The organism is Hydrogenovibrio sp. SC-1, from assembly GCF_002848135.1.
Classification (GTDB): Bacteria; Pseudomonadota; Gammaproteobacteria; order Thiomicrospirales; family Thiomicrospiraceae; genus Hydrogenovibrio.
In genome coordinates this window covers 1-57,671 of sequence record NZ_PKGB01000011.1, presented here as the reverse complement: position 1 = coordinate 57,671, position 57,671 = coordinate 1, and the positions used below count along the sequence as shown (strand labels likewise).

Here is a 57,671-nt window from a genome sequence, read left to right as displayed (position 1 = left end):
CGCGCATTTTACAATATTCTGAGCCAAAACGCCTGCTTGTTGCAATGAATCTGTCAAGTGTTGCAAAGATGCACTTCTCGGCTCCAACAGATCAGCAATATACCAGGTATTGATATAGGGTAATAAAGCCCGAATCATCGGCTGAATATCCTTATCTGCTAACGCAGAAAAAACAGCAACCATTGGTTGAGGTTGTGTTTTTAAAAAGTGCGCTAATGCGTTTGCGGCTTGCGGATTATGTGCCACATCCAGCCACCAGGTTTGTTGTTCAATCAACATCTCCTGTAACCGACCAGGATGTTCAGTTTGTTGCAAGCCGGATGCGATGGCAGATTGGGTAACCGGTAATGACGGTTGAAGACTAGAAATAACCGCAACCACTCCTGCTGCATTTTGATATTGAAAGTCCCCTAATAAAGCAGATGGCGGTAAATTTTCGTAGGATGAAAGTTGATTGGTTTCCGCGGTTAAAAATGACCAGGCCTGGTCATTTATTTCAATCCAAAAGTCTTTTTTGAATTGGTTTAACGGAACTTGGTTTGCGAGTGCATACTTGACTAAACTGTTAGGTACTTCTGGGTCAGAGCAAATGCAAGGATGTCCGCTTCGCATAATACCCGCTTTTTCCAATGCAATTTGATTGAGATCACTGCCTAGCCAGTCTTCATGATCCAGACCAATGGCCGTTATTAACGCGATATCTGCATCCAATAAATTGACGGCATCTAAGCGTCCGCCCAACCCCACTTCTAAAATCACCAAATCTAATTTTGATTGGAAAAACAACCATAAGGCCGCCAAAGTTGCATATTCAAAGTAAGTGAGTTTAATACCGTCTCGAAGCGACTCAATGGTTTTAAATGCTTCAACAATTTCGACATCTGTGGCAAGCCGTCCTTGAAGTCGAATGCGTTCATTAAAACGAATAATATGGGGAGAACTATAAACCCCAACCTGATAGCCAGCCGCCTCATAGATCGCTGCCAGCATAGCGACGCTGGATCCCTTTCCATTGGTTCCGGCAACGGTAATCACAGGCATTGGGTAAGGCAATAAGCCCAGTTTTTGGGCCACCACTTGAACCCGTTCAATGCCCAGATCAATTTCGGCATGATGCATTGCCAACAACCAATCTAGCCAATCGACTAAATGTAAAGTATTTGGCATCGCAGTTGAGGTTGACTGACTGTTCACCCGGGTTTAAGCAGGCTTTTTAAGTAACATACGACAAATGGAAGCTAATTCACGACTCAAATGATGGCGGTGAACAATACGATCTATCGCACCATGCTCTAATAAAAACTCACTGCGTTGAAAACCTTCGGGCAGTTTTTCACGCACGGTTTGCTCAATCACTCTCGGCCCAGCAAAACCGATTAGCGCTTTAGGTTCAGCAATATTTAAATCGCCCAACATCGCAAAACTGGCAGAGACGCCGCCCATCGTTGGATCAGTCAACACCGAAATGAATGGTAACTTTTCAGCTCGCAAACGCCCCAATGCCGCACTGGTTTTGGCCATCTGCATGAGTGAAAAAAGCGCTTCCTGCATCCGCGCGCCACCACTGGCTGAAAAGACAATCAAAGGACAACGCAATTCAATCGCTTTATTAACGGCTCTAACAAATTTTTCACCCATGACTGAACCCATGGAACCGCCCATAAACTTGAATTCAAATGCGCCGGCAACGACATCCAACCCCTGAATTTTACCGGTCATAGTGACAAACGAATCTTTTTCCCCAGTAGCCTTTTGAGCTTGAGAAATACGCGTCTTATAGGGTTTAATATCTTTAAATTTTAGTGCATCAACGGGGGTCACATCGGCACTGATTTCACTGCCTGTGCCTTCGTCAAAGAAGGCTTCTAAACGTTGACGTCCTCCCAGTCGCATATGATGGTCACATTTTGGGCAAACTTCCTGATTGCGCGTCACTTCTGAACGATACAAAGTACTTTCACATTTGGGACACTTGGTCCATAATCCTTCAGGAACGTTTTTTTTACGATCCGTTACCTGTTTGATACTGGGTAAAATCTTTTCAAACCAACTCATGTTTTTCTCCAAAGTCGCCGTTTGTTTGAGTACCTAATTAGTTAGGCCTCTGCATCAGCTCGATCGATTGCTTCTCTAAATTCGCGCATTTTATCATTTAAATGCCCTTGTATATCCGATAATTGTGATTTAGCATGCTTTTCAATAATGGAAACCAACGCAGACCCAACAATGACCGCATCGGCTAACTGCGCCATTTGATAGGCGGTTTCACCATCACGAATTCCAAAGCCAATTGCCACTGGCATCGCCACTTTTTGTTTTAAATGAGCGACATGCTGAGCCACATCCGCGACATCAATTTGATTAGAGCCCGTCACCCCTTTTAATGAAACATAATACACAAAGCCACTGCCTTTTTCGGTGACTGCCGTCAAACGGCTGTCGGGTGTGGTAGGCGATACTAAGAAAATTCGATGTAAATCAGATGATTGCAACTGCGCAAAATAGCCTTCCGACTCTTCAGGAGGCATATCCACCGTCAAGACTGCATCTACACCAGCTTGCTCTGCGGATTTTGCAAATTCATCCCCACCCATGGCTTCAATCGGATTTAAATAGCCCATTAGAATAATGGGCGTCTGCAAATCGGTCTTCCGAAATTCGGCGACCATCGCCAGAATTTGCCGTAGATTAACTTCATGCACCAATGCGCGTTCCACAGCTTTTTGGATCACAGGACCATCCGCCATTGGATCAGAAAAGGGCACGCCTAATTCAAGCATATCAGCACCGCACTCAACTAGGCCATGCATTAGTGAAACCGTCATTCCTGGATGAGGGTCTCCTGCGGTAATATAGGGAATTAAAGCTGTTTTGTTAGCCGATTTCAATGCGGCTAAGGTTGTATCAATTCGATTCATGTTAAAATTCAAACCCTTCGATTTTTGCAATGGTATTCATATCCTTATCTCCGCGACCCGATAGATTAACAATAATCGATTGATCAGGTGACAAGGTCGGTGCCAATTTAGTGGCATAGGCCAATGCATGACTACTTTCCAATGCTGGAATAATCCCTTCCATTCGAGTTAAGTCGCGACATCCTTGCATGGCTTCATCATCATTAATGGCAACATAATTAACGCGGCCAATATCTTTTAACCAAGCATGCTCTGGACCAACGCCAGGATAATCTAACCCAGCTGAAATGGAGTGAGTCGGCGTAATCTGGCCATTTTTATCTCCGATTAAATAAGTTCGATTCCCATGAAGCACACCTATCCGACCTTGGCATAAAGGCGCTGCATGTTGACCTGTCTCCAATCCATGACCGGCGGCTTCCACTCCAAAAATCTGAACAGCCTCATCTGGTAAAAAATCATAAAACAGGCCAATCGCATTGGAGCCGCCACCGACACAAGCAATCAAAGCATCAGGGAGTTTCCCTTCTTTTTCAAGATGTTGCAGCTTAGCTTCACGTCCAATAATAGCTTGAAAATCCCTTACCATCGCTGGATAAGGATGGGGACCGGCAACCGTGCCAATAATATAGAAAGTATCATCAACATTGGTCACCCAGTCTCGCATGGCTTCATTAAGAGCATCTTTCAAGGTCCGCGTACCGGATTCCACGGCAACGACTTCAGCCCCCAACATTTTCATTCGAGCGACATTTGGTGCTTGACGAACCACATCTTCAGCCCCCATATAAACCACACATTCCAAGCCTAAACGCGCAGCAACCGTTGCACTGGCAACGCCGTGCTGCCCTGCACCCGTTTCGGCAATAATACGGGTTTTGCCAAGTCGTTTCGCCAATAGCGCTTGACCAATGGTATTATTGATTTTATGCGCACCCGTATGATTTAAGTCTTCTCGTTTTAAGTAAATTTTGGCACCGCCTAAAGACTCGGACCAACGTTTGGCAAAATATAAAGGGCTGGGGCGACCCACATAATCTTGAAAATCTTGAGTCAATTCTGCAAGAAAATCAGCATCATCCTTTAGCTGGTTATACTGTTTATTCAAGGTTTCTAACGCCGACATCAAGGTCTCAGGCGCAAAAATGCCTCCATAGATACCAAAGTGACCGTGAATATCCGGGTATTGCGAATAATCTGTACTCATACTCATCCTATTATTTTAAATCGTTGTAGTAACCTCAATCCTGATGCTATAGTAAATTTGAGCATCATCTGTTTTACTTAAAGGTTTGATTAATAAATGCCGCTATTTTTACAGCCGACTTTTTACCTGGGTGTTGTTCAACACCGCCACTGACATCAACCGCCCAAGGTTGAACCCGATCAATTGCCTGAGCAACATTGTCTGCAGTTAATCCGCCTGCAAGAATAATGGGCAAGGAAATCTCAGTGCGTTTTTCAGGGGTCACCCAGTCCCAATTAAAAACTTCGCCTGTTCCGCCCGCAACCCCTTTTTTGTAGGTATCCAAAAGCAACCCTTGGCTATCCGAAAACTGATGAGCCAAATGGCTCAAATCGGTCTCGGCCTGCATCGCAACAGCTTTAATATAGGGTCGATCAAATTGTTCACAAAAGGCTGCCGACTCCTGTCCATGAAATTGCAACAGGTCAATACCTAAGGTCTCAATGGCCTGTTGCACTGCATCAGAACTGGGGTTTACAAATAACCCTGTCCGAGTAATAAACGGAGGCAAAACACGAAAAATGTCCCAGGCCTGGTCAACTTTGACAGCCCGAGGACTCTTTTCATAAAAAACGAACCCTAATGCATCAGCTCCCAATCGAGCGGCACTTAAACCATCTTCAGTGGAGGTAATACCGCAAATTTTGACACGCGTTCTGTGCATTATAAATCTGATCCTTGCCATAACAAACGATTGAGTGATTGTTGTGGAATCTTAAATTCTGCTGGATAAATGGCATTAACAAAATATAGCCCTGCTGCAGGTGCCGTGACCCCCGCTTGTGTTCGATCGCCTTTCGATAATAAATCAGCTATCCAATCTGCCGATTTCTCCGCTCGGCCAACAACCATTAAGCTGCCAACAATATTGCGTACCATGTGATGTAAAAAAGCATTTGCTTGAATATCGACAAATACAAAATCCTGTTGGCGCGTGACCGAAATAGATTGAACCTGACGTCGCGCATGTGCTGCTTGACAACCTGCAGCTCGGAACGCGGAAAAATCCTGTTCACCGACCAACGCCTGTGCTGCCAAATGCATTTGCTGTTCATTCAGTGGTCGCCCTTCCCATGTAACGCGGTTGGCTAGGATGGCCGAATGAACGGGGCGATTGAAAATCACATAACGATACTGCCGCGCCTGAGCGGAAAACCGAGCATGAAAATCCTCGGCAACGGGTACCGCCCAAGTCACCCGAATATCTTGCGGTAATTGGGTATTAACGCCTTGAACCCAAGCCCGAATAGGCCGTTGCGAGTGACTGCAAAAATGTGCCACTTGGCCAATGGCATGAACACCGGTATCAGTCCGACCCGCACAATGCAAACTGATCGGCTCATTCGCTATATTCGATAATGCCTGTTCCAATTCTTGCTGAACTGAAATGCAATGTTGTTGGAATTGCCAGCCACAATAAGCCGTTCCTTGGTATTCAATACCAATCGCAAATTTTGATGGCATCCGCTTAAATGTGGTTTTGAATTAACAGCTCGGCAATTTGCACCGTATTGGTAGCTGCCCCTTTACGCACATTATCGGCCACAACCCATAGGTTCAAGCCATTTTCAAAAGAGATGTCTTCTCGAATTCGCCCAACATACACCGGATTGGTATCGGCTGCATCAGTCACTGCTGTCGGATAACCGCCATCCTGGTGCTCATCAATTAAGACGATGCCTTCTGTTTTCTTAAACAACGCCTTAGCTTCTTCAGCCGTTATTTTTTGTTTGGTTTCGATATGAATCGCTTCGCTATGACCATAAAAAACGGGAACTCTGACAGCGGTAGGGTTCACCTTAATCGTGTCATCTTCCATAATTTTATTCGTTTCCCAAACCATTTTCATTTCTTCTTTGGTATAGCCATTTTCTTGGAAAACATCAATTTGCGGGATACAGTTAAAAGCAATTTGCTTAGGGTAAACATTGCATTCAACGGATTTCATATTGAGTAAATTGGCTGTTTGAGTTGCCAACTCTTCAATCGCTTCCTTACCAGATCCTGAAACAGCCTGATAGGTACACACATTAATACGGCTAATACCCACTGCATCTTGAATCGGTTTTAAAGCCACCAACATTTGAATGGTTGAACAATTCGGGTTAGCGATAATGCCTCTGTTCTTATAACCAATCACCGCATCTGGATTGACTTCAGGCACCACTAAAGGGATATCATCGTCGTAACGAAATTCAGAAGTATTGTCCACCACAATACACCCAGCTGCCGCAGCCTTAGGGGCATATTCTCTAGAAATACTTGCGCCTGGTGAGAAAAGACCAATTTGAACTTTTGAAAAATCAAACGTCGCCAAATCTTCAATTTCAATCCAATGACCTTTAAACTCGAGTTTTTTTCCAGCAGATCGACTACTGGCTAACAGGTGCAGATTGCCAACAGGAAAGTTTCTTTCTTCTAGAACTTTTAAAATAGTTTCTCCAACGGCACCAGTTGCACCGACGACGGCAATATCATACTGTTTTGTCATTTTGATTCCTTTTGCTTTTCATCAGACTGTGCAGCAACATCAGATTTATTTTCGTTTGTCGAAGTCACATGTGATTTTTCAAGTCTTTGTAAAAATTCTGAAATGGCTTGAGGTGTATTTCTTTGTTTCTCAATTTCAGGGAAGCTGACCACTAGGCCGCCTTCTGTTAATTCACGGCTTTCACCGATAAATCGGCCGCCTGACTCGATCATCATTTCACCACAGATGACCTCTCCCAGGACTTTCCCTGTAGACAAAATATCAATGCTTTCGCAAGCGACTTTACCTTCAAGGGCACCACTGACAACAATCGTTTTAGCTTTGACTAACCCGGTAACAGAACCTTCATTCCCAATCGAAACATCGTAATCGGTTTCAACAATGCCTTCAACGCAACCATCGATATGTAAAGTGCCATCTAGGCCCTTGATTTCACCAATTATTTTACATCCCGGAGCAATAATTGTTTTTCCACCCGCTTCACGCGTTCTTGAATCATTTGACTTAAAGATCCCCATGGCACCCCTTTTACCTCTTTAAAAATTCCATCATAATTTTTTAAATTCCAGTTGATGAAAGCGACTGGATTTAATTTCCGTTGAACAAAACTTATTTCATAATGCAAGTGTGGACCAGAAGAAAGTCCGGAAGAACCGATTTCACCAATTAAAGTGCCTTTCTTAATGACTTGTCCAGTTTTGACATGTAATTTACTCATATGACCGTAGAGTGTTTTAAAACCATAGTCATGCGAAATAATTACCAAACGTCCATAGCCACTTCGTTTGTGATAGCCAGCATACTCAACTGTACCATTTGCGGTTGCAATAACACCATCACCATATTTCCCACGATAGTCAATCCCGCGATGGAACTCTCTAGAGCCTTTTACAGGGTGAGTTCGCCATCCATAGCTACTACTGACCCCTTTAAAGGTTTTAACAGGTCGATCGTTTGGAATATCTTCTAACATCACCTGCTTTTCCAGTGTGGTTAACTGGGCAATTTTGACCCGATCCAACACCAAAGCATCTTCATCTGACTCAACGCCAATTAAGTCTTCAAGACCCTTTAACGTTTGATCTAAGAATTGGATTTGTTTGGACTTGGTATCCAGTTCTTCCTGAATTTTATGTTTCTCTTTTTCGAGAAGATAATAGGCCTGTTCCCGTTTTTCCAACACCTCGTTGTATTCGGCTTGTGCTGAAATTCGATTGTTTTCAATCGCAACAATTTCTTGATTCAACCACCAAATAATCACCGCAGAACTGGCTAACATCAAAATGATAAACAGCACCACAAACAATGCAAACTTGCGCATAAATTGTTTAAATGAAAAATGGCGTGAACCATGAACATCACTAATGGTAATGGTAAAGTGATTTTTCATTCGATGTGGCACTTTTGAAGGCTTCTCATTAGACTTTAATCAACTGCACTTATAGCTCAGCAACAACCGCTGATCCGATTTCAGAGGTGGACACCTTTTGCATACCTTCAGACCAGATATCCCCTGTTCTAAGGCCTTTATCCAATACACGACTGACCGCACTTTCAATGCGAACTGCCAAGTCCTCACGACCTAAACTATATCGTAACATCATGGCCGCTGATAAGATGGTGGCCAGCGGGTTGGCAATATTTTGTCCAGCAATATCTGGAGCCGAGCCATGACTAGGTTCATACATCCCTTTATTATTGGCATCTAGTGAGGCGGACGCTAACATACCAATCGATCCAGTCAACATAGAGGCTTCATCTGACAAAATATCACCAAACATATTGCCCGTCACCATCACATCAAATTGCTTTGGATTTAAGACCAACTGCATAGCCGCATTATCAACATACATGTGTTGAACTTCAACCTCAGGATAGTCTTTCGCAACCTCATCAACCAGTTCGCGCCAAAGCTCAGTCACTTCCAATACATTCGCCTTATCAACTGAGCACAAACGTTTATTACGTTTCATGGCCGCATCAAACGCCACATGTGCAATGCGTTTGATCTCAGATTCAGTATAGACATAGGTATTAAACCCTTGACGTTCACCATTATCGAGCTGACGAATGCCTCTCGGTTGCCCAAAATAAATACCACCAGTTAGCTCACGCACAATCAAAATATCCAATCCCGCGACCACTTCAGGTTTTAACGTTGAAGCATCGGCAAGTTGCGGAAACAAATAAGCAGGACGTAAATTGGCAAACAATTCCAAATTTGAGCGCAAGGCTAGTAATCCCTTTTCAGGGCGAACAGAAATATCTAAAGATTCCCACTGATAACCCCCAACTGCCCCTAATAAAATCGCATCGGCCTGTTTTGCTTTTTCCAAGGTCGCGTCTGCCAAAGGCACTCCATGCACATCATAAGCTGCGCCGCCTACAAGGTCTTCGGTCATTTCAATGTCTAAACCATCTGCTTGTAATGCCGTTAAAACCTTAACCGCTTCTGCTGTAATTTCAGGGCCAATACCATCACCTGGCAAAATTAAAATCTGTTGGGTCATCAATCCGTCTCTTTATTCTTAAAATTATAAAAGGGTTATTCTGCAGCAAAAAGCCAAGGATTTTTAGCTTTATGTGCCGCTTCAAAAGTTTCAATTTCACTTTGATGTTGTAATGTTAAACCAATATCATCTAAACCGTTTAATAAACAGTGACGACGAAATGCATCAACTTCAAACTGAATGGTTTCTCCAGAGGGCTTAATTATTTGATGTAAATCCAAATCTACCGTCAATTGATACCCAGAGTTTGCAAACACCTCATCAAATAAGGACGAAACCACATCGGCATCTAAAACTATTGGCAAAATACCATTTTTAAAACTATTGTTAAAGAAAATATCGGCAAAACTTGGTGCAATAATGACATCAAAGCCATAATCTTTCAATGCCCAAGGTGCATGTTCACGACTGGAACCACAGCCAAAATTTTCACGCGCCAATAAAATTTTTGCGCCTTGATATTGGGGTTGATTCAGCACAAAATCTTTGCGCAACGGGCGTGCGCTATTATCCTTGCCTGGCTCACCCACATCTTCATAACGCCACTCATCAAACAAATTAACCCCAAAACCAGTCCGTTTAATCGACTTTAAAAATTGTTTTGGAATAATGGCGTCGGTATCCACATTTGCTCGATCCATCGGAGCCACTATCGCGGTGAGTTTTGTAAACTTTTCCATTGTTAATCTTATCCCTTATTGGTTTGAACCAATCAATTGACGCACATCGACAAAATGCCCTGCAATGGCTGCGGCCGCTGCCATTTGTGGGCTGACAAGATGGGTTCGCCCACCCGCGCCCTGACGTCCTTCAAAATTACGATTAGAGGTTGACGCACAGTGTTTACCACTTGGTAAACGGTCGGCATTCATTGCCAAACACATTGAACAACCTGGATTACGCCATTCAAAACCCGCTTCAATAAAAATCTGATCCAACCCTTCGGCCTCTGCTTGCTGTTTAACCAATCCTGAGCCAGGGACGATCAAAGCCTGCTCAACCGATGGAGCGACTTTCTGCCCTTTTAACACTTCAGCTGCTTGACGCAAATCTTCAATTCGAGAATTGGTGCAAGAACCAATAAAAATATAATCAACCGGAATGTCACTGATAGCCATACCCGCCTCAAGCCCCATGTAAGAAAGCGCTCGACGAATCCCATCAGCCTTAACCGCATCCGTTTCTAAACTAGGATCGGGGACTTGACCATTGACTGACAACACCATTTCAGGTGAAGTGCCCCAAGACACTTGCGGCTCAATACTCGCTCCATCCAATTCAATGACTTTATCAAATTCAGCATTCTCATCCGATTTCAAGTCCTGCCAAGCAGCTACAGCGACTTGCCACTGAGCACCTTTCGGCGCAAACGGACGTCCCTTAACATAGTCGATGGTTTTGTCATCAACAGCAACCAATCCGACTCGAGCACCCGCTTCAATAGCCATATTACAAACCGTCATTCGCCCTTCAATCGACATGTCTCGGAACACCTGACCCCCAAATTCAATCGCATGACCATTTCCACCAGCTGTACCAATCTTTCCAATAATGGCCAACACCACATCTTTAGGACCAACACCGGGTTGAAGCGTTCCTTCAACCTTAACCAACATGTTTTTCATCTTTTTTTGGATCAAACATTGTGTTGCTAATACATGTTCTACTTCGGACGTCCCGACACCATGCGCCAAAGCGCCTAAGGCACCATGAGTAGCGGTATGAGAATCACCACAGACCAAGGTTGTGCCAGGTAAGGTCACTCCTTCTTCAGGGCCAACTACATGCACAATCCCTTGGCGGATATCGCCGATGCCAAACTCGGTAATGCCAAATTCTTGTGCATTGGCATCTAGAGTTTGCACTTGAATACGAGAAATCGGATCAACAATATCTTCAACCGAGTCATAAGCCGTCGTCGGTACATTATGATCGGGCGTCGCGAGATTTGCATCAATGCGCCAAGGTTTACGATTTGCCAACCTCAATCCTTCAAAGGCTTGAGGAGAGGTGACTTCATGCAATAATTGACGGTCAATATATATTAGCGCGGTGCCATCTTCTTCTTGTCTGACCACATGGCTGTCCCACAATTTATCGTATAAGGTCTTAGCAGACATTTGATATAATCTCTCTTGTTATTAAAGCGGCCCTTTTATTCGGGGATTAAAACCGCAATGACGTTTATTCAAAGTAGCTTGGTATTATAGCAGTTCAAATTTTTCCGATGATACAAAATAGCGACAATCCACCTGGGATTTTTGCAATGAACTTTTGTTTTCTACCCTAATTGATACACCCAAGGATCCTCATGAATTACCGCATTAAAGAAGCCTTCTATTCATTACAAGGCGAAGGCAAGCACAGCGGACGCCCGGCCATTTTTTGCCGGTTTAGTCACTGTAATTTATGGACAGGCAAAGAGGCGGATCGCGCCATGGCCACCTGCCAATTTTGCGATACCGACTTTGTTGGCACCGATGGTCAAAATGGCGGTGTTTTTGCCACAGCAGAATCACTGGTCAATCATCTTTTGCAGCTTTGGCCGACCCAAAACGACCAGGCCTGGTCAAATCCGTTTGTGGTACTAACCGGCGGCGAACCCTTGCTACAAGTTGATGAAACCCTCATTAACCATCTTCATCAACAGCATTTTGAAGTGGCGGTTGAAACCAATGGCACTTTAAACCCGCCAGCCGGACTCGATTGGATTTGTGTTAGCCCAAAAGCCAATGCACCTTTATTATTGACCTCTGGCGATGAATTAAAATTGGTTTATCCGCAAACCGACCTACTGCCTGAGAAAGTGGCACAGCTCGATTTTAAATATTTTTATTTACAGCCGATGGATGAAACCGATCCAGTTAAACAAAAAGCCAATCAACAAGCGGCTATTCGGTATTGCCTTGACCATCCGCAATGGCAACTGAGTTTGCAAACGCATAAATTATTAGGAATTGATTGAGAATTAAGCAAGCGGATTTTATTTCAAGGCGCACTAACAAGGGTTGTGGTGTTTAAGGCCGCTTTTAAACGCTGAGCAATTTGATTGCGAACACGATAAGACGCCGACTCATTAATCAGCAAAGCAAAAGGTGCCCAGTTAGGGGTTTTCCCCTTAGGGTCAGCGATTTCAATATAACCCGCCAAGGTCGTCACGCCAATCAAGGTACCACTTTTCGCATAAACGTTCGGCAACACCTCAGGCAATAGCTGTCGCCAAGGTTTAAACGCTTCTAATAAGGTAACTAGCTGCCTGGCACTGAGACGATTCTGCCGAGATAATCCTGCGCCATCTTCCAACGAAAAATGCTGCCAACCAAAATAGTGTTGCAAATCCGCTTGTAATAATCTGGCCACTTTTGCTGGCGTTGCTGGGGCACCATATCGTTCCGCACTCATCATCAACACCAACTGATTGGCAATAAAGTTGGTTGAATAACGCATCATTGGCTGAATCATTTCAGCTAAGGTGAGACGATTAAAATGCTGATAAACCAACTCAGCGTCATCATCCATGCCAGAACGCCACTTCACTGGCTGTTCAATACGAATGCCTTGTTGTGTTAAAAAAAGGCTTAATAACTCCGCGAAATACTGTTCACAGCGTTTTGAATCACTCCCCAAATTGATACGACCTTGTGATAAGTCTGCCTCTGGACGACTGGCCCAACTTTTTGCCAGCGGTGTTAATGGTGTTTGAGGTTCAGCAGAAACCAACACGCCCTGCTGACGCTTTATATTGAGGGTATTAAAGTTGGCGGCTAGAGCGCTGGGGATCGCATCATAAGGGTTTTGAGAGGCAGATCGACCGGGCAAAATAACCTGACTTTTAAAGTGATCGGTATTCAAAGCCAAATGCGAAATTTGATCAACGCCTTGAGACTTTAGACGCTCCGCTAATTGCTTAGCTAACCGTTCAATTTCTTCCGAAACCAAAAACGGATCTCCATAGCCTTTCACCGTTAGCACAGGTGACGACTGTGATGATTGATTCAGGTAAAAATCGGTATGAAATCGATGAGATGGCCCCCATTGTTTTAGTGCTAAAAACGCCGTAATTAATTTGGTGGTTGAGGCCGGTATCATGGCCTTGTCGGCATCTTTCATCATCACAGGCTGTTGTTGTGGGTTGAGTAGTAATAAGCTAGCATTTTCGAGCTCAGCAAAAGCAGTCGGCAGCGATTGCGCCTGTAAGCTTATCGGCAACATCCATACGCTTAAATACAGGAGCCAGCGCACAGAGAGTCTGCTTTTGTTTAAATAGCCTAGGTTGAGCACAAACAAAAAGTCCTTTCGATTAACACCATGAACGCTTTATTTTACCTATTTATCGTCAGTCAAAATAAAATATTGGCAATACACGTTCATGACGAAGATGCTAAAATAATCTGTTCATTTAAAGACAAACCCAACGATACCCTAGATCAACATTAAGAGAAAGGAACCCAGCGATATTATGCAAGTTCAAGATATGGAAAAATTCTCGCAAATCCTTAGTTGGGTGTTTAGTTATTATGAAAAAGATTTAACCGATCTGACCTTTGAAATGTACTGGAACGGCTTAAAAGATTACAGTATTGAAGAAGTGCAGGCGGCTTTTAATGCCCATCTACAGCATCCAGAAGAAGGCCGCTGGTGGCCCAAAGTGTCCGACATTATCAAAAACTGTAAAGGCGGCACTATGGATAACGCCTTACGCGCTTGGAACGAAGTGGAAACCGCCATTCGAAAAGTCGGGGCTTATCAGGACGTGGTCTTTCACGACCCATTAATTCATCAAATTATTCATAAAATGGGCGGCTGGATGGCGCTGTGCGATATTCCCGATGAAAAATCTTTAACCTTTAAGGCCAATGAATTTAAAAATGCCTATCGTGCCCTTTACGGCACGCCTGCGCAACACCAACCTCCTGTCGAGTTGACCGGTATCATCAATGCCCAAAATGCCAAGCTAAAAGGCGCCAAAAAGAACCCGCCAGTCCTGATTGGAGATCCTGTGAAGGCCAGGCAAGTCATGCAACAGCTTTGTCGTGCCGACAACTTAATCACTATTAGTCACGAGACTGATAAACTGGTCAAAAGTTTACAAAATCAAACTCAGTCTAATTAACCATGCAAATTCAATTTGACACCCAAGTTGCCGAAGCGCTATCGATCCATGAAGCCATCTTTCTAGGATGGATACAGCACAATTACGACCAAGCCCCCATCAAAACGGATGCGCTCGAAAGCCTATTCGCTTTTTGGAATGATGAACTGCTCCACAAGGTGCTACTGCGGCTGGAAAAGCGCCAGATTATCAGTGTGCGTCGCAATCAAAAAGGCTATTGCATTTTTACCATTAACCCTACCACCTTTCAGCAACAAACCGGACTCTCCCTTGAAGCCGATGCCAATTTACGTAGTTCAGAACCCTTATTGGACGATAACTTAAAGAAACACTTAAAACGCTTTGAAGGCACCGACACTCTACTCAATAAAAATCTGTCTCGATTATTAAAGGATCAAACCGAATCACTATTGCTTTATGCGCAACAAGAAGGGCTATCTGAAGCCATGGCCAATCAAAGCTTTGACAAGTTTCTACACTATGTTGCGGCCAACCCAGATCGCTTTTGGAACAGTGACCTAGTTGCCTATTGGCGGTTCTGGGTCAGTAACAGCAAAGACAAACAGCAACAAAACCAGACACCCGGCAACGGCAAACGTGCCGCCATTGAGAGATCGGCTCAAACCGCAGCCAGCAACTGGTTAAAGAAGAAATCTCAAGATCCACAGTTGTACCACTCCCCTAAAATTACCCACGAATAACGGGCTAAAACGACCGGGCCTGGTTGCTTTTAAGCGATTTTTCGACCATCTCAAAGCTTGAGTCATAGTTTCAAGTATCAATTTTGTGTAAGCTATCAATAACCCACTTATCTACTAGGATATTGTTATGCGCATTCTGATCTTGTTATCATATTTCGTTAGTAGTCTATTTGTTCAAGCCTATGCTCAGGAGGTCAAGATGTCTGATAGCCAAACCGCAAATAAAACCGAATCCATTGTGTTTGCGATGGGCTGTTTTTGGGGTGCCGAAAAACGCATGAGTGCGATAAAGGGCGTGCTAGATGTTGAAAGCGGTTATGCGGGTGGCGATCAACCTCAGACTAGCTATGAACAAGTCTTAAGGCTTGAAAAACAGATTCGGATGGGGATGAGTCAAGCGCGTAATCATGCCGAAGTGATTAAAGTGACCTTTGATCCACAAGTCGTCTCGCTTGAAACCCTACTGATTCACTTTTGGGAGAATCACAATCCCACTCAGGGCGACCGTCAGGGCAATGATATTGGCAGTAACTATCGAAGTGCTATCTACACTCAGTCACCTAAACAAGCCAATTTGGCGGAAGCCACCAAACAACAATATCAAGTTGCTTTAGATAAGGCCGGCTACCCCAAAATCACCACCGAAATTGCACCGTTACGTCACTACACATCCGCGGAAGAATACCACCAGAATTATCTGCAAAAAAATCCCAATGGCTATTGTGGCTTAGGCGGAACTGGCGTCAAATATCCAAATACGACACCCTCCACTTCAACTACCGCACCAACCGATCCTGCGACTACCTTATCGGCAAAAGACTTGAACAAGTCATTACAATTAATTGTTTTTGAAGCAGAAGAATGTCAATATTGCAAAGCATTTAAGCAAGAAATTTTATCCAACTGGCAATCTGAAGTCGCCGTTGCAACTACCCTAACCCCGCAACCGCCTGCAGGTTGGAAGCTAGCCCAACCGTTATTTGCCACCCCAACCATTGTCTTATTCAAAGACGGTCAAGAGACTTCTCGTTTTACCGGCTATACCGGCGATAAAACGCGTTTTTGGCAATGGCTTGGCTTTCAACTTCTCACGCCACAACAACAGCGAATCGCGTTTGAACAAGGCACCGAACCCGCCTTTAGTGGATCGCATCTTGATGAAAAACGTCCAGGCACCTTTGTGGACCCAATCACCGGTGCGCCACTATTTCGCACCGATACTAAATTTGAAAGTGGCTCCGGTTGGCCCAGCTTTTTTAACCCGGTTGAAGGCGCGATTACTGAACATCCAGACCATAGTCATGGTATGACGCGAACCGAAGTGCGCAGCGCCAGCTCTGGCATTCATTTAGGTCATGTTTTCAATGACGGCCCACCACCGACTCATAAGCGCTATTGCATTAACGGCAATGTGCTTAAATTTGTTGCCGACTAGAAGATAGATTATCTTTGTCTCACAAACGTGATAAACACCTAAATACAGTTCTAGGCATCGCTTAAAATAGTCACATGGACTCTTATCTAACGCTTTTTTTCAGTGCTTTTTTGGCGGCCACGCTTATTCCAGCTGGCTCGGAAGTGCTGTTATTAAGTTTGGCTACATCTGGCGACTCACTTTGGCTGCTTTGGGTTTGGGCCACGGCGGGCAATACACTTGGCTCAATGGTGAATTATGCTTTGGGTCGCTATTTTCTGCACTATCAACAACATCGCTGGTTTCCGTTTAAAGCCGAACGCCTCCATAGTAGCCAGCGCTGGTTTCAACGTTATGGCTATTGGTCATTATTGTTTGCTTGGCTGCCCATTTTAGGAGATGCACTCACATTTATTGCCGGGATGATGCGATTGTCTTTTATTGGGTTTTGTATTCTAGTCGCCATTGGCAAAGGAACCCGTTATGCGCTTTTACTAGGCGCGCTCAGTTGGTTTGGCGGCGCTTAATGGAATGCCCAGCGGGAGCTTCTAAAGGGTTATCTGGCCAACGGTGCTTAGGATAACGCCCTTTCATCTCTTTAATCACCTCAAAATAAGAACTTTGCCAAAATCCAGCTAAGTCAGCCGTGGTCTGAATCGGCCTTCTGGCTGGCGACAACAGTTCAAAGGTTAAAGACACCTGACCGCCAGCTAATCGAGGTGCATTCTGCTCCCCTAGCACTTCTTGTAATTGAATAGCAACTTTGGGCGCCAGTTGTTGGCTATAAACAATAGGCACGCGTTTTCCAGATGGCGCGGTATAAACTGAGGGTGCTTGTTGATCCAACACTTGCAATTGTTCGTAGTTGAGCTGGGCCTGTAATAAGGGCAATAGGTCAACCGCTTGTAAATCTTTCACCGATTGAACATGATTCAAATATGGCGATAACCAGTGGTCATAATTCGATTCTAACCAGGCCTGGTCGAAATTAGGCCAATCTGACTGATACACAGCCAGCCATCTCACTCGACTCAACCACTGCATGGTTTTCTCAGACCAATGCAATAAAGACGGATGTTTCGGCAACAAAGCGGCCAGTGCTTGCTGGAACTCTGCCCGGCTGGGCTTGGGCAAAGTGGTTTCGGATAGGATTAATGCGCCTAACCGAGTGATTTGTTGAGCCGTTACCGTCTGTTTGGCTTCGTCATACTGCAATCGAGGTTCGCAGCGAATTTTGGATTCGAACAGCGACTTAAGCGTATTCACATCGATGGGGGCCGCAAGAAAAATTCTGGCAGCTTGACGCTGCCCATCAATAGCAGCTACCACCAACCAAGAGTGTTGGATAAGGGAATCCTGTTGCGAAAGTATCGCGCCTTTACCATTACTCAGTCGATAGCGGCCGCTTTTATTGGAACGACATTGTGCAATGCGATCGGGAAACCCGACCGCCAATAACCGTCCTGTCTGCGAATGTAACAGGTCAAGCGCCAACTGACTGGGCTGTGCGCCTAATTGTTGTCTAAGGCGCGTCGCTGTTTTTAGCAGTTGCCGCATTAAGTGCGGACGAATTTGTGAGTTTTGGCGATGCTTTGCCGATGAATCTCTCGCAGACTGTATCGCTAGCAAACGTTGTGTCATATCAACATCGTCGGCAGATTGAAACACATCCCCTTCAATCAATAACGCAACCAAATCACACGCCAAATGTTGAATTTCAGCGGATTGGGTTTGGGCAAAAATTAAAATTCTAGCCAAACGTGGATCGATTGACCATTGCGCCGCTTGTTGGCCCCGCGCTGATAATTGGCCGGTTTCCGTTAACAGGTCCAGTGACTGTAATAGGGTTTGAGCCACTTTAAAATGGGCTTCGGGTGGTGGTGTTAACCAATCCAGTTCGTCAATATCATGAACGCCCCATTGCGCCAACTCCATACACAATTGCGTCAACTCAGTTTGGGTGATTTCTTCAGCATCAAAGTCCGCTCTTTGTTGATATTGACTCTCCGACATCAGTCGATAGCAAATGCCCGGCCCTAAACGCCCCGCTCGTCCCTGACGTTGATCGGCTGATGCCTTCGAACAAGGTTGTGTCATTAATCGAGTCATGCCACTAGTCACATCGTAAACCGCTTTACGCACCCATCCTGAATCCACTACCGCATCAATCCCTTCAATGGTTAAGCTGGTTTCGGCTAAATTGGTAGACAACACCACTTTTCGTCGTCCTTGAACGTCCGGCATGATAGCGGCCTCTTGTTCGGCAATGGGCAAACTGCCATACAAAGGCAAAACGACCAGGCCTGGCCAATTTTTAGCCTCCAGTTGATTTTGAAGCCGATGAATTTCCGCTTTACCCGGTAAGAAAACCAGCACATCTTTCTGACTATTTTGTAATGCCCGTTGGATCAGATGAATACAGTCCCCTGACCAGTCATGGAAATGCGTTCCCTTGATGGGCTGTGGCGCATAAACAGTTTTAACCTCAAAGGTGCGACCTGGAACCTGCAAAATGGGGGCTTGCTTTAAATACCGACTGAGAGTGGTTGTTTCGATGGTCGCCGACATCACCAACAGCTTGAGCTCAGGGCGCAATGCGGTTTGAACATCCAAACATAACGTTAAGGCTAAGTCAGCATGAATGGATCTTTCATGAAATTCATCAAAAATAATGAGCCCAACCCCTGGCAATTCCGGGTCTTGTTGCAGGCGTCTTGTTAAGATGCCTTCGGTCACAATTTCTAAACGTGTTTGGGACGAGACGCGCCGATCATTTCGCACATGATAACCAACGGTTTCACCGACCCTTTCTCCTAACTGCTTGGCTAAATAGTTTGCAAGGGTTCGCACAGCCAATCGTCTTGGCTCTAAAAGTATAATGATTTGATTAGAAAACGCTGCAGAGGCCAAAAAGGCGAGTGGCACCAAAGTCGATTTTCCCGCACCGGGTTCGGCTTGTAATACCCAATTTGGATTTTGGCTAAAACCATCGACCAATTGAGGTAAAAACTGTGTGATCGGTAATTCGGTTTGATTATTTGCAGACATGGGGCAAGAGATTTTTATGGATGTCTATTCAGTGCGGCTATTGTAATCGAAAAATACGCCTAAAAAATGCTCAAGTTTCATTCAACGCATTTAAGTACCGATCAATATCGACTTCATCAATTTGCTCGGGCTTTAAATATTGTTGTGCATACTGTTGATAAACGCCTGAGGTCAGTAATAATGCAAAAACCTCTTTATCTAACTGACCCGATTGGCACATATCCAATAAAATATTTAAGGCGACCGATAATTTATTGGCTTTTTTATAAGGACGGTCAGGTGCTGTCAAGGCTTCAAAAATATCGGCAATTGCCATAATCCTTTCCGGTATTGACAATTGAGATGCATCCAATTGGCGAGGATAGCCTGAACCATCCAGCTTTTCATGATGGGTGCCGGCGTAAGTAGCAACACCTTGATAAATGTCTGGGAAAGGTAAATGTTCAAGCATACGTAACGTCATCATCACGTGTTCACTGACCTTAAAGCGCTCTTCTGGTGACAAGGTGCCCTGCTGAATGGTTAAGTTATGTAACTCACCCAAATTATATAATAACGATGGCACGGGCAGTTTGAAGCCCTCTTGGTGATACGCTTGTTCGTCAAAATGACGGCGTGCTATACAGTGTTCAGGTTTATCATCCAACAGTTTTTCAGTAGCAGGCAAAGACTCCTCCTTTGCTGGAAACTCTGCTAGCTGAATGTCAGACAGGCCTAGACGATTATCAAAATGGCGTTGCCAATCTCGGCTACCAATCGCTGTTAACTTTTCACACAGCTCTGCATCGACTCCATTCGTTGCCAAATTTGCCTGCGCAACCAAAGCAAACTCGTGCTGCAACTGGTCTTGCATGGCTTTTAATTTTGCTGTTGCCTGAACCTTATCAACTTGGTTGATTAACGACCGATAATACTGAATTTCTGCATCCCGCCATAACACCTCAAATCGCGTTCTGATTTCATGAATTCGGTTATAAAAAGTATCTAGTTTGGTACTCTTATCCAACACATAGTCAGGTGTCGTAATTTTGCCGCAATCATGTAACCAAGCCCCCATCTCAAATGCTTTTTGTTCGTTCTCATCCATTTGGAAGTTTTTAAAAGGTTGGCTTTCTTCCTGCTTAGCTTTATCTAATATCATTAATGCCAACTGGGGCACTCTGGCACAGTGGGCACCGGTATAAGGTGATTTTTCATCAATTGCTTTAGCAACTAATTCAATAAAGCTTTTAAGCAGTGCATCCTGCTCTTTTTCATGGTTCCTAAAGCTATCGGCCACTTTCAGGAAGGTTTGGGATAATTCATCCAGTTCTTGAATATAAGTCTTAACAGGTGTTACTTGGTCAAAGTTTCGTTTCTCAACCAATTGGTTTCTATGCATTAATTCTCGAATAGGCTTCACTAAAACCGTTGATGAATAATGCGCTAACCATAAAATAATCAATAACACAGCTGTAACCGCCCAAAGAGTCATCGTCCGTTGTTGATTAAAAGGCGCCATCAAGGCTGATTTAGGAACAAAAACTGCCAAATAGTTTTTTTCACTGCCAGTGTAGTTGATCAGACTATATGCCGACAAATAACGCTGACTATCCAAATTAAACTCATAAAAAGTTTTTGCCTCAGCTAACGGCATTCGGTTTAATAATTCATAATAAAGCCGATCGGGTAACGACATCCGATCTAGAGAGGCCTGACCATTGAGTTGCCAACGTTGTTTTAAAGTTTGAAATTCTGTTTGGCTGATCGCGGCTAATGCCCGATTTAAAATGGGAAGTAGATAGTGATAATCTGGATGAAGCATCAACCGCAACTTTTCGGCAGGAAGAGGCATCAACTCATCCATTGGACGATTAAGCTTTAACTGGTTGAGTTGATACTGAGCTTTAAGTCTTGCATAAGTATCTGAATTATCAATCAGCGCATCGGCTTCACCCTTATTAACGGCAATCATCCGACTTAAGGTATCGTCATAGAGTTTAAATTTCAGATTTTTATAACGGTTTAATAAATACTCGGTATTTTTCCAACCCTTTACCAAAGCAAAAGTTAATGATTCAAATACCTTATCATCGATAATATCGCCAACATCTTTATGAGTAATGAGATATTCCCGTATTGGATAATAAGCATCACTAAAACTTCCAATTTCAGCCCGCTGCACCGTATGGAAAATACTGTGAACCATATCCAGCCGACCCGCTTCAAACTGTTTTAGGATCTGTTGCCAAGTATAATCATTAACAAATTGTAGCCTCAACCCTGTTTTAGCCGCAATCAACCGCATGACATCGACTGAAAAACCTTGAGGCTGACCATTGCGAACAAAATCAAAGGGTGCCCAATTCAATTGGTTAGACACCTTCAATTCAGGCGTATTTTCTATTAGAGCTTGCTCCTTAACACTCAGTTTCATGGGGGCTGAAGTTGGTAAGGGCTCTTGTATCTGTCTTGGGCTACTTTCTAATATTCGCTGACCAGCTTCATTAAAAAGGACAACATGACTGTCTGGAGTCGGTTTGAACTTTTCTAGCAACTGGGTCATATGTTGAACAGTATAATCCACAGCCACCACTGATTGGGTGTCTCTAATCCGTTTGGAATAGGTAATACCTGGACTTTTAAGGTGCCAAAATAAATAGGGGTTTGATTTATAGATGCGGGTACTTTTGATAGCCCCCTGATACCAAGGACGTTCAGCGGGGACATAATTTGTAGCCGTTCTTCTCTGGTCAATTAATTGCAACGCTTCATTATAAAAACGATGTTGGTAGGCTTGATCCCCACCGTCTGGAGAAACCTCAATCACACCCCACCGTGCTAATTTCGGTGCCTTTAAAAGTTGCCACAAGTCCGGGCTATGGTTCATATTAATCACTTCAAAAAACCGCCCATCGGCATGACCAATATAAATAGCATAGGCTTCGGGAAAGTTGGTTAATGTTTTGACAAGGGTCTGTAATATGGCTTCTTGAGATTGGTGTTCGGCGGTACTGCTTTTTAAGCTGGGGTATTCTTCAATAAAACTCAACAGAGCTCGACTCTGCTGGTCTAGTATTTTATTTTTAAGTTCAATGCGTTCAAACAATTGTTGAAAACGTTCGGTAACAGATTGATTTGCATATTGATGATTGTAATAGGATTGAATGCCAATCAAAGCCAAAGAGGTGATTGCAATCATCAATAATAAGTGCGTAAAGATGGTGACCTTAATTGAAAATCGCTGTTTTCGTTTAAACATTCTAGATCATTCCTTCTTTACGCACGACAACATGTCTTGCCAATCAAACAATCAGCATTTTTTGATTATCTATTGAATAAGCTTACTGAAGCATGGCCCTTAACATCCAAGCGGTTTTTTCGTGAATTCTCATTCGGTCAGAAACCAATGCCGCAGTCGATTCATCGTTAGCCTGCCCAGCGACGGCTAATACAGATCTGGCTGTTTTAACAACTTGTTCATGACCGCGCGTCAGGTATTCCACCATCTTCATGGCTTCGGGGACTTCTTCCACTTCTTCAATAGATGATAATTTTGCAAAAGCTTGATAGGTTCCAGGCGCCACCACATCCAATGTTCGAATACGTTCGGCGATGTCATCAACGGCAATAGCCAGCTCGGTATAGTGTCCTTCAAACATCAAGTGCAAATCCCTAAATTTCGGCCCCGTCACATTCCAATGAAAATAATGGGTTTGCAAATACAGCGTGTAAGAATCCGCCAGTAATTTTTTTAAACCTTCAGCGATGGCTAAACGATCCGACTCTGAAATACCAATATCAATGGAATACATAATGATCTCCTACAGTTAGCGACTAACCTTTTACTAAATAAGGTTTTTTTCATTATACGTGCCTTTTTTAATATTAAAAGACTTGTTTTATTATGACTACTATCAATGCTTTTTATCCATTCTGAATTAAATATGATTAAACTAGAAGCCTCTTTTTCACAACCTAATAAACCATAAGACCATAACCATGTCGATGATTCAGGGCTTAACCGCCGCCATGCCCATACTAGCCGTTCTCTTTTTCTTGGTCATCTTGCGTTTACCCGCCAGTCGAGCCATGAGCTTAAGCTTTGTTTTGGTAACAGGGTTGGCTTGGTGGGTTTGGCAAATGCCCGGTCAGCAGATCGGTGCAGCCATCTTAGAGGGCTGGGTGATCGCCTCCAGTATTCTCATTATCGTGTTTGGTGCCATACTGTTATTAAACACCCTGAAAGTCAGTGGTGCGATGGATACGATCCGACAAGGCTTTACCCATATTTCACCTGATCGACGCATCCAAACCGTTATCGTCGGTTGGTTATTTGTTGCTTTCTTAGAAGGTGCGAGTGGTTTTGGCACCCCTGCTGCCATTGTTGCCCCGTTATTATTAGCGCTTGGCTTTCCGGCAATGGCGGCTGTGGTTCTGGCGCTGATCGCCGACAGTGGCGCGGTATCCTATGGAGCGGTCGGCACGCCAGTACTAGTCGGTTTGGGACAAGGTTTGGAAAACCCAACACAAACCGAAATACTGCAAATTGCAGTCACCGCCAGTCAAATTGACTTAATGGTTGCCAGCTTTTTGCCTTTGATTATGGTATTGATTTTAACGCGCTTTTTTGGCGGTAATAAAAGTTGGCGAGAAGGCTTAGCTGCCTGGAAGTTTGCCTTGTTGGGCGGTTTTAGTTACACCTTACCTGCTTTGCTGGTGGTTTGGGGGTTAGGTCCTGAATTCCCAGCGATCCTCGGTGGATTAACCGGACTGATGATTACCGTGTTTGCTGCACGTAAGGGCTTTTTGATCCCCAAAGAAACCTGGCTCTTTGACTCGGATCAAACCCTCTATGCTGCAACCCATTTAAAGCCAAATACCCCAGGCCTGGTTAAAAATGACGACTGTATTCCTAGTCAACCCTGCCTGATTAGTGAGCCTGATAAACATCGCCGCATATCATTGGCCAGAGCTTGGCTTCCATATTTGATCGTGGCCATTCTATTGGTGCTGAGTCGCCTAGATTTTTTGCCTTTCAAAGGAATCTTACTGTCAACCAGCATTGAATTTAACCAGCTGTTAGCAACCGATATTTCTGCCAAACTGGTGCCCTTTTATTTACCTGGCAGTTTGTTTATTTTGGTTGCGCTACTGACAATCGTCATCCATAAAGTTCCGATGCGTCAAGCGCGGGCGGCTTGGCTAACATCGATTAAAAGTCTGGCTCCAACGCTTATCGCATTATTAACTTCGGTTCCTATGGTTCGGATTTTTCTACACTCAGATGTGAATAACGCCGAATTATTGAGTATGCCGATGGAGTTAGCGGTGATGGCAGCTGAACATTTTCAATCCAATTGGGCTCTCGCTGCGCCTTTTGTGGGTGCATTAGGCAGTTTTATTGCGGGATCGGCAACCTTTTCTAATATGATGTTTGCTCAATTCCAAGCAGCGACGGCAACGGCAACCGACTTACCCAGCCATTGGATATTAGCATTGCAAATGTTGGGTGCGAATGCCGGTAATATGATTTGTGTGGTGAATGTCGTAGCGGCAGCATCGGTGGTGAATTTAGCTGGAAAGGAAGGTCACATTATTCGCTTTACGCTCTGGCCAATGCTATTTTATGCGCTGAGTGTTGGCGTTATCGGTTGGTTGATTACCACCCAACTGTTATAAACCAAGAGCGAATCAATTTCGACAAACGCGATTACGCCCTGCTTTTTTAGCCTGATATAAGGCTTCATCTGCCAGTTTTAGTAACTGAGATGGGGTGTGGCTTGAGGGTTGATCAATAAAATCAGCCGTTGTAAAACCAACACTGATCGTCACATGATCGGATATGGAAGAATCCGGATGAGGTAATTTGAGCGATTCAATATTTTGGCGAATCGTTTCAGCCATCCTCGCGGCCTTGTCAGCATCATTATTCGGTAATAACACCACAAACTCTTCACCGCCATAACGTGCTGTTAGCTCTCCAGCGCGGGAGGCTGATGAATCAATAGCTTTTGCAACCTGCTGCAAACAGTCATCACCCTCTTGATGTCCCAAAGAGTCATTAAATGCTTTAAAGAAATCAATATCAATCATTAATAACGAAAGCGGACTTTGGTTACGTTCGCCACGCCGCCACTCATTTTCAAAAGTCTGGTCAAACTGACGACGATTGGCAACTTGGGTTAAAGGATCAATATAGGCATATTCTTCTAAAGCACGTTCATATTGCTTCCTCTGACTGACATCCCAATTAACCCCAACCATCTTAATGGGCTTGCCATTATCATCCTTTACAAAAGCCGCCATCACTTGAATATGTTTCTCTCGGCCTTTAGGTGTTCGTAATTGAAATTCGGTATTCAACTCAGCGCCCGTCTTCATGGCATCATCAATTGAACCTTCAACGGCTTGAAGATCCTCAGGTGTCAGCATATTTCGCCATTGTCGATAATGGTCAATAGATTGCCCACCCTCTAAGTCATAAAGACGGCGCATATTGTCATCCCAAATCAACTCATCAGTTTCTAAATCCCATTCCCAAACGCCCATTGAACCGACTTCGGCAGCCAAGTTAAAACGCAATGAAGCCGTTTCTAAAGCCCTTTCGTTTCGTTTCAGTTCAGTAATATCTTGGAAAACCGCAAATAATGCCAAATGATCATAAAGGTCAATCAGTTGCACAAACACCATCACATCCCTTATATCACCGGTTTTGGTTTTGTGTTGCGTGGTAAAACTGACTTCTTCACCAACCTTAAACTGAGCAACCTTGGTTGCAATCTCTTCAGGTTGCTCTAATGCTTCATAGTCTGCAATGGTTAAATCAGCAAACTCTGCTGCTGAATAGCCAAGTTGTTGATGTGCTGTGACATTAAATTCAAATGCTTTTTGGGTTGCAGGATCAACCAGCAATATTCCGACAGGTGATAAATTGAATAAAGTTTGGTAACGAGCCTGAGCTATCTCACTTTTTTTCTGCTGTTTTTTGATATCGGTAATGTCATTAGCCATCACCACAAAGGCTTCCTTGCCGGATAATTGCATTTTCTGAATACGCACCTGCACATCATATTCAGTTCCATCCTTTCGTCGATGAACCGTCTCGTGAATAACAGAGGCTTTTTTTCCACTGATTAAGGGTTCTAGCAGTTCATCAACAAACTGCTGTCGAGAAGAAAATGCGGGGTTGATTTGGTAGGGTTCCATCCTCCGGACTTCATCAAGCGTGTACCCGAGGTTTTTCAAAGCCGATTGATTCAGGTAAGTGAATTTTAGGGTTTCCGCATCAAACACAAAGACTTCATTGAAACTGTTATCAATAATCAATCCAAGTGATTGCAGTTGATCTAAATTCAGCTTGTATTCGGTAATGTCTTGAACAACCCCAAACATCATTAAGGGTTGCCCTTTTTCATCATACTGAACCTTACCCGACTCAAGCAGGTAAACCGATCGCCCTGTTGAAGCAAGTCTTATCCAATGTTCAAATTGATACGGGGATTTATTTTTAATAGCTTGATCAATCGCATCCATCAATGCCGGTTGATCAGCGTCATCTATATAGGATAAAAACCGCTGAAAGGTTGGTTTAAAACTCTGTGGGGGCTCATCAAATAGCTTAAAGACTTCATTAGACCATTCAATTTCATCAGTGAGCATATTCCAAGTCCAACTGCCTAAACGCGCAATTTCCTGCATTTTTTCCAACTGAAATTGGCGTCGATCTTTTTCTTGTTCTAATTGTTTGATGGCCGTTAAGTCTTCATAAATGGCCATGACATCTTGGTTGGGTAGCTTAACCACCGTATTTTTCCGCCAGCCTTGTAAACGGTCATCGTGATATAACTCTTTGTCTAAGGTTTGTGTTTTCCCAGTTTGATAAACCTGCTCAAGCACATCATATAAACCAAATTCTTTATCGGCGGGGAACACATCGAGTAGTTTTTTATTTAGGAGGCTTTTTCGATCAAGCTGCTCAGTTTGTTCAACCAGATGATTAAAATCAACGATTACAAACTCATTGTCAATATAACGATAGACGACAACATTAAGCGGAATGGAGTCAATTGAGATTTGATAGAGATTATCGGACATCATTCCCCTACTGAGTTTTGAATAGCTTATTAAGCAAATAACCCTAATAGAATATACCGATCTTAACGCAAAAACAAATAATATCGCTGCTTTGAAACCAACCGTCAGGCCCTATTTATCTTGGCCTATAACATAAAACTCGAGGCATATCCGATTAAACCACCGAAAACGCCACCCCAAACCACTAACCAGCCTAAATGGTTTTTGATCATGGTTTGTACCATTTCTTTAACCATTTGCGGCGTCAGTTCATTGAGTCGAGCGTCAATAATGGTTTCAATTTGGTTACGAATATCCGCCATCACTTCCGGTTGATCAATTTGTGATTGCACAAGGGTTTTAAATGAATCTTTCTCAGTAATTTCAATCAAAGCTGTTTTCATATTGACGATAAAAGGGTCTTTAAGCGGCGTTAAAGCATCCGCACCACCAAACATCGACAACATACTGCCAAAACTGGAATTCAGAATAACGTCTACTAAACGATCATAAGCAGGTGCTAAATCAACCTGTTCAATTACGGGAGCAAGATGTAAATTGGGTTGGGTAGACTGATTAACGAACCGGTCAATATTTTCTTGACTGAAAAATTGTGCCATCATCATGTCACGAATAGCCGATTTAAAGGCATCAAATCGTTTTGGAATCACCCCAGATCCGACCAGGCCTGGTACTTTTTCAAACAACATATGAATCGCTAACCAATTGGTCAATGCGCCGGACAGCGCAAACAACCCAATCAAGGTTAACCAGTCAATATGGTGAATGTATCCAGCTAATAAAAGTATCAAACTGACGAGGTTGGTAAAAAAACTCTTTATCATACTCAGGTCTCTTTTTCGTATTGAATGATGTTAAACAGTAACTCTATGCAGAAAGTTGGGTTAAATTGGCTCAAATTAACTTTAATTTAAACCAGGCCTGGTGGTTATTTCGCTCCTTGACGCCGCGATGACTTGATGCGATTAGGCACTTTTTTACGGGATGAAATTTCCTCACGATGATTTTCCCCCTTAACTTTATACTGACCTCGACCGGTGGTTTTAATGGGCTTTGTCTTCGCTTTTGATAACGCTTTACTGGATAGTGAAGAGGTTTTATCCCGTAAATCTGGGCTTTTTTCTTCAGGCAAGCCCACGGATTTTAATAACTGATTAACTTGCTTCCAGGTTAAGGGTTCGGATTTACCGCGTTTTAGCATTCTAGGCAAACTAAACAATCCGTAACGCGTTCGAATGAGGCGACTAACCTGCACGCCTTGCGACTCCCAAATTCGTCGAACTTCACGGTTTCGTCCCTCTTTAATCACCACACGATACCACTGGTTAATGGAGTCTTCTTCTTGCTGCGGGATTTTGCCGATCGTTTCAAAACGGGCCATGCCGTCATCCAGCATCACCCCTTTTTTTAATTGTTTTAGAATGGCTTCGCTAACTTCACCAAATACTCGAACCGAATATTCTCGTTCTACTTCATAAGAGGGGTGCATCATTCGATTCGCCAATTCGCCATTATTGGTCAGAATCAGCAGCCCTGAAGTATTAATATCCAAACGACCAATACTGACCCAGCGACTGTTAATAATGCGTGGCAAACTGCTAAAAATGGTCTCACGGCCCTTTTCATCTTTACGCGTGCACACCTGCCCTTCTGGCTTATTGTATAAAATCACTTGGGTGGGTTGTTTTTCTAACCGAGTCTCTTTGACCAAATTATCACGCACTTTAATTGCATCGGTTGGCATGGCTCTGTCACCTAAGGTGGCGACTTTGTTGTTGACTTTGACCAATCCTGCTTCGATAAGTTTTTCCACTTCTCGACGTGAACCAAATCCACCTCTAGCAAGAATCTTTTGTAACTTTTCACCGACGGGTTGTTTTTTGCGCGTTGTTTCGTTTTCTGTGCTCATGGGCTAAAGTCCTACCATTTTCAATAAAGCCCCTTGTATCGCTTGATAAGGGCCTGAAATAATTGGGCCAAGCACCCCCAAAATTAATAAACCTAATAAGATAAAAAAGCCATAGGGTTCAAGTTGATTAAACCGATAAGCCAGAGTGTTCGGCAATAGTGCAGACAAAACACGACTGCCATCTAAAGGGGGAATTGGGATGAGGTTTAACACCATTAACACCAAGTTAATGGCTATCCCTGCTAAGCCTGAGTAGATTAAAAATTGCCCTATTCCCATGGCATCATGGCCATCAACACTCATCAGATAACCCAGTTTTGCCAATAAAGCCCAACCAATTGCCATTAACAGATTCGACAAAGGGCCAGCAATCGCAACCCAAGCCATATCGCGCGCCGGATTTTTAAAATTACGTGGTGTAATGGGAACTGCTTTAGCCCAACCAAACACAAACCCGCCAAGCACTAATAACACGATTGGCACCAAAATCGTGCCAATAGGATCAATATGCTTGATCGGATTTAGGGTGACACGCCCTAACATTAATGCGGTTTTGTCCCCGAGTTTTGAAGCAACCCAACCGTGAGCCGCTTCATGCAGGGTAATAGCCATTAAAACAGGTAATGTCCAAATGGCGATCTTTTGCATTAATGTCAGTTCAATCATGCCAATCCCTTTTTTGTTTAGCTTTGAAACTCGCCCTGTCCTTGACGAACTAGAACAGGGACATCTTCTGTAAAATCAATGACCGTAGTCGGTTCAAACCCACAAAAACCTCCATCGACCACCGCATCCAACGCATGCCCTAAGGTTTCAAGAATGCTCCAACCATCTGTCATGGGCATTTCTTCTCCAGGCAAGATCAATGACACAGAAATCAACGGCTTATCAAAATAAGATAATAAGGCATTCGCCACCACATTTGGAGTCACTCTTAAACCGATATACTTACGTTTCGGGGTTTGTAAACGGCGCGGGACTTCTCGGCTGGCGGGCAAAATAAACGTATAAGCACCAGGCAAATGGGATTTTAGATAGCGAAACTGGACATTCCCTACCTTTGCATAAGCAGACAAATGACTTAAATCTGGGCAGACCAGTGTAAAATAATGTTTGTCATCCAAACGACGAATTGCCCGAATCCGGTCAGCGCCTTCTTTATTATCTAGCAAGCATCCCAACGCATAACCCGATTCAGTTGGATAAGCAATCACGCCGCCTTTTTCTAAAAGCTCAACTGCCTGAACCAGTAACCGATCTTGTGGGTTTTCAGGATGAACCGATAAATATAAACATTCCTTCTGCACGTTGGGATTCCATCTATTTAAAAAACGGCCAAATTATACCTGAAACTTAAGGCGCAACGGGGCTTTTAAACAATTGCCAAACGGGCTGGCATTTATAGGGCAAAGGCGCAAGCCAACCTAATCCACGCCATGTATGTTCTGGTCGGTGAAAGTCCGACCCCATCGAAGCGTACAGGCCAAACCGAACGGTTCTTTCTGCCATACCAATTTGATCAGCGCTTGGCCGAGGTTGATTCACCACTTCCAACGCTTGTCCGCCCGCTTCCATAAAGTCTTCAATCATTTTGTTCAATTTGTTAGAGGTCATTTTGTATTGGTGCGGATGAGCGATCACGGCAATACCCTTAGCCCCTGTAATCCAGCCGACCACTTCCTGCAAGGAAGGCCAATCAACTTCCGCATACAAGGGTTTTCCTTTTTTCAAATATTTATCAAAAGCTTGCTGCTGGCTTTTAACCTTATTTCGATCAATCAAGACCTGTGCAAAATGATTACGACCAATCATCTCATCTTCAGTCAGTGGCATGATTTCATCCAACACCCCATCCAACTTTAAGGCTTTGCACTTTTGATCAATTTGATATGCTCTTTGCCAGCGTTTTAAGCGGTTTTGTTTTAACCCTGCTTGTAATACTGCGTTATCAACCTCACAATCCAAACCCACAATATGAATGGTATGACCTCGCCATTGGCAGGATATTTCGGTGCCCACAATCAGTTGTAACTCGTTTTGTTTTGCATAATCATAAGCTTGTTCATACCCAGCCGTTGTGTCGTGATCGGTGATCGCAAGCGTTGTAATTTCTTGATCAACTGCTAGATCAATAAGTTGCTTTGGTGTTAGGGTGCCATCTGAAGCCGTGGTATGACAGTGTAAATCAATTTTCATTTTACTCCATTCGGACCTTGCCAAAGATAAACGCCTTTCTTTAAGGCGCAATCCCATATAAAATGGCCATTATTTTTTGAAAAGACGTTATTTAAACAATCTCAATAACGATTATTGAATTGTGGCGATCATTCATACTGCTGAGAATGATTGCTGACACAGGTTGTATTTGCTAAATTTTACCCTATTCTTGAGTGCGTATCGCATTCATTAGGGCTACAAAAGGGTTCTCATGAAACTGTTATTTGATTTTTTCCCCATTCTGCTATTTTTTATAGCCTTTAAAGTTTATGGTATCTATGTCGCCACTGCCGTTGCAATCGTAGCGTCTATTGTACAAGTTGCCTATGTCTATTTTAAAAATAAGCGCGTCGAAAAGATGCACCTTATCACTCTGGCATTAATTGTTATTCTTGGGGGAGCCACCTTAATCTTTCAAGATGAAGCCTTTATTAAATGGAAACCAACTGTCGTCAACTGGGGCTTTGCATTGGTGTTCTTTGGCAGTCATTTTATCGGTAAAAAGCCGATTATCCGCCGCATGATGGATCAAGCCATTAGTTTACCTGATGCAGTTTGGACCAAACTGAGCTTTATGTGGGTGCTATTTTTTATATTCTCTGGTGCAGCCAATATCTATGTCGCTTATCAATACGACACCGATACCTGGGTCAACTTTAAGTTATTCGGGTTAATGGGACTCACTTTTGTGTTTATTATTGTTCAAGGGTTATATATCAGTCGTTTCCTGAAATCGTCGGACGGTGCAGCAGATACCCATCCAACAGAAGCAATGGACAATGCCTATGAAACCCTGGCCGATGTTGAAATGGATGCGGTGGTTGACCACCCAACACACTCTGACAAGAAGAAAGGATAATAGACTATGTTGTATTCAATTTTTGCCTACGATGTGGAAAACAGTCTGCCTCTAAGAGCCTCTGCTCGCCCTCAGCACATCGAAAGACTTAAACTGCTTGCCGAGCAAAACCGCTTAATATTAGCTGGCCCTAACCCAGCTATCGATTCGGATGAACCGGGTGAATCCGGATTTAGTGGCAGCTTGATCGTGGCTGAGTTTGACAGCTTAGCTGAAGCCCAAAACTGGGCCAATGCAGACCCCTATTTGGAAGCAGGCGTCTATGCAAAAGTGGACGTTAAACCCTTTAAGAAAGTATTGCCAGCCTAATTGATAAGATCAATAACTGAGGTGTTCTGATGACGAATGTGGCCTATTTAATCCCCAAACGCCAACAAAAATTGCAGTTGGAAACCGCTGACCCAATTGAACTGGTCGAGACAGACTTTGTCCAAGTCCCGCTATTAGGTTGGACATCAGCCGGTCAACCCATCCAAATGGAAATGGATTATGATACGGTTGCCGTGCCTCAAAGCATGGTGCGAAAGGAAACCTTTGCACTAAGAGTCAAAGGCACCTCCATGATTGAAGAAAATATTGAAGATGGCGACATTGTCATTATCGAACGCCGTTCAACCGCTGAAAATGGCGAATCCGTCGTCGTTAGAATCAATAATGAAGAAGTCACCATGAAGAAATTCTATATTGAAAAGAATGGTATTCGACTACAACCCGCCAACAGTGACATGGAACCCATCTACATTACTAACGATCAAATCGAAATACTCGGTATCGTCACCGGTATTTTGCGCCAACCTTAATAAGCCGAAATAGTTAAAGCCATGACCTCAAACACACGCAACCCCATTGGTCTTTTAATTACTGGTGGCACACTCGACAAAGACTATAACGAGCTGAGCGGCAATCTAGAATTTTCAAAAACCCACCTACCCGTCTTGATGGATCAAGCTAATATGACCCTTGCCGTTCAACCCGAAGTGTTAATGCTGAAAGACAGCCTAGAAATGACGATCGAAGATCGACAGCATATTTTAAATGCGTGCTTGGCGTCGCCTTGCCAACGGCTAGTGATTACCCATGGTACAGACACCATGGCAGAGACAGCCGAATACTTACTGAACTCACCACTAGCACAATCCAAAACAATTGTCTTAACGGGTGCCATGCGCCCTTTTCAACTCGGACAATCCGATGCAGCCTTTAATATCGGCAGTGCCTTAATGGCATCACAACTGGCAAGCAATGGCATTTATATTGCCATGAATGGTGAACTGTTTAACGCATCTGAAGTTCAAAAAAACCGCCAAGACGGCGTATTTGAACGACTCACCTAGCCCCGACTGAACACACTCACATGCAAATAACTTGGATCGCATATTTTTCGGTGGTGCTTATTTGGGCGACCACCCCTTTAGCCATTCAGTGGAGTGGCCAAACCGATTGGTTCATCGGGATCTCAGCACGCATCCTCATCAGTGCCATTTTGATTATCCCCGTCATCCTTTGGTTTTCAAGGCAGCGTTTTTCACTGGCACCCCGAGATTTAAAGGTCTATTTTTCGGCCAGCCTAGGGATATTAGGCGGCATGACGCCCATGTATTATGCGGCGCAAACCATGCCGTCTGGTTGGATGTCGCTTATTTTTGGCTTAACGCCGATTCTAACGGGGTTTTTCGCAAGCTTTCTTTTAGATGGCTTTAAAATGAGCTTCAGTAAATATGTCGGCAGCTTAGTCAGTCTTATGGGGCTCATGGTCATATTCTACCCTCAACTCGCATTCGATTCGTTAGACCGATATCCTCAATTAGGGTTGGGAATAGCCCTGGCGGCATTTGCGGCTTTAAACCATTCATTAAGTACAGTCTTGGTCAAAAAAACCAATCACGGCCTGCCCAACACCCATTTAGTCGCAGCTGCCGTTTGGATCAGCAGCCTCTGCTATTTATTGTTCCAACCCAGCTATTTAACAGAACTGCCGCTACTGCCCACACAATCCTTACTGGCCATTGCCTATTTAGGTATCTTTGGCTCTTTAGTTGGCTATATTTTGTATTATTATGTGCTGAAACGCATGGATGCCATTCGACTCGGGTTAATTACGTTAATTGCCCCAGTCATGGCTATTTTAATTGGCTATTACTTTAATAATGAGCCGCTCAATATCTCAATTGCAAGCGGTGTAGGCCTGGTTATTATTGGGTTGATTCTATTTGAATTTGGACATCACTTAACCCAAGAAAATTTTAGACTACTAATGGGTCGTCGATTTTTTTAAAGATGGCACAACTTAAAGTTAATCCCCTCTATCATTCCAAACTTTTTTGACGTTTAATCGCCGTGGCATTTATATTGCCAAGAATGGTGAACTTTTTAACGCATCCAATGTTCAAAAACCGCAACAAGGCATATTTGAATATCGAACTTAAAGGAGCAAAAACAACCAGGCCTGGGAGTTTTTAGCTCATAAAAACGCTTGTTATTACCTATTTACCACTCTAAGCCTTTTAAATATTGGAAAATCGCGCGATAGGCTTTAGGCGGTTTATTTTGTTCAGCTTCTTTTTGGGCATTGCGTATCCATTGCCGTAGTTGAGTTCGGTCTGCATGCGTATACAGCTCCATAAACTCATTCAATGCATCATCCCCTTCGCTCACTAAACGATCACGCCACTTTTCCAAGCGGTGAAAGTGAACCGTTTGTTGCTTGGCTTTTTGCTCCATGGCAAACAGTTGTTCTTTGATGTCTGCAATTAACGCTTCATCTTTACGAAGGTATTTGCCAATAAACCCTTTTTGACGCTTAATGGCGGGCCCATTCTTCATTTCTTGCAATAATAAAAGGGCCTTGAGAAGTTCATCAGGCAAGTTAAATTTTTTCAATTGGCTTGGAGAATACTGAGCTAAGGTTTCGCCCATTTCTGTGACTGCTTGGGCAGCCTTTTTAATATCCGTCCGGCTTTCAAATTCTTCTTGTTCCCAATCCGGAATTTCGCGCTTGGCTTTTGTTCTATTGACATTGCGAGGTCTAACCATAATTTTTCCAATACATTGAATGTTATATAAAAAGTAAGCCCTAAACCCTTATAGAAATCAGGCTATGCCTCACGAGTATTCGGGAAACACCTTTCCCCTATTGAGCGGTTTCCGGCATCATGGCTAACCATTCTGCTTCGCTCAAAACCGCCACCCCTAACTCATTGGCTTTGGTTAATTTCGAGCCAGCTTGTTCGCCCGCGATGACAAAATCCGTTTTGGCGGAAACACTGCTGGTAATCTTAGCGCCTGCTAATTCCAACTGTTGCTTTGCCTCGTTACGCGTCATTAAAGACAAGGTTCCTGTCAACACCACCGCCTTGCCATTAAAAGGACTATCGCTGTTTTCAACAACTGCTTCCGGTTTGGGCCAATGAATACCTGCCGCTAAAAGTCCTTCAATAATCGTTTGGTTATGCGATTCTTGAAAAAAGTGCGCTAAATGCTGGGCGACCACTTCGCCCACATCATTCACCGCGACCAAGTCTGCTTCGGAAGCGGTTTGAATGGCTGGCAAGGTTTGGAAGTGTTGAGCGAGGTTTTTCGCCGTCACTTCACCAACTTCAGGAATTCCCAAACTATAAACAAATCGCGCCAAAGTGGTTTCTAGTGAGGCTTGAATCGCATCCACCACTTTTTGCGCAGATTTAGGGCCCATTCGATCAATGGTTTCCAGTTGCGCCGCCTCCAGATGGTAAAAATCATCTGGGTGTTTTATCCAACCCAAATCAACCAATTGATCAATCAGCTTTTCACCCAACCCCTGAATATCCATCGCTTTACGTGACACAAAATGATGTAAGGCACGCTTACGCTGTGCTGGACACACCAAGCCCCCTGTACAGCGGTAAACGGCTTTATCAAGTTCTTTAATCACTTCCGAATCACATTCTGGGCAAGTTTTTGGCATTTCAAACTGGCGAGCATTATCCGGTCTTTGAGCCAATACCGGCCCAACCACTTCGGGGATCACATCTCCTGCTCGTCGAACAATAACCTGATCACCAATGCGAACATCCTTACGTCGGACTTCATCTAAATTGTGTAGGGTCGCATTCGCAACCATCACCCCACCCACTAAAACTGGCTCTAATCTCGCCACAGGTGTAATAGCTCCCGTCCGACCTACTTGTACTTCAATATCCAACAGTTTTGTCCAAACTTCCTCGGCAGGAAATTTGCGGGCAATTGCCCACCTAGGTGCTCTGGCAGTAAACCCAAGCTGTTGCTGTAATGCAATATCATTCACTTTGTAGACAATACCATCAATTTCATAAGGCAAGTCTGCACGTAATGTCGCCATTTTATGATAATAGTCTAAAAGGCCAGCCTCGCCCTGCACGGTTTCAGCATAGGGATTGGTTGGTAGTCCCCAATCAACAAACTGCTGCATCATCTGACCATAGGTTTCTGGTATCGACCAATCCGAACTCAATTCTCCCCAGCCATAAATAAAAAAGCTGAGTTGACGTTGTGATGAAATTTTCGCATCCAATTGTCTTAAAGTACCGGCAGCCGCATTTCGAGGATTGGCAAAGGGCTTTGCCCCCAGTTTTTGTTGTTGTTCATTCAACTTTTGAAAGGCCTGCTTGGTCATAAACACTTCACCACGCACTTCAACAATCTCTGGCCAATTCTGACCAAATAACTTAAGCGGGATACTGTGGATTGGGCGAATATTATGGGTAACCTCTTCACCCACTTGACCGTCGCCACGAGTGGTCGCTTGAACCAGTTCGCCCTGTTGATAACGCAAATTAATGGCCAAGCCATCCATTTTAGGTTCAGCCGAAAAGCTTAACTGATCAACTGCTTCTGCCAAGTCGGTTTGCTTTTCAACAATTCGATGAACAAAGCTGGTTAAAGCATCATCGCTAAAGGCATTATCAAGCGAAAACATCGGCACCGCATGGCGTACGGTTTTAAACTCGGATAAGGGCTGATCGCCAACTCGCTGTGATGGCGAGCTGGCAACAATCCAGTCTAGGTGTTGGGCTTCTAAATCAATCAACTGCTGGTACAGCTGATCGTATTGCGCATCACTAATGGTGGGGTCGTCTAAAACGTAATATTGGTAGCTATACTGGTTTAACTGCTCGACAAGGCTTAGATAGTGTTGCTGAGTGGTCATAAATTATTGAGAATCAGCTTCATATTGTGCGGCAGCATCGCGCATGGATTGCAGGTCGGACTCTTTAATTAAATGGCGTTCAACATCATATAAACGTCCATTTAAACGTTGTGAGATTTTACGTGCCATCATAATCATTTCTCGCATCACGCTGGTGGCAGAGACACTGGTTGGTAAGGTTAAGATTAAGACCAGTCCTGCAATTTTATGATCGCTGTTCACGGGTTCTTCAAGTGGGAAGGTGCCGGGTTCTAATAGATTTGCCACCCGAATCAACTCCTGCCCCATCGTATCGTTTTTAACAAAAATGCCGGAATCAGAGGGCAACAACCCAACGCCTTGCAAGGTTTGATTGACTTTTGGCCACACAAAATCTTCTGATCCCATAATAATCAATGCAAAGATCTTTTCGTCTGGCTGATCCTTTGTGTCGGCAGTTGGTTGAACAGCAACCGTTTCTTTTTTAGTCTCTTGCTCTGGATCGGCTTCAGCAACGCTTGATTCATCTGCTTCTTCTTCAATCGATTCAATCTGAATCTCTTGTGGTTTTCTGCGATCTTCAGCCAAGGTAACTTGCTCGGATTTTGTCTGTGACTTCGCCGTTTTATGAACCTCAAACTCTTGTCCGAAGGACAATCCTAGCTGCGCATCAGGGACCGTTTCTTCAAGTTGCGAATCTTCATCGAGATGTAAACGATGTTGGGTCTTTTCTGATAGCGGTAGATGTGCTTCACCCAAGTCATTAAGGTCATGTGAGTTATCACCCTTCGACTGAGAAGAGGTTTGTTGTTGATTGGCATCCGCTGGATGCTTTTTAGACTTGGCTTTGTTTAAGAGATACAACCCAACTATGACAATCATTGCAAAAATTAGTAATACTTGTTGCAATTCATTCATCTTGCATCATCCTTAAATTTAGTAAGAGGGTTCTTCATTACGATCACATTGATTGTTTTTAGGGTGTGGTTTGCGGTCAGCGAATGGCGTACAATTAAGGCCGCCCTAAAACTGAAAATTTTACTTTATATCGAGGCTAATGAAAAGCAACCTGACTCATTTATCGCAGTTGTTTTTTGTCAGCCCTACTGATTTAATCTGCAAACAGAGCGAATTGAATGACTTCAACCCATCTAGCAACCCATCACAAAAAAAATCATACCGTACTGGGAATTGATGTCGGTACGTCAGGTATTCGAGGTGCGATTGTTGAGTTTGGTTCGTCAACACCCAAATTACGTTTCAGTGCCGAAGTCACTTTACCCCTACCCAAAAGAGAGGGATGCCACAGCGAACAATCTCCCACTGTTTGGGCGAACGCCTTAAATTCCCTCTTTCAAAAACTTTCTGAATACTCAGACTGTCAACAGATTGATCAATGTATTGTCGATGCCACCTCTTCAACAGTATTGCTCTGTGATGGCAAAGGCAACCCGCTGACTCAGGCCCTGATGTATGACGACCAAAGCGCAACAGCCGAGGCGAAACGAGTTTCCGAGGTTGCCCCCCAGCAAACAGGAGCAAAAGGCGCTTCAAGCACGTTAAGCAAAGTGATGTTGCTGGAATCCACTTTATCGACAACAAAAGATACCTCACCATCCGATCGTTATATTTGTCATCAAGTTGACTTTATAAACTACATTTTGACGGGTCAGTTAGGCATTACCGATGAAAACAATGCCCTCAAGCTGGGATATGACAGTGTTCAACAACAATGGCCTGGCTGGCTCAAACCCTTAATTAAAACCCCTCTGCCAAAAGTCGTGCCGCCGGGTACTGAAATCGGTCAAATTCAACCAGGCCTGGTCAAAAGCTATGGGTTTAACCCTAAAATGACCGTGTTAAGCGGAACCACCGACAGTATTGCGGCGTTTCTCGCAGCCGGTGCGAATCAAATTGGCGATGCAGTGGTTTCTTTGGGATCAACGCTTGCCATCAAAGTACTGATAGACAAACCCATTTTTGCCGATCAATATGGCATTTACAGTCATAAGTTAAAATCAAAATGGTTGGTGGGCGGAGCGTCTAATAGTGGCGGCGCGGTTTTACGCCATTACTTTTCTTTAGAAACCTTGCAAGCGCTGTTAGCTGAAATCGACATCAGCCAGCCCACAGGACTCGATTACTACCCATTGATAAGACCTGGAGAGCGTTTTCCAATCGCCGATGCCCAGCTACAACCTCGCCTAACACCTCGTCCTGATAACGATGCACTCTTTTGTCAAGCCATTATGGAAGGACTGGTTGCCATTGAGGGGCAATGTTTTGAGCGACTTGTTGAATTGGGCGCACCCAAGATTCGTCAAATCTACAGTTGTGGAGGCGGCACGAAAAACCTGATTTGGATGCAATTACGCCAAAAACACCTAATGGCACCCGTAACGACGGCACAACAAACGGATGCCGCTTTTGGCGTAACGCTTTTGGCAAAGCTTTAAGGTTTATTCACCACGCGCAATTTTATGAACTAAATCTAAGTCCATATAGCGATGTCCATAAGCATTACCAGACAAAACGGCAAACGGTCTGTCAGGCTCTCCAAGATGATCTAACACTAAAGCTGCTTGTGAAAAATCATCCTCTTTAGTGTATTCATTCACAGTAATAATCGTACGAACATCCGCGCCCGTTGAAGACAGAATTCCATTCGCAGAATCTTCAAAGGCAATGGTTTCTTCTGGAGATAAGTTCATTTCTTGTAGCGCCCATTCATAGATGTCTGGAGCTGGTTTTTTGGCCGGAACAATATCACCTGCAGCAATCACTTCAAACCAAGCTTCGCTATCTGGACCCAAGGTATGTGTCAGTAAAGCCGTCACATTTTCGGGCGTGGTGGTGGTTACCACCGCCATACGCATGCCAGCCGCTTTTGCTTCATGAATCAACCGTTCGACGCCTGGTCGCAACGGTATTTTACCCTTACTCAACAACTGTGTATAAAAAGCTGTTTTCGAGGCATGCAGTTCTTTAACAAACCCATCCATATCCTGTGGTTGTTCAAAATCGGTATTGAATTGATTGCAATAGAGTTTAATTCGTTCTTTACCGCCCGTCACTGACAATAAATCACCATACAGGGCTTCATCCCAATGCCAATCTAACCCAGCGGCTTCAAAGGCCATATTAAAGGCGACCCTATGCCCATCGCGTTCCGTGTCAGATAAGGTTCCATCTACATCAAATAAAAGCGCTTCAAGTTTCGCCATTTCTTTCTCTCTTTATAAAAATTGATTTAGGGTATTAAAGCGAATTAGTGCTAAAAAGCAAGCTAAGTCAACAAAAACTTATAAAAAAAATTAGGTTGTCAGGCTTTTTAAAACTTGGTATAAAACGCAGTTAATTTCAAACAAGTTCATCCTGTGTCTTGATGAAATTTACCCAAACTCTCGGGGCATCATCACTATGCAACAAGAGCCTGAGCTTTATTTTACAAGCTTGATATAAAAACATTAATGAAGGTTACTTATGGAAGACTCAACAGATTTTATTGAAAACTATCCAAAATATGAGATGAAACCCGGCGAAGAATATATGAGCCGTGAAATGTTAGAGCATTTCAAAGAAAAATTACTTGCATGGAAAAAGCAGCTTTATTGGGAAGCTGAAAACACCGTTAAGCATTTAAGAACCGACTCTTCAACACCAGCCGATCCAAATGACCGTGCGTCTCAAGAAGAAGAATTTGCTTTGGAGCTTCGTACACGTGATCGTGAACGTAAATTAATTTCAAAAATCGATAAGTCATTGCGTGATATTGAATCAGGCGATTATGGTTATTGCAAAATCAGCGGCGATGAAATCGGTTTAGCACGAATGGAAGCTCGTCCAACAGCGACTATGACCGTTGAAATGAAGACCAAACAAGAAATTCGTGAAAAACAAGGCATCGTTTAACGGCTTTGTGTATTGGTGATTTAACCTTCCTTGTTTAGCGCTTATCAAAAATAAGCGCTTTTCATTCCCGACTATCAGACCTGCGACTGATTGGTAATCCGTTTTTAACCAACAAAAGGTAACCATCCTTTTTGTGAACTTATCCAAGCTCATTGATGGATTAACTTCTCCTGAAACCTACCCGCATCCAGTTGAAGTCATCACCACCATCGAAACGCACATTTCTGTTATTTTTTTAACAGGGCACTTTGCCTATAAACTCAAAAAACCCGTTGATTTTGGCTTTTTAGATTTCAGCACCTTGGCTCTTCGCAAACGCTATTGTGAACTTGAAATCACCCTTAACCAAAGAACTGCGCCAAACCTATATCTTAAAACCTTGCCCTTGTATTTTGATGGCGAACAGTTTAGCTTCAACCCGGTTGGCGAACTTATCGATTATGTCAATCAAATGGTTCAATTTGACCCCAACGCGGTATTGGGTCGCATTTTAGAGAATGAAACCTTGTCTACCGAGCAAATACACCGTTTAGCGACGGATATTGCTCGATTCCATCAAAATGCCCAACCCATTTGTCAGAATGAGGATCAAACACTCCCTTGGGGTCATCCGGATAACCTGCTGCATCCCATGATGGACAACTTTCCAACCCTATTAAAAACCTTTAATCACCCTGACGACCAATATCGATTGAATCAACTGGCCAAATGGACAGTTTACACGCAAAAATCACTGATTCCATTTTTAGAAGCCCGTCGACAAACAGGCTTTGTCAAGGCCTGCCATGGTGATATGCACCTCGACAATATTGCTCTCCTTGATGGCATTCCCACTCTCTTTGACGGGATTGAGTTTAACGAACAGTTCCGCTGGATCGATGTGATCAATGATTTAGCTTTCTTATTAGTCGACCTAGAGAACCGCCAACAACCGTTGTTAAAAAGACAACTATTAAATCAATATCTTGCTACAACCGGAGACTATGACGGCTTGACGAGTATGGTGTTTTATCAAGTTTACCGCGCAATGGTACGAGCCAAAATCAGTGCGCTTCGTGCTCATCAATTGGAAGCACACCCTGAACAGGCGACTCACATGCTGTTACTAGCACGTCATTATATTCAGCAAGCCGAAGCAACCGCATACCAAGTGACGCCACCCAAACTCATTCTAATGCAAGGGGTTTCCGGATCGGGAAAGAGCCTGTATGCGCAACAATTATTGAATTATGAAGATGCAATCATTATCAGTTCAGACATTGAACGAAAACGATTGTTTGGTATCGACCCATTACACCGTGTTGGCGATGACGAAAAACGCCAACTTTATTCTGCAGACATGAACCAAAAAACCTACCAACGATTGTTGGTACTCGCTGAAAAATTGTTATCCATTGGTTATAGTGTGATTGTTGATGCAACCTTTCTAAAAAAGGAACATCAACTGCCTTTTCATGAACTTGCAACACAAACCAAAAGTGAATTCAAACTATTTTCTATCTATCCTTTTAATCATTTGTCCCAAATCCAACACAACCTGAAACAGCGTCAACGGACCAATCAAGATCCATCTGATGCCACTTTAGAGGTCATGGAAATGCAATGTCAGCACTTTGAAGAACCCACCCCCTCAGACGCAGTGTTGACGATTCAGCCAATGGAATCCCTAAATGAAAAACAACTCAAGGTTTGGCTTGATGCGACGTTAACTTAATTATGATAACAATCACTGAATCTCGATTATGACGTCTTCTACAAAATTTTTCTATCGCCACTTGTTGTGGCTACTCATATCATGGGGTGTGATCGCCCCCACCCAAGCTAGCGACCCAAAACCGATTGACCAGGTGACCGTCATGGGAATTAACCCGCTTAAACATAGTTTGAATAGTGTTCGTCGCCACTTATGGAATATCGGCGGCTTTAAACAGGCTGCTTTTTCGGTCAGGAAGCGTAATGTTGATAAATTTTTCGCAGTCACTCGCGCAACCGAAAGCTACTATCTTGAGTTTTTTTACGACAATGCCGGTAAAATCACTTCAGTCTACCAACTCTTCCGCCCTGTTTCCTATCGCTTTAGCGAATCTAAAACGGCACTGACCACGCAGGACATTGCCAAAGACATACAACAACAAATTGGCGAACCCACCCTTATTCAAACCAAAGGACAAAACGGCAGCCCGAATTATGCTGCTTATATCTGGCAAGATGATAAAATAATGGTTAAAATTGATCGAGAAGATAATGATGCGTTTGGTAATATCTATGTGCAATACATTGTTAATCAACGCAATCCTTATTGGGTCTCACTTCAGTAGAACGGTTATCGGTTAAACACACATTAAAGCAGGTCAGTTATGCAAATATCCAATTCAGCAGCTATTAATGGCTATAAAGGGATACAGGAAGGGTTTAACCGTTTAGATGCCGCTAGCCAGCAACTGGCAAACCCGAATCAAACAGATAAAACACAAGCGCTGCTAGAGCTACCCAAACAGACGCTTCAAGTGGAAGCCTCAGCTAAAGCCGTTAAAGCCCATGATGAAATGATTGGCTCTTTAATTGATATTATGGCTTAGGAAGCATTTCGCCTAATTTTATTCGGTAATCCCAGCTTTCCGCACAAACGACTCAACCTCTACCCAAGCATCTTCCAAGTGTTGAAAAGCGTGATCTCCACCTTTAAACACCTTCACTGTCGCAATTTTCTCAAATGCAAGTTTCGCTGACTGATAGGGAATGACTTCATCGCCCTCATCCAGCAAAACCAGTGTTTTTAGTGATTCATCGGGTTGACAAGCGAACTGTTTCAGCGACTTTAAATACGCATGTGTTAATTGAAAAACTTCCGCTGTTGCCGGATTGGCATGGGTTCCTAGATAAGGAGACAAGGTGTCCGTTGGATTTAAGACAGGATTAATCATCACCAAAGGCACTCGATATTTTTGGGCAAAATAGTGCCCCCAAAAACCGCCCATAGAAGAGCCCATAATACACCAGGGAGCTGCCTTTTTTTTAGCCAGGCCTGCGGCATGAATTTCAGCATCAATGGCTGCTGCAGTTTGTTCAGGATCACTAATCGGATAGGTTGGCGTCAACACGTCGATACCTAAAGCGGCAAATTCCGCTTTCATCCATTGACCTTTAAAACTATTTCCAGAGCTTAAAAATCCATGTAAATAGAGAATCATGATAAAATTCACCTTATGTTAAATTCCGATTCATCGAGCCTCATCACCGAAAGACCCGCCTGCCAAAAGGTCTATCAAGCTGCCCTCTCGCTGGGGTTGACGCCTCTACAAGCAAATTTAGTTGCCAGTCGCATCCATGCTGAAGAGTTAGCCCATGATAACATGGCCGATGCAGTACAAAAAATCGTCTTTCCAAAACTGCAATATATCCAATCGCCAAACGAGCTCAAAAATGCCAAACAGGCTGCAAAACTCATTGCCGATGCCGTTCAGTCTAATGGCAAAATTATTTTGGCAACCGATTATGATACCGATGGGGTCACCTCAGCCTGGGTGGCAACACAGGCATTAGTCAATTATTTTGGTGTTGCTCCCGAGCGCATTGAACATTTAATCGGTGAACGTAAAGAAGGCTATGGCATTACCGACGAAATGGTACAGCGAATGTTGACGCTGACAGATCCTATTGACTTGGTGATTTCCGCTGACCAGGGTTCCAGTGATGAGCCTAGAATTGCACAACTGGCTAAACACGGCATTAAAGTCTGTGTCACAGACCACCACCAAATGGCAATGGAAGGCCCCCCAAAAAGTGCTGCTTGCACAGTGAATCCACAACAAGCAGGCTGTGACTATGATAAAACCGTTGCTGGCTGTTTTGTTATTTTCTTGGTCATGAGCCAAACTCGCACTGAACTGATTGAGCGAAAAGCGATTCCAAAAGAGACCCCTTCTTTAAAAGACTTGGCACAAAATATTGCCCTGGGCACCGTGGCCGATAGTGTCAGTTTAAAAAGCGTTAATAACCGCGCCATTGTTCAAGCCGGCCTAGCAATTATTAATCAACGCAAACACCCTGCTTGGCAAGCCATGAGTCAGCTCAATAACAACCAAGGCCAACCGTTTACCGCCGACTATCTTGCTTTTCAAGTGGCGACCCGTATCAATGCCGCTAGTCGAGTTAGTGATGTTACCTCAGCCTTTCATTTTCTAAATGCCAGCGACTTCCGAGAGGCCCAACATCATTTAGATCAATTAGAAAAAGACAACCTCAACCGACGCGAGCAACAACAAGTCATGTTGGAACAAGCGCAAGCTTATGCCGAATCCATTTTCCATGACCAAAAATACACTCTTTGCATCAAAATGACGGGGAATGCAGGTATTCAAGGCATTATTGCATCTCGTATTGGTGAACACTATAGTCGGCCAACCATCGCCATGACCGAACTTGAAGGTGGATTGTTGGCCGGTAGTGCACGTGGTATTGTTTCCAATATTGATTTACGTGAAGCTTTTCAATGGATGTCGGATCAAGATAGTTCGCTATTCCGTTCAATGGGCGGCCACAAAGGTGCGGCGGGCTGTATGATCCCACTCGATAAATTTGAAGATTTCTCCGACTTATTTGAAACGGCCATTACCGAACAATTACAAGGCCAAGTCCCTCAACCACACATTGAAACCGATGGTCAATTAGCAGGCCAAGACCTGACCCCCGAGCTGATTCAGCAACTCAACAGTTTGGAACCTTATGGCAGAGAATGGCCTAAACCCGTTTTTTATGGACACTTTAAAATTTTGGACATGCGACTGGTGGGGCAAACACAAACCCATCTATCCTTGAAGCTGTTGACTGAAGATCGTCGTCGGCTTTCCGCCATTCAATTTAATGCCCGACCCGATACCAAGACTGAATTGAACGTCAAACCCCATGATACGATTATTGCCGTTTATGAACCCAGTCTAAACACCTTCCATGGCCGCACTTCTGTTCAACTCAGGATCAGTCATTTAATTCCAACCAAGCATTAAAATGCCCAGGCCTGGTTGTTTTTTTACCGATTTTGACCTTTAACGGATCAACGTACCGTCAACAATTCATCCCAACAAGTGGTATAACGCGGCGACATTAAATCTCGTTTCATTTGCCAACCTTGTTTATCAGGCATACCTGCAGCCGCTAAAAACAGCGTATTTTTACCGGATGTTAAATTCAATTGATCCATCAGTGCCATTAACTTAGCTTGTTTGGGGTTGCCCGAATAGGTCGGATTCGGTGCAAAAATATCCTCTTGCAAAGCCCCTTTAGTGGCAATTTCTGACAAAATGACCCCCGCTTTTTGGTAGCTCAACCCTGGCACCCAAATTTGCTTTAACGCTCGCTTAACCAATTTCGTCAGCAAGCTACTGTTATCCGATGGGTAAATCAAGCCGATGGTTTGCTGGTTACGATACACTGGGCGTTTATCGTCAAATGGATTAGTGGTCACCCAAACCGTCACAAAATTACACACCGATTGCTGTTGACGTAATTTTTCTGCCGCACGGCAAACATAATTAACCACGGCCGACTCCATCTCTTGATAAGACTGTACTGCAATGCCAAAAGATCGTGAACAGATTATTTGCTGCTTATTCGCTCGCACCGACTCCAAGGCTAAACAAGACTCACCATTCAGCTCTCTTAAAGTACGCTCAACCACCACACCATAACGCTTACGAATACGCTTAGAATTGGCTATTTTTAAATCATACACCGTCTGAATATGATCTTGCTTTAACTGCTTGGACAACTGCCGACCAATGCCCCAAATTTTTTCGACGCCCACTTGAGCTAAAAGCGCGTTTAACGTTTCATCTTTAAATTGCGTCAGATCGAAAACCCCTTGCTGGCTTAATTGTTTTTTCGCTAGATGATTGGCCAGTTTGGCTAAGGTTTTGGTTTGAGCGATACCAACTGCCACGGGAATGCCAATGCCCTGCTGTACCGTCTGTTTAATTTGCAGCCCATAATCGGTTAAATCCAAATGTGACAGACCGGACAAGTCTAAAAAACTTTCATCAATCGAATAGATTTCTTGACGAGGCGCAAAATGCCCGACAAGACGGTGCATACGACTCGACATATCGGCATAGAGTTCATAGTTTGAGCTAAAGACCGCCGCCTGATAACGATCTAATAAGGGTTTAATTTTAAAATACGGCTGAAACATCATATTGGTCGGCACGGCCGAACGATAACCGCCCGACCCCAGTGAGCCGCGCTGTCGCATCCACTGTTCGCCTAAGGACTTGGCGACGGCATTGGCGGCGACAATACAGCCGTCATTATTCGATAACACCACCACTGGACGTCTCGCCAGTTTCGGTTGAAACGCAATTTCACAGGAGGCATAAAATGAATTGCCATCAACCAAAGCAAAAAGATGAGAACCAGACGACATTCAAACCCCACTTGAAAACTGTTACAATAATGGCATTATCATACCATTCCACACAGAAGACGAGACACTATATGAGCCAAAAAGAAGCCTCTAAAACAACCAGGCCTGCACATGGCGGATTACGAAAAGGCGCGGGTCGAAAAAAAGGCAGTGGTCTTTATGGCGAACCCACCCAAGTGATGCGTGTCCCTGCTTCTAAGGTATCGGTTATTAAAAATTGGCTGACAAACCAACCTACACAACACGCAACAGAAACTGCACTCAAAACACACCACAACACATCCGTCACCTTGTTTCTACCAGACACCACCCAAACACCCTCGTATGCGGATATTCCGCTCTATGGGCACAAGGTCGTTGCTGGTTTTCCCAGCCCTGCTGATGATTATATTGAAGCGCGTTTAAACTTAAATGAGCGGTTGATTCATCACCCAGAAACCACGTTTATTTTGCGCGTGGAGGGCGACTCTATGAAAAATGTCGGTATTTTAGACGGCGATTTATTACTGGTCGATAAAAGTATTAAACCGGTAAGCGGCAAGATTGTGATTGCCGCGATTGATGGTGAACTCACGGTTAAGCGCCTGTCGATGACTCCGACAGCCAATTGGTTACTGCCCGAAAATGATGACTATCCACCAATTGAAATTAAAGAAGAGACCGACATCACCATCTGGGGCGTAGTCACCTCAACCATTCGAGAGTTTTAACCTAAAGTCGCACGAACAGCACAAACAACGACCGCTCAATCAGAGCGGTTTTTATTGAGTAGAAAATACTCAACACTTTAATCGACTTTTGGACCCACCCAGACTTGCTGAATATTGACGAACTCCATAATGCCGTGAGGTCCCAGCTCTCGACCATAGCCAGATTGTTTTATTCCCCCACTCGGCAATCTTGGGTCTGTTTTAACGATGCCATTAATCGCCACCTGACCCGCTTCAATCGTGGAGGCCAGTTTAATGGCTTTTTCGGTATCCGCACTCCAAATAGAGGCCGCTAACCCATAAGGCGTATCATTGGCAATTTGCAGTGCCTCACGTTCAGATGCTGCTTTCATCACCACCGCAATAGGACCAAAGGTTTCCTCACAGGAGGCCTGCATGTCGTTTGTCACATCGACCAATAACGTTACTGGATAAAAATAACCAGGACCTTCAGGCATTTCACCGCCCAAGAGGCATTTTCCGCCCTGTTCAACGGTCACTGTCACTTGACGATGCAAGGCGTCTCGTAAATCGGGACGTGCAATCGGACCGACTTGTGTTTCCGGTTCGGATGGGTCGCCCATCTTTAATGTCGCCAATCGTTTATGGAGTTTTTCGACAAATTCGTCATAAACCGCTTCCTCCACAATTAAACGTTTCGCTGCGATACAAGACTGACCCGCATTAATAATTCAAGACAAGGCTAAGACTTCAACCGCCTGATCAATATCCGCATCGGCAAGCACGATACTGGGGTCAGAACCACCGAGTTCCATCACCGCTGGCTTAATTAACGATGCCGCCAAAGAAGCCACCTGACTGCCCGCACGACTAGACCCCGTCAAAGAAACCGCTTTTACAGCAGGATGCCTTATCACCTGTTCGACTTGTTCGCGGTGAATCGGTAAATTCTGCATAATACCTTGTGGTAACCCTTGAGATGCACATTCCTGAGTAAAAAGTTCAGCAATCGCTTCGGCACAAGCAGGCACATGTTCATCATGCTTCATTAAACAAGTATTACCAGCCATAATCGCGGGCGCACAAAAACGAAATGCCAACCAAAAAGGGGCATTCCAAGGCAATATACCCAAGATTGTGCCGAGAGGCAGATGTTGAACATAACTGTTCGTTGCATCTGAAGGCAGTTTGATCGATTGCAAATAATCGGCACCATGGTCGGCATAATGCTCAGCACACCAAGCCGCCTTTTCAACTTCACCATAAGATTCGGTAATGGGTTTACCCATCTCAATCGTCATTAATTGTGCCAGATGTGCTTTATCATTACGCATCCGCTTTGCGATCCCTTTCAACAACTTAGAACGAGTATCGAAATCAGTGTGTTTCCATTGATTAAGAGCCGTTATTGAACGGTCAATCGCAGCTGACAATTGCGATTCATCAAGAGGGGGATAACGATGAATTTCTTCACCATTATAAGGATTGGTTGCAATTAACATAACATCTCCTAATACGTTTTTAGCCGTTATACCGTCTCTTTTTTGGTTTTTTCACGGGCTGGTTTCGGTTTGGCGATCGAGGTCACTGAATTTCCCTTATCATCGGTTTTGCCAGGCTTAATCACAAAATCCTGTTCAAAATCTTCAAAGAAAGAACCACAACCATCTTCAGTAATATAAAAGGTATCCGAAATGCCACAGGTCTTATCGCCGTCCACTCCCCATAACCAGGGGATAATGTGAAATGTCATACCCTGCCGGAGAATATCTGACTGTCCTTGATTTAAACTTAGGATATAGCCTTCATCCCAAGAAGGTGGAAATGCAATCCCGATTGAATAACCCGATCGGGTAATCAAACGTGCCCCGACTTTATTTTCATGCAAAATATCTCGAACCATTCGATCCACATCCGAAACCGTCACACCAGGTCTTAATTCATAGCGCAATGCCTTAATGGCTTTTTTCATGACTTCTTGTGCTTGAAACATACTGTCTGACAAGTCACCACAAATTGCAGTACGCATCATTGCCGTGTGGTATTTACGGTAACAGCCAGCAACTTCAATAAAGACGTGTTCGCCAGGCTTAACAACTCGCCCTTCCCAGGATGCATGACCAATCATCGTCCTTGGTCCTGAAGTCACATACGGCATCACCGCTGGAATTTCACCACCCGCTGAAAACATCGCCTGACTTATCGCCCCGCCAATTTCATTTTCTGTTACACCCGCCTGAACCGCATCTAACCCTGCTTGCATACCGGCTTTGGTTGCATAAGCCGCTTTTTTCATCGCCTCTAACTCATATTCCGACTTGCAAACACGACTTTGTTCGACAATGCCAAAGCAGTCCATTAATCGACTGCGAACAAACGAGGTACGAAACACATCTTGATGATAGGCATTAAAATAATAAGAGTTTCGTTCATAACCAATGGTTTTCCCAGCCAACCCAAACTCAACTAATGAGCTGATCAACATTTGAATCGCATCCCCTGTATCAGGATAGGGTCGTGTTACCTCAACCCAAGTTCGATGAATCACATTGGACTCTTCTAGCTTACGGGTCACCATAAAAGGCTCGCCTTCCAAAGGCACTACGAGCGCTTGAAAAAACGAATAACCAGTTGTCTGGTAATCAGTCAGATACAAAATATTTTCGGCATCAGAGATGATCACCGCATCTAATAGTCGTTCTGCCATTCGAGTTCTGAGCTCACTAATACGCCGTTGATATTCAACATACGGAAAAGTCATATCATCTCTTTCTCTCATCGCTCTACTCCTTAAACCGTATTAACTTGGCGTTCAACTGCTGCCGTTAAGATTGATAACCCTTGTTCTAAATCAGTATCCGGAATGGTCAAAGGTGGAATCATTTTCATAACTTCACCACCGATACCACAGGGACCAAACAACAAACCATGCTCAAAACAGTCTTTGGCAATCGCTTTAGACAGTGCGCCGTCATGGACATCTAACGCTTGCATCATCCCTTTACCTCTGACTTCAAATCCCTTATCTGGATAAGTATCAGCGATCGATTGCAGTGCTTTGCGCATCACGTCGCCTTTTTCCCTGACTTGTTGCATCAAGCGATCATCTTCAAAATAGTGAAGCGCTTCACGACCTGCGACAAAAGAAAGGTTCTGTCCACGGAAAGTACCCGTATGTTCACCTGGCTGCCAATGCTGATCATGTTCTGGTTTCACCAAATTCATTGCCATTGGTGTGCCTGCACCACCTATGCCTTTTGCCAAAGTGACAATATCTGGATCAATGCCTAAATCTTCAAAGCTAAAATACTGGCCAGTACGACCGCAGCCGGCTTGGATATCATCCACAATCAACAATGCGCCCAGTTTCTTTGCCAAAGCTTGTAAAGCTTGCATCCACTCAGCCGAAGCGACATTGACACCGCCCTCCGCTTGCACCGTTTCTACAATAAACGCTGCGGGTAACTCCATACCTGAAGACGTATTGCTGTACAGGCTGTCCAATGTTTCAATCGCTTCCAAGCCACCGCCTTGGTGGGTTTCAAACGGGCAACGAGTGACATTCAGTAAAGGCACGCCTGAAGCTTGACGAAAATACTGGTTTGCAGTGCAAGCAAGTGCCCCTAATGTCATCCCATGAAACCCCTGTGTAAAGGCCACTACCGTTTCACGCCCTGTCACTTTACGCGCCAATTTAAGCGCAGCTTCCACAGCATTGGTGCCCGTTGGCCCCATAAATTGCAGTTTGTAATCCATCTTGCGTGGTTTAAGAATGGTTTCAACAAATGCTTGAATAAAATCTCTTTTTGGAGGCGTCATCATATCGAGGGTGTGTAACACTCCACCGGATTGCAAATAATCGACCATGGCTTGCGTCATTTTTGGATTATTATGTCCAAAATTAAGCACACCTGCACCAGCATAGAAGTCAATATATTCCCGTGCATCTTCATCAATCTGTCGTGCATTATCACCTTTTACGAACACCGCAGGATAAACGCGACTATAGGCTCGGATATCGGATTCATAGGCTTCAAACCAATCCATAATTTTCCCCTTTACTGGTTGAGTTGTGAAAACTATTTGTGCAACTACAAAAGATCAAGCAGCTTTAATGCCAGCTAATTTTGAAAAACTACGCATAATCAGCTCAATCAAGCGGTCATTAAACTCATAATGTGGATTGTGACAAGGATACTGATACTGAACATCTTCTGAACCCTGTTCAGACATGCCAATCAAGGCAAAGGCGCCTGGAATTTCTTGCAAGTAATAACTGAAATCTTCAGATGCCATAATCGGAATCATTAAATCAATATGATTATAGTGATCTCCCAAAACATCATGTAAAACGGAGCGGTATAGATGTGCAACATCTGGATGATTCACCGTTGCTTCATATCTTGGCAGTATCTTAACAGTCGCCTTTACACCGTAAGTGGCTGCCGTATCTTCGGCAATTTGAGTGATCAGTTTATTAATTTGAGGACGCCATTTTGGATCAGATAGTCGAATTCCTCCTGCCATATGAACGGTTTGAGGAATAATCGTGACATCGGAATCGGCGAGTAATTGAGTGACGCTAACAACAACAGCGGCCTGCGGCGGTAAGCGCCGACTGACGATCTGCTGAAGATTCAGGGTAATCGCTGAAGCAGCAAGTACTGGATCATGACAAGCTTCTGGCTGAGAGGCATGTCCACCAAGGCCAACTAAATCAATATGAAAACTGCCATTGCCAGACATAACCGCACCATCTGGACAAATTGCAGTGCCAAATGGCATCGCTGGCCAGTTATGCCAGCCGAAAATCATATCGACCCCCTCAAGCGCTCCATCTTCTATCATTTTCTGAGCGCCATGCCCCCCTTCTTCAGCAGGTTGAAAAATCAAGCTAATTGGGCTAGATAAATGAGCCTCATTCTGTTTAAGCCATTTGGCGGTTCCTAACAGTGCTGCCATATGACCATCATGACCACAGGCATGCATTTTGCCTTCTTCTGTAGAACAAAAGTTGACTTCAGTCTGCTCATGAATCGGAAGCGCATCCATATCCGCACGCAATGCAATATGTTTACCAAGCTTATCTTTCGCTAACGTCGCTACGACGCCATAGGTTGCACAACTTCGCCAAGGAATTTGCCAATCATCTAAAAGACTGCGAATTTTTTCAGAGGTATTTTCTTCTTGCCAAGTTAATTCAGGGTGACGATGAAACCAGTGTCGAAGCTCAATCGCTTGATTGACAATTTCATCCCACACCATAGAAACCCCCAATATTCAGTCAGTTAGCGAATAACGCACTAACTGAAATTAAAATTCATTAATCCCATCCTAACAATTTAACGCTGCGCTTTAAAGCATTTACAAAAATATTTCACTCGACTGCTAAAAAAACTCTTCAAATATGAAAAGCTGATTTAACATAGTCGTGAGCGCTCGTTTTAATGCAAAACCAAACAAGCTTATTCTATTTATTATTTAATCAAGAGGATTCATCCATGTCTCATGAAGGTTATCACGAACCCATTTCTGAACTGACCGACAAAACTCGCGATATGCACCGAGCCATTGTGTCCACCATGGAAGAGCTAGAAGCTATCGACTGGTATAACCAACGTGTCGATGCCTGTAAGGACCCGGCACTTAAAAAAATTCTGCAACACAATGCGAATGAAGAAAAAGAACACGCGGCCATGGCACTTGAATGGATTCGCCGAAATGACCCTGTGTTTGATAAAGAACTCAGAGACTGGTTATTTACTGACAAAGCCCTAGATCATTAACAGCTATTCAAATAGAGTTACCTTTAGAAAATTGTCATTGCCACTCTCTAAAGGTGACTTTCCGCAAAATACGCCTTTTCCGACCAGGCCTGGTTGTTTTAACACCAAAAACACCACCCAAATTCAGCATCTCTTGTTAACTGTTAAAGATTGATAGAGAAATATTTAAAGCAAGACCAAGGCGCTTTAATATTTCTTTATAAATTTTTTTTATACCATTCAGTTTCAATTAAGGTTAAATAAGTTATACTTATAGAAAGTCATAAATAATCTATTACATTCCTCTGTAAAATCCTATTTATGACAAACAACCAATACTTAAGGAAAATGGCTATGACTAAAGAAACACAAGTCAAAATTAACAAACCTTCACAAACGCAATCGCGATTTGCTGCATTAATGCTAGCTGGAATTGCTTTCGTGGCAACGAGTTATGCCATAAACGACAAGCTATTCTTTGTCGGCACAATCGCTTAATCAGTAATCAATCTGGTGCTATAGCCCCTCCTCTCTATAGCACCAACCCACAATTCATGCCCTTCTAAAACTAAAATTTATGTCTGCCAGCAGGGCATTCTTGTTCGTCTTTTTAAGCATCAATTAAACTGATTTTTCTCTTTTGTCGATCTAATATTCAAAGATAATGGCTTAACATTGATTAGAATAAACTATGATTGTCTTGCTATTGCTTAGATATTCCGAGGACAAAAAGATGAACATAAATTACAAAATCCAGACCTTTGACAATCAAACCCCGCCTCAACGCCTAAAAACCATTAATATACGGAACGCATCGGTTCTACCCTCCATTAATCATATTTTGAACATTGATTTCGAAGACTATATCGTGCAAGAAGTTAGACATCGAGTAGCATACAAGACAAAAAGCTTTACCAAAGAAAACGGAATATTAACGACCTATCAAGAAATTGATGATATTGATGTTATTGCGATAAAAAGAGATGACGATACGACTTACTCATTGAATTCCAACGAATAAACTATAACCCTCTAAAATAGATTCAACCTGTTTAAACCCACTTAATTCGCTCGGAGATTTGTTGACCGCCTACGAATCAGATGACTTAATTTCATGCGTTATGGCAAAACTAAACTCTTCACCTTTGAATTCAAAATAATGAGATAACACTTCAACAGGATAAACGTTACCTGTTTTTGTTTTATGGTGACTTTCAATAGAGGCCCCACCATTACCAAACTCACGGGTTTTTCTAACATGTTCAGACCATAGCCCATCTGCCATATTTGGATCAATATCAACGACAGCCATCCCATCCAGTAATTCATTTTTAGAGTAACCCAATTTTTGACAGGCGCGGTCATTAACATACACAAATTTTCCTGTATCTAGTTTAATAAGGAAAATTGATTCGGATGAGATATCCAGCGCTTTGGCGAGTGTACTGAGAATACTTTCAGATTCTTTCTTTTCCGTAATATCTCGAGCCAGCGTGATATAGGTATTAGCTGCTTTTTTCTTAGTCATATACAACTCAAACCAATGAGTCCCATCAGGCAAGTCAAGTGAATATATATTACCGACAGAAAACCCTTGTTCATTTGCCTCTTTCATTGTTTGACGCGCAACTTCTGCGGCAGGCGGAGGTAGTATGTCTTGAAATTTTTTACCAATCAACTCATCACGCTGTGCAATAAGAAGTGCTTCATTTTTAGTCCAGACTTCTAGATAGGTGCCATCATGATCAATTTCTAGCAATAAATCTGGAATCGTTGAAATAATGCCCTCATTGAAATCTAATGAAAGGCGTAAGCTATCCTCAGTATCTTTACGGTCTGTAATATCATATACATGGCCGTAAAAAATAACGCCTCCCTGCGGATAGGGTTGTGGTTTCGATTTTACCTCTAACCACCTTAAACCCTTATTCGGATGAACAATCCGAAACTCGTCACACCATTCATTTAAATTCTTAGCAGCGTTTTCAAGTGATTTATAAACTTTTCTTACATCCCTAGGGTAGATTAATTGTTGGAATGACTGAAAATTATTGATCATTTTATTGGGGAAAATTCCGAAGAGGTCTAGCGCATTCTGGGAAACATAGGTCGCAGCTAAGTTACCATCCTGCATCACCAAACTTCCCATTACACCTGGAGATGATTCGGCTAATGCTCTAAGCTCTTGTTCTCGGAAAATGATATTTTCTTCACACGCTTTACGTTCGGATATATCTCTTGCAATGGCTAATATGACATCTTGTCCAAGTTGTTGAAAAAGCGTAACAGTGAGTTCCACTGGGTAGCAATAGCCTGATTTGCTTTTGTGACGTGTTTCAAACTGAAGGGACTTTAATACTTTTAAATCGCAAACGTGCTTCTGCCAAATGTCGAGTGACGGAAAGTCAGGATCAATATCAAATACTGACATGCCGCCGATCATTTCCTCTGTAGCATATTCAAGCTTAGTCGAAGCGGCTTGATTTACATAAATAAAATTTGCAGTATCTGCAGAGATAAGAAAGATGGAGTCAAAAACAACATCCATTGCTTCAGTTAGTAGCTGATGGATATTTTCTATTTTAAGTTGTTGTTCAACATCTTTCGCCATGCAAAAAAACCTTTAATTTCTATACTTAAATACTACACCATTACAACACAAGCTGGATTGGTATTGTTAATTGATACCCATACCCTCTAACGGCTGTTATTGCATGTTCTGGAAAATTATATTTTCTTAATTTTGTACGCAATCGGGACACGATAATGCCTAAATACTTATGACCATTATCAAAATCTAAAATATTCAAACGTTCCATCAACTGCCAGCTTTCAAGCTTTCTTTGATCCGCAAGCGCTAAAGCGTAGACTAATAAACATTCTTTGATAGATAAACGAATAAGGGAATCATTAAAGTACATAATACGCGAAGAAGTCGATAATTTTACAAAAGATTTTTTAGAAGAATGAAGCGCATCACGCTCTTTCACTAGAGCAATCGCATTTAATATATCGACGGGTGAAAAGGGTTTAACCAGGTACATTTCAGCACCTAACTCATAGCATTTAAATTTTTCTTGCAGGGAGTAACGCTGACTTAATACAATCACATTTACTTGAGGGAGGGTATTTATACAACGAGAGACAAAACAGAAAGAACCAGGGCATCTTAAATCAATAACGATAATATCCCACGCGATATTTGAGGATAACTCAAAAAACTCGTCTACACTATCGAGGAATGTAACATCATCATAACA

54 protein-coding genes and 1 pseudogene (1 of these 55 running past the window's edge) are annotated in these 57,671 nt (G+C 43.5%); 21 read left to right on the top strand and 34 right to left on the bottom strand.

What is annotated here, in order from left to right; genetic code table 11:
- The 12 genes from folC to leuC form a co-directional block, all read right to left on the bottom strand.
- Positions 1-1,194 carry the 5' portion of a bifunctional tetrahydrofolate synthase/dihydrofolate synthase gene (folC, locus tag CYQ88_RS07420; RefSeq protein WP_233188839.1) on the bottom strand. Its footprint begins 111 nt before the window's first position, so only the first 1,194 of its 1,305 coding nucleotides appear in the window; its start codon is at positions 1,192-1,194; the stop codon falls past the left edge of the window.
- A gap of 6 nt (positions 1,195-1,200) precedes the next feature.
- Positions 1,201-2,055 carry an acetyl-CoA carboxylase, carboxyltransferase subunit beta gene (accD, locus tag CYQ88_RS07415; protein ID WP_101840724.1) on the bottom strand — a complete coding sequence of 285 codons (855 nt, stop codon included), beginning with the start codon at positions 2,053-2,055 and terminating at the stop codon, positions 1,201-1,203.
- 41 nt (positions 2,056-2,096) lie between these two features.
- Positions 2,097-2,918 (bottom strand): tryptophan synthase subunit alpha, encoded by an 822-nt coding sequence (gene trpA, locus CYQ88_RS07410; RefSeq protein WP_101840723.1) that lies wholly within the window; start codon positions 2,916-2,918, stop codon positions 2,097-2,099.
- 1 nt (position 2,919) lies between these two features.
- The gene (gene trpB / locus CYQ88_RS07405) at positions 2,920-4,125 is read right to left on the bottom strand and encodes a tryptophan synthase subunit beta (protein ID WP_369827538.1); all 1,206 of its coding nucleotides are present in this window, start codon (positions 4,123-4,125) and stop codon (positions 2,920-2,922) included.
- A gap of 73 nt (positions 4,126-4,198) precedes the next feature.
- Positions 4,199-4,828 carry a phosphoribosylanthranilate isomerase gene (locus CYQ88_RS07400; protein WP_101840721.1) on the bottom strand — a complete coding sequence of 210 codons (630 nt, stop codon included), beginning with the start codon at positions 4,826-4,828 and terminating at the stop codon, positions 4,199-4,201.
- A complete protein-coding gene (gene truA / locus CYQ88_RS07395; protein WP_101840720.1) occupies positions 4,828-5,628 on the bottom strand; it encodes a tRNA pseudouridine(38-40) synthase TruA in 801 nt (266 codons plus the stop codon). Before truA ends, CYQ88_RS07400 begins: the two co-directional genes overlap by 1 nt.
- A gap of 4 nt (positions 5,629-5,632) precedes the next feature.
- Complete coding sequence (locus CYQ88_RS07390; RefSeq protein ID WP_101840719.1) at positions 5,633-6,655, bottom strand: aspartate-semialdehyde dehydrogenase; 1,023 nt, start codon at positions 6,653-6,655, stop codon at positions 5,633-5,635.
- Positions 6,652-7,173 (bottom strand): polymer-forming cytoskeletal protein, encoded by a 522-nt coding sequence (locus CYQ88_RS07385; RefSeq protein ID WP_101840718.1) that lies wholly within the window; start codon positions 7,171-7,173, stop codon positions 6,652-6,654. Before CYQ88_RS07385 ends, CYQ88_RS07390 begins: the two co-directional genes overlap by 4 nt.
- On the bottom strand, positions 7,095-8,045 hold the full coding sequence (locus CYQ88_RS07380; RefSeq protein WP_101840717.1) for a M23 family metallopeptidase: 951 nt from the start codon (positions 8,043-8,045) through the stop codon (positions 7,095-7,097). Before CYQ88_RS07380 ends, CYQ88_RS07385 begins: the two co-directional genes overlap by 79 nt.
- Positions 8,046-8,094: 49 nt before the next feature.
- A complete protein-coding gene (leuB, locus tag CYQ88_RS07375) occupies positions 8,095-9,165 on the bottom strand; it encodes a 3-isopropylmalate dehydrogenase (RefSeq protein WP_101840716.1) in 1,071 nt (356 codons plus the stop codon).
- Positions 9,166-9,200: 35 nt separating this feature from the next.
- Positions 9,201-9,845 carry a 3-isopropylmalate dehydratase small subunit gene (gene leuD / locus CYQ88_RS07370; RefSeq protein ID WP_101840715.1) on the bottom strand — a complete coding sequence of 215 codons (645 nt, stop codon included), beginning with the start codon at positions 9,843-9,845 and terminating at the stop codon, positions 9,201-9,203.
- Between the two features lie 15 nt (positions 9,846-9,860).
- Positions 9,861-11,285, bottom strand: a complete 1,425-nt coding sequence (leuC, locus tag CYQ88_RS07365; RefSeq protein WP_101840714.1) for a 3-isopropylmalate dehydratase large subunit — start codon at positions 11,283-11,285, stop codon at positions 9,861-9,863.
- A gap of 191 nt (positions 11,286-11,476) precedes the next feature.
- On the opposite strand from leuC, the gene queE reads away from it, so the two are divergent.
- Positions 11,477-12,130 (top strand): 7-carboxy-7-deazaguanine synthase, encoded by a 654-nt coding sequence (gene queE / locus CYQ88_RS07360; RefSeq protein ID WP_101840713.1) that lies wholly within the window; start codon positions 11,477-11,479, stop codon positions 12,128-12,130.
- A gap of 23 nt (positions 12,131-12,153) precedes the next feature.
- Here the strand turns inward: queE and CYQ88_RS07355 are convergent, their stop codons facing one another.
- The gene (locus CYQ88_RS07355; protein WP_101840712.1) at positions 12,154-13,377 is read right to left on the bottom strand and encodes a D-alanyl-D-alanine carboxypeptidase/D-alanyl-D-alanine-endopeptidase; all 1,224 of its coding nucleotides are present in this window, start codon (positions 13,375-13,377) and stop codon (positions 12,154-12,156) included.
- Between the two features lie 247 nt (positions 13,378-13,624).
- On the opposite strand from CYQ88_RS07355, the gene CYQ88_RS07350 reads away from it, so the two are divergent.
- The 4 genes from CYQ88_RS07350 to CYQ88_RS07335 all read left to right on the top strand — a co-directional run bounded on the left by CYQ88_RS07350 (position 13,625) and on the right by CYQ88_RS07335 (position 16,920).
- A complete protein-coding gene (locus CYQ88_RS07350; protein ID WP_101840711.1) occupies positions 13,625-14,278 on the top strand; it encodes a DUF6475 domain-containing protein in 654 nt (217 codons plus the stop codon).
- Positions 14,279-14,280: 2 nt separating this feature from the next.
- Positions 14,281-14,979, top strand: coding sequence for a hypothetical protein (locus CYQ88_RS07345; protein WP_101840710.1), 699 nt, complete (start codon positions 14,281-14,283; stop codon positions 14,977-14,979).
- 199 nt (positions 14,980-15,178) lie between these two features.
- The gene (gene msrA / locus CYQ88_RS07340) at positions 15,179-16,414 is read left to right on the top strand and encodes a peptide-methionine (S)-S-oxide reductase MsrA (RefSeq protein ID WP_233188838.1); all 1,236 of its coding nucleotides are present in this window, start codon (positions 15,179-15,181) and stop codon (positions 16,412-16,414) included.
- A 74-nt stretch (positions 16,415-16,488) separates the two neighbouring features.
- Positions 16,489-16,920 (top strand): YqaA family protein, encoded by a 432-nt coding sequence (locus tag CYQ88_RS07335; protein WP_101840708.1) that lies wholly within the window; start codon positions 16,489-16,491, stop codon positions 16,918-16,920.
- Here CYQ88_RS07335 and hrpB read toward each other — a convergent pair.
- The 3 genes from hrpB to CYQ88_RS07320 form a co-directional block, all read right to left on the bottom strand.
- Complete coding sequence (hrpB, locus tag CYQ88_RS07330) at positions 16,898-19,441, bottom strand: ATP-dependent helicase HrpB (protein WP_101840707.1); 2,544 nt, start codon at positions 19,439-19,441, stop codon at positions 16,898-16,900. The genes CYQ88_RS07335 and hrpB overlap by 23 nt on opposite strands.
- 70 nt (positions 19,442-19,511) lie before the next feature.
- Positions 19,512-22,682, bottom strand: a complete 3,171-nt coding sequence (locus CYQ88_RS07325; RefSeq protein WP_101840706.1) for an HD domain-containing phosphohydrolase — start codon at positions 22,680-22,682, stop codon at positions 19,512-19,514.
- A gap of 82 nt (positions 22,683-22,764) precedes the next feature.
- A complete protein-coding gene (locus CYQ88_RS07320; RefSeq protein WP_101840705.1) occupies positions 22,765-23,235 on the bottom strand; it encodes a Dps family protein in 471 nt (156 codons plus the stop codon).
- A gap of 187 nt (positions 23,236-23,422) precedes the next feature.
- Here CYQ88_RS07320 and CYQ88_RS07315 point away from each other — a divergent pair, with 187 nt between their 5' ends.
- On the top strand, positions 23,423-25,102 hold the full coding sequence (locus CYQ88_RS07315) for an L-lactate permease (protein ID WP_101840704.1): 1,680 nt from the start codon (positions 23,423-23,425) through the stop codon (positions 25,100-25,102).
- Positions 25,103-25,114: 12 nt separating this feature from the next.
- Here the strand turns inward: CYQ88_RS07315 and CYQ88_RS07310 are convergent, their stop codons facing one another.
- From CYQ88_RS07310 to CYQ88_RS07285, 6 genes are all read right to left on the bottom strand, one after another.
- Positions 25,115-27,520 (bottom strand): diguanylate cyclase domain-containing protein, encoded by a 2,406-nt coding sequence (locus tag CYQ88_RS07310; protein WP_101840703.1) that lies wholly within the window; start codon positions 27,518-27,520, stop codon positions 25,115-25,117.
- 122 nt (positions 27,521-27,642) lie between these two features.
- Positions 27,643-28,341: a DUF445 domain-containing protein gene (locus CYQ88_RS07305; RefSeq protein ID WP_101840702.1), complete on the bottom strand. Its 699-nt coding sequence runs from the start codon at positions 28,339-28,341 to the stop codon at positions 27,643-27,645.
- A gap of 104 nt (positions 28,342-28,445) precedes the next feature.
- The gene (rluB, locus tag CYQ88_RS07300) at positions 28,446-29,426 is read right to left on the bottom strand and encodes a 23S rRNA pseudouridine(2605) synthase RluB (RefSeq protein ID WP_101840701.1); all 981 of its coding nucleotides are present in this window, start codon (positions 29,424-29,426) and stop codon (positions 28,446-28,448) included.
- A 3-nt stretch (positions 29,427-29,429) separates the two neighbouring features.
- Positions 29,430-30,092 carry a site-2 protease family protein gene (locus tag CYQ88_RS07295; protein ID WP_101840700.1) on the bottom strand — a complete coding sequence of 221 codons (663 nt, stop codon included), beginning with the start codon at positions 30,090-30,092 and terminating at the stop codon, positions 29,430-29,432.
- Positions 30,093-30,109: 17 nt separating this feature from the next.
- Complete coding sequence (locus tag CYQ88_RS07290; RefSeq protein WP_101840699.1) at positions 30,110-30,733, bottom strand: L-threonylcarbamoyladenylate synthase; 624 nt, start codon at positions 30,731-30,733, stop codon at positions 30,110-30,112.
- A 46-nt stretch (positions 30,734-30,779) separates the two neighbouring features.
- Positions 30,780-31,622, bottom strand: a complete 843-nt coding sequence (locus CYQ88_RS07285) for a PHP domain-containing protein (RefSeq protein WP_101840698.1) — start codon at positions 31,620-31,622, stop codon at positions 30,780-30,782.
- Between the two features lie 232 nt (positions 31,623-31,854).
- On the opposite strand from CYQ88_RS07285, the gene CYQ88_RS07280 reads away from it, so the two are divergent.
- Genes CYQ88_RS07280 through CYQ88_RS07260 form a run of 5 tightly spaced genes read left to right on the top strand, consistent with a single transcriptional unit; the run spans position 31,855 to position 34,777 of the window.
- On the top strand, positions 31,855-32,502 hold the full coding sequence (locus CYQ88_RS07280) for a septation protein A (RefSeq protein WP_101840697.1): 648 nt from the start codon (positions 31,855-31,857) through the stop codon (positions 32,500-32,502).
- Positions 32,503-32,508: 6 nt separating this feature from the next.
- On the top strand, positions 32,509-32,811 hold the full coding sequence (locus CYQ88_RS07275) for a YciI family protein (RefSeq protein WP_101840696.1): 303 nt from the start codon (positions 32,509-32,511) through the stop codon (positions 32,809-32,811).
- A 29-nt stretch (positions 32,812-32,840) separates the two neighbouring features.
- Positions 32,841-33,302 carry a transcriptional repressor LexA gene (gene lexA, locus CYQ88_RS07270; RefSeq protein ID WP_101840695.1) on the top strand — a complete coding sequence of 154 codons (462 nt, stop codon included), beginning with the start codon at positions 32,841-32,843 and terminating at the stop codon, positions 33,300-33,302.
- Positions 33,303-33,323: 21 nt separating this feature from the next.
- Positions 33,324-33,836, top strand: a complete 513-nt coding sequence (locus CYQ88_RS07265) for an asparaginase domain-containing protein (RefSeq protein WP_101840694.1) — start codon at positions 33,324-33,326, stop codon at positions 33,834-33,836.
- 20 nt (positions 33,837-33,856) lie between these two features.
- Entirely contained in the window at positions 33,857-34,777 is a 921-nt protein-coding gene (locus CYQ88_RS07260; RefSeq protein WP_101840693.1) for a DMT family transporter, read from the top strand.
- Positions 34,778-34,989: 212 nt separating this feature from the next.
- Here the strand turns inward: CYQ88_RS07260 and yjgA are convergent, their stop codons facing one another.
- The 3 genes from yjgA to CYQ88_RS07245 form a co-directional block, all read right to left on the bottom strand.
- Entirely contained in the window at positions 34,990-35,535 is a 546-nt protein-coding gene (gene yjgA, locus CYQ88_RS07255; protein WP_101840692.1) for a ribosome biogenesis factor YjgA, read from the bottom strand.
- A gap of 97 nt (positions 35,536-35,632) precedes the next feature.
- A complete protein-coding gene (gene ligA, locus CYQ88_RS07250) occupies positions 35,633-37,666 on the bottom strand; it encodes an NAD-dependent DNA ligase LigA (RefSeq protein WP_101840691.1) in 2,034 nt (677 codons plus the stop codon).
- Positions 37,667-37,669: 3 nt separating this feature from the next.
- Entirely contained in the window at positions 37,670-38,563 is an 894-nt protein-coding gene (locus CYQ88_RS07245) for a cell division protein ZipA C-terminal FtsZ-binding domain-containing protein (RefSeq protein WP_101840690.1), read from the bottom strand.
- Positions 38,564-38,781: 218 nt separating this feature from the next.
- Between CYQ88_RS07245 and CYQ88_RS07240 the strand changes: the two genes are divergently transcribed.
- Complete coding sequence (locus CYQ88_RS07240) at positions 38,782-40,101, top strand: FGGY-family carbohydrate kinase (protein WP_101840689.1); 1,320 nt, start codon at positions 38,782-38,784, stop codon at positions 40,099-40,101.
- A gap of 3 nt (positions 40,102-40,104) precedes the next feature.
- Here the strand turns inward: CYQ88_RS07240 and CYQ88_RS07235 are convergent, their stop codons facing one another.
- Positions 40,105-40,869 (bottom strand): HAD family hydrolase, encoded by a 765-nt coding sequence (locus tag CYQ88_RS07235; RefSeq protein ID WP_101840688.1) that lies wholly within the window; start codon positions 40,867-40,869, stop codon positions 40,105-40,107.
- 259 nt (positions 40,870-41,128) lie between these two features.
- On the opposite strand from CYQ88_RS07235, the gene dksA reads away from it, so the two are divergent.
- The 4 genes from dksA to CYQ88_RS07215 all read left to right on the top strand — a co-directional run bounded on the left by dksA (position 41,129) and on the right by CYQ88_RS07215 (position 44,136).
- Positions 41,129-41,557, top strand: a complete 429-nt coding sequence (dksA, locus tag CYQ88_RS07230) for an RNA polymerase-binding protein DksA (RefSeq protein ID WP_101840687.1) — start codon at positions 41,129-41,131, stop codon at positions 41,555-41,557.
- A gap of 133 nt (positions 41,558-41,690) precedes the next feature.
- The gene (locus CYQ88_RS07225; RefSeq protein WP_101840686.1) at positions 41,691-43,271 is read left to right on the top strand and encodes a bifunctional aminoglycoside phosphotransferase/ATP-binding protein; all 1,581 of its coding nucleotides are present in this window, start codon (positions 41,691-41,693) and stop codon (positions 43,269-43,271) included.
- Between the two features lie 28 nt (positions 43,272-43,299).
- A complete protein-coding gene (locus tag CYQ88_RS07220; RefSeq protein ID WP_101840685.1) occupies positions 43,300-43,875 on the top strand; it encodes a hypothetical protein in 576 nt (191 codons plus the stop codon).
- Positions 43,876-43,914: 39 nt separating this feature from the next.
- A complete protein-coding gene (locus tag CYQ88_RS07215) occupies positions 43,915-44,136 on the top strand; it encodes a hypothetical protein (RefSeq protein WP_101840684.1) in 222 nt (73 codons plus the stop codon).
- An 18-nt stretch (positions 44,137-44,154) separates the two neighbouring features.
- On the opposite strand, the gene CYQ88_RS07210 is transcribed toward CYQ88_RS07215, so the two are convergent.
- Positions 44,155-44,748 (bottom strand): YqiA/YcfP family alpha/beta fold hydrolase, encoded by a 594-nt coding sequence (locus tag CYQ88_RS07210; protein ID WP_101840683.1) that lies wholly within the window; start codon positions 44,746-44,748, stop codon positions 44,155-44,157.
- Positions 44,749-44,763: 15 nt separating this feature from the next.
- Here CYQ88_RS07210 and CYQ88_RS07205 point away from each other — a divergent pair, with 15 nt between their 5' ends.
- The gene (locus tag CYQ88_RS07205; RefSeq protein WP_101840682.1) at positions 44,764-46,563 is read left to right on the top strand and encodes a DHH family phosphoesterase; all 1,800 of its coding nucleotides are present in this window, start codon (positions 44,764-44,766) and stop codon (positions 46,561-46,563) included.
- Positions 46,564-46,610: 47 nt separating this feature from the next.
- On the opposite strand, the gene CYQ88_RS07200 is transcribed toward CYQ88_RS07205, so the two are convergent.
- Entirely contained in the window at positions 46,611-47,975 is a 1,365-nt protein-coding gene (locus tag CYQ88_RS07200) for a Y-family DNA polymerase (RefSeq protein ID WP_101840681.1), read from the bottom strand.
- A gap of 71 nt (positions 47,976-48,046) precedes the next feature.
- Between CYQ88_RS07200 and CYQ88_RS07195 the strand changes: the two genes are divergently transcribed.
- The gene (locus CYQ88_RS07195) at positions 48,047-48,685 is read left to right on the top strand and encodes a LexA family transcriptional regulator (RefSeq protein WP_101840680.1); all 639 of its coding nucleotides are present in this window, start codon (positions 48,047-48,049) and stop codon (positions 48,683-48,685) included.
- Positions 48,686-48,762: 77 nt separating this feature from the next.
- Here CYQ88_RS07195 and CYQ88_RS07190 read toward each other — a convergent pair.
- The 4 genes and pseudogenes from CYQ88_RS07190 to doeB2 all read right to left on the bottom strand — a co-directional run bounded on the left by CYQ88_RS07190 (position 48,763) and on the right by doeB2 (position 53,911).
- Positions 48,763-50,148: pseudogene (locus CYQ88_RS07190) on the bottom strand (NAD-dependent succinate-semialdehyde dehydrogenase).
- A 26-nt stretch (positions 50,149-50,174) separates the two neighbouring features.
- Entirely contained in the window at positions 50,175-51,425 is a 1,251-nt protein-coding gene (gene doeA, locus CYQ88_RS07185; RefSeq protein WP_101840679.1) for an ectoine hydrolase, read from the bottom strand.
- Between the two features lie 11 nt (positions 51,426-51,436).
- The gene (ectB, locus tag CYQ88_RS07180) at positions 51,437-52,693 is read right to left on the bottom strand and encodes a diaminobutyrate--2-oxoglutarate transaminase (RefSeq protein ID WP_101840678.1); all 1,257 of its coding nucleotides are present in this window, start codon (positions 52,691-52,693) and stop codon (positions 51,437-51,439) included.
- Between the two features lie 54 nt (positions 52,694-52,747).
- On the bottom strand, positions 52,748-53,911 hold the full coding sequence (doeB2, locus tag CYQ88_RS07175; protein WP_101840677.1) for a N(2)-acetyl-L-2,4-diaminobutanoate deacetylase DoeB2: 1,164 nt from the start codon (positions 53,909-53,911) through the stop codon (positions 52,748-52,750).
- A gap of 236 nt (positions 53,912-54,147) precedes the next feature.
- On the opposite strand from doeB2, the gene CYQ88_RS07170 reads away from it, so the two are divergent.
- From CYQ88_RS07170 to CYQ88_RS07165, 3 genes are all read left to right on the top strand, one after another.
- Positions 54,148-54,432, top strand: coding sequence for an encapsulin-associated ferritin-like protein (locus CYQ88_RS07170; RefSeq protein WP_101840740.1), 285 nt, complete (start codon positions 54,148-54,150; stop codon positions 54,430-54,432).
- Between the two features lie 333 nt (positions 54,433-54,765).
- Positions 54,766-54,909 carry a hypothetical protein gene (locus CYQ88_RS11510; protein ID WP_158236026.1) on the top strand — a complete coding sequence of 48 codons (144 nt, stop codon included), beginning with the start codon at positions 54,766-54,768 and terminating at the stop codon, positions 54,907-54,909.
- Between the two features lie 235 nt (positions 54,910-55,144).
- Positions 55,145-55,432, top strand: a complete 288-nt coding sequence (locus CYQ88_RS07165) for a hypothetical protein (RefSeq protein ID WP_143483774.1) — start codon at positions 55,145-55,147, stop codon at positions 55,430-55,432.
- 69 nt (positions 55,433-55,501) lie between these two features.
- On the opposite strand, the gene CYQ88_RS07160 is transcribed toward CYQ88_RS07165, so the two are convergent.
- Both CYQ88_RS07160 and CYQ88_RS07155 read right to left on the bottom strand, forming a co-directional pair.
- Positions 55,502-57,022, bottom strand: a complete 1,521-nt coding sequence (locus CYQ88_RS07160; RefSeq protein WP_101840675.1) for a PAS domain S-box protein — start codon at positions 57,020-57,022, stop codon at positions 55,502-55,504.
- Between the two features lie 40 nt (positions 57,023-57,062).
- The coding region (locus CYQ88_RS07155) for a response regulator transcription factor (RefSeq protein ID WP_143483773.1) at positions 57,063-57,671 on the bottom strand (609 nt) is incomplete at its 5' end.

What these genes read in the sequence shown, in the direction of transcription:
- accD (WP_101840724.1), bottom strand. Translation starts at nt 2,055, where the DNA reads ATGAGTTGGTTTGAAAAGATTTTACCCAGTATCAAACAGGTAACGGAT.
- trpA (WP_101840723.1), bottom strand. Translation starts at nt 2,918, where the DNA reads ATGAATCGAATTGATACAACCTTAGCCGCATTGAAATCGGCTAACAAA.
- trpB (WP_369827538.1), bottom strand. Translation starts at nt 4,125, where the DNA reads ATGAGTACAGATTATTCGCAATACCCGGATATTCACGGTCACTTTGGT.
- CYQ88_RS07400 (WP_101840721.1), bottom strand. Translation starts at nt 4,828, where the DNA reads ATGCACAGAACGCGTGTCAAAATTTGCGGTATTACCTCCACTGAAGAT.
- truA (WP_101840720.1), bottom strand. Translation starts at nt 5,628, where the DNA reads ATGCCATCAAAATTTGCGATTGGTATTGAATACCAAGGAACGGCTTAT.
- CYQ88_RS07390 (WP_101840719.1), bottom strand. Translation starts at nt 6,655, where the DNA reads ATGACAAAACAGTATGATATTGCCGTCGTCGGTGCAACTGGTGCCGTT.
- CYQ88_RS07385 (WP_101840718.1), bottom strand. Translation starts at nt 7,173, where the DNA reads ATGGGGATCTTTAAGTCAAATGATTCAAGAACGCGTGAAGCGGGTGGA.
- CYQ88_RS07380 (WP_101840717.1), bottom strand. Translation starts at nt 8,045, where the DNA reads ATGAAAAATCACTTTACCATTACCATTAGTGATGTTCATGGTTCACGC.
- leuB (WP_101840716.1), bottom strand. Translation starts at nt 9,165, where the DNA reads ATGACCCAACAGATTTTAATTTTGCCAGGTGATGGTATTGGCCCTGAA.
- leuD (WP_101840715.1), bottom strand. Translation starts at nt 9,845, where the DNA reads ATGGAAAAGTTTACAAAACTCACCGCGATAGTGGCTCCGATGGATCGA.
- leuC (WP_101840714.1), bottom strand. Translation starts at nt 11,285, where the DNA reads ATGTCTGCTAAGACCTTATACGATAAATTGTGGGACAGCCATGTGGTC.
- queE (WP_101840713.1), top strand. Translation starts at nt 11,477, where the DNA reads ATGAATTACCGCATTAAAGAAGCCTTCTATTCATTACAAGGCGAAGGC.
- CYQ88_RS07355 (WP_101840712.1), bottom strand. Translation starts at nt 13,377, where the DNA reads ATGTTGCCGATAAGCTTACAGGCGCAATCGCTGCCGACTGCTTTTGCT.
- CYQ88_RS07350 (WP_101840711.1), top strand. Translation starts at nt 13,625, where the DNA reads ATGCAAGTTCAAGATATGGAAAAATTCTCGCAAATCCTTAGTTGGGTG.
- CYQ88_RS07345 (WP_101840710.1), top strand. Translation starts at nt 14,281, where the DNA reads ATGCAAATTCAATTTGACACCCAAGTTGCCGAAGCGCTATCGATCCAT.
- msrA (WP_233188838.1), top strand. Translation starts at nt 15,179, where the DNA reads ATGTCTGATAGCCAAACCGCAAATAAAACCGAATCCATTGTGTTTGCG.
- CYQ88_RS07335 (WP_101840708.1), top strand. Translation starts at nt 16,489, where the DNA reads ATGGACTCTTATCTAACGCTTTTTTTCAGTGCTTTTTTGGCGGCCACG.
- hrpB (WP_101840707.1), bottom strand. Translation starts at nt 19,441, where the DNA reads ATGTCTGCAAATAATCAAACCGAATTACCGATCACACAGTTTTTACCT.
- CYQ88_RS07325 (WP_101840706.1), bottom strand. Translation starts at nt 22,682, where the DNA reads ATGTTTAAACGAAAACAGCGATTTTCAATTAAGGTCACCATCTTTACG.
- CYQ88_RS07320 (WP_101840705.1), bottom strand. Translation starts at nt 23,235, where the DNA reads ATGTATTCCATTGATATTGGTATTTCAGAGTCGGATCGTTTAGCCATC.
- CYQ88_RS07315 (WP_101840704.1), top strand. Translation starts at nt 23,423, where the DNA reads ATGTCGATGATTCAGGGCTTAACCGCCGCCATGCCCATACTAGCCGTT.
- CYQ88_RS07310 (WP_101840703.1), bottom strand. Translation starts at nt 27,520, where the DNA reads ATGATGTCCGATAATCTCTATCAAATCTCAATTGACTCCATTCCGCTT.
- CYQ88_RS07305 (WP_101840702.1), bottom strand. Translation starts at nt 28,341, where the DNA reads ATGATAAAGAGTTTTTTTACCAACCTCGTCAGTTTGATACTTTTATTA.
- rluB (WP_101840701.1), bottom strand. Translation starts at nt 29,426, where the DNA reads ATGAGCACAGAAAACGAAACAACGCGCAAAAAACAACCCGTCGGTGAA.
- CYQ88_RS07295 (WP_101840700.1), bottom strand. Translation starts at nt 30,092, where the DNA reads ATGATTGAACTGACATTAATGCAAAAGATCGCCATTTGGACATTACCT.
- CYQ88_RS07285 (WP_101840698.1), bottom strand. Translation starts at nt 31,622, where the DNA reads ATGAAAATTGATTTACACTGTCATACCACGGCTTCAGATGGCACCCTA.
- CYQ88_RS07280 (WP_101840697.1), top strand. Translation starts at nt 31,855, where the DNA reads ATGAAACTGTTATTTGATTTTTTCCCCATTCTGCTATTTTTTATAGCC.
- CYQ88_RS07275 (WP_101840696.1), top strand. Translation starts at nt 32,509, where the DNA reads ATGTTGTATTCAATTTTTGCCTACGATGTGGAAAACAGTCTGCCTCTA.
- lexA (WP_101840695.1), top strand. Translation starts at nt 32,841, where the DNA reads ATGACGAATGTGGCCTATTTAATCCCCAAACGCCAACAAAAATTGCAG.
- CYQ88_RS07265 (WP_101840694.1), top strand. Translation starts at nt 33,324, where the DNA reads ATGACCTCAAACACACGCAACCCCATTGGTCTTTTAATTACTGGTGGC.
- CYQ88_RS07260 (WP_101840693.1), top strand. Translation starts at nt 33,857, where the DNA reads ATGCAAATAACTTGGATCGCATATTTTTCGGTGGTGCTTATTTGGGCG.
- yjgA (WP_101840692.1), bottom strand. Translation starts at nt 35,535, where the DNA reads ATGGTTAGACCTCGCAATGTCAATAGAACAAAAGCCAAGCGCGAAATT.
- ligA (WP_101840691.1), bottom strand. Translation starts at nt 37,666, where the DNA reads ATGACCACTCAGCAACACTATCTAAGCCTTGTCGAGCAGTTAAACCAG.
- CYQ88_RS07245 (WP_101840690.1), bottom strand. Translation starts at nt 38,563, where the DNA reads ATGAATGAATTGCAACAAGTATTACTAATTTTTGCAATGATTGTCATA.
- CYQ88_RS07240 (WP_101840689.1), top strand. Translation starts at nt 38,782, where the DNA reads ATGACTTCAACCCATCTAGCAACCCATCACAAAAAAAATCATACCGTA.
- CYQ88_RS07235 (WP_101840688.1), bottom strand. Translation starts at nt 40,869, where the DNA reads ATGGCGAAACTTGAAGCGCTTTTATTTGATGTAGATGGAACCTTATCT.
- dksA (WP_101840687.1), top strand. Translation starts at nt 41,129, where the DNA reads ATGGAAGACTCAACAGATTTTATTGAAAACTATCCAAAATATGAGATG.
- CYQ88_RS07220 (WP_101840685.1), top strand. Translation starts at nt 43,300, where the DNA reads ATGACGTCTTCTACAAAATTTTTCTATCGCCACTTGTTGTGGCTACTC.
- CYQ88_RS07215 (WP_101840684.1), top strand. Translation starts at nt 43,915, where the DNA reads ATGCAAATATCCAATTCAGCAGCTATTAATGGCTATAAAGGGATACAG.
- CYQ88_RS07210 (WP_101840683.1), bottom strand. Translation starts at nt 44,748, where the DNA reads ATGATTCTCTATTTACATGGATTTTTAAGCTCTGGAAATAGTTTTAAA.
- CYQ88_RS07205 (WP_101840682.1), top strand. Translation starts at nt 44,764, where the DNA reads ATGTTAAATTCCGATTCATCGAGCCTCATCACCGAAAGACCCGCCTGC.
- CYQ88_RS07200 (WP_101840681.1), bottom strand. Translation starts at nt 47,975, where the DNA reads ATGTCGTCTGGTTCTCATCTTTTTGCTTTGGTTGATGGCAATTCATTT.
- CYQ88_RS07195 (WP_101840680.1), top strand. Translation starts at nt 48,047, where the DNA reads ATGAGCCAAAAAGAAGCCTCTAAAACAACCAGGCCTGCACATGGCGGA.
- doeA (WP_101840679.1), bottom strand. Translation starts at nt 51,425, where the DNA reads ATGAGAGAAAGAGATGATATGACTTTTCCGTATGTTGAATATCAACGG.
- ectB (WP_101840678.1), bottom strand. Translation starts at nt 52,693, where the DNA reads ATGGATTGGTTTGAAGCCTATGAATCCGATATCCGAGCCTATAGTCGC.
- doeB2 (WP_101840677.1), bottom strand. Translation starts at nt 53,911, where the DNA reads ATGGTGTGGGATGAAATTGTCAATCAAGCGATTGAGCTTCGACACTGG.
- CYQ88_RS07170 (WP_101840740.1), top strand. Translation starts at nt 54,148, where the DNA reads ATGTCTCATGAAGGTTATCACGAACCCATTTCTGAACTGACCGACAAA.
- CYQ88_RS11510 (WP_158236026.1), top strand. Translation starts at nt 54,766, where the DNA reads ATGACTAAAGAAACACAAGTCAAAATTAACAAACCTTCACAAACGCAA.
- CYQ88_RS07165 (WP_143483774.1), top strand. Translation starts at nt 55,145, where the DNA reads ATGAACATAAATTACAAAATCCAGACCTTTGACAATCAAACCCCGCCT.
- CYQ88_RS07160 (WP_101840675.1), bottom strand. Translation starts at nt 57,022, where the DNA reads ATGGCGAAAGATGTTGAACAACAACTTAAAATAGAAAATATCCATCAG.